This window comes from Bacillus sp. FJAT-50079 (assembly GCF_018343515.1).
In the GTDB taxonomy this organism is placed as follows: Bacteria; Bacillota; Bacilli; order Bacillales; family Bacillaceae_C; genus Lederbergia.
Genome location: NZ_JAGYPD010000006.1, coordinates 173,014 through 230,684, shown reverse-complemented (window position 1 = coordinate 230,684; position 57,671 = coordinate 173,014). Strand labels below are relative to the sequence as shown.

The following is a 57,671-nucleotide window of genomic DNA, read 5'->3' as shown; positions in this document are numbered from 1 at the left end:
ATTTGAACATGGGCTGTTTTCGGGCCTTTATATACGAATTTTACTTTCATCTTCATCTTGATTAGCACCTCCCAATACCCATTTTCGTTTTCTCTCGTTATAATAGTGGTGGCTTCTGCCATCTTATAGTGCGTGTTCAAAAAGGAGGATAAAAAGGACCAAGAAGTTCGAGGCGGCGTAGCTTTGAGCAGCACAGCGTATGCTTTTAATACGTGAGCAGCGGAAAAGCAAGCCAACGAAGAAATTCGACGTGTCATTTTTACCGGACTTTTTGAACATCCTCTTATTATATGATATTTCCCTTTGTCTATAAAAATTAACCGTTGAAAGAGGTTTTCCTATGGTTGAAGTGTATATTGATGGTGCAAGCGCCGGCGATCCTGGTCCAAGCGGGGCAGGTATTTTTATCAAACACGCCGGCAATGTTTCATCCTATTCGATTCCGCTTGGCATCATGAATAATCATGAAGCTGAATTTTCCGCATTAATTAAAAGCTTGGAAATTTGTAGAGAACAAGGACATTCGATCGTCTCTGTTCGCTCTGATTCCACAGCAGTCGTACATGCAGTAGAAAAAGAATTCGCAAAAAATCCAAAATATCGTATCCTATTAGATCAAGTGCTGACACTTGCAAATGAATTTGAATTATTTTTCATTAAATGGATTCCTTCCAAACAAAATAAACGAGCAGATGAACTGGCAAGGCAGGCGATTCATACAAAGTAAAGGATGCAGGATAATTAATAAGGTTGGACAAGAATATAACTAAAAGGTGCGAATAAATGAAAAAAGTAATCATTGTTATTTTACTTTTGTTAACTTTTTTTGGAACAGTCGAAGTTGTATCGGCTCGTTCAATAAAATCAGTTATGAGTACATTAGAAGTATCTGAGCACCAAGAATTGTCATTAAAACAAGCGATTCAATTGGCTTATCCATCCGCTTTGAAATGGGATAAAAAAGCGCAATTAATATAGACTTGGATAAGCCTGGAATGTCAATAGGAAGCAATGGTAAAAGAAAAAATTGGAATGTGATCTATGGAGTACCTGATACTCATAAGTCATTTTTAATCACGATCCATCATGGAAAAATCGATCAAACAACAGATTTAACCGTGGAAGGTACATCTCCCTATCCCCAAAAAGAGTTTATACAATTGGAGGATATTAACTACGATTCACCTGTTACTTAAAATGGGCAGTATTTATCCAGGCAAGGCTTGGGCAAAGCAAAGACATAGAAACAAATATCACCCTAATGTTGCTAATTGGGTGGAATAGCGACCAAACAAAAATGAAAGCAGTTGGCTTTAATATATTCCGCCCAAGATTTGAATTTTTTGCTATATGACTTTGTTGAGCCGACAGGTGAGCTAGCACAATAACATTGTATGTTTGTGGTAATGAGACATTGGGTTGTACAAAAAAGGATAGATAGAGCATCATTTCTACTGCTCACCTATCCTTTTTAGTCACTCCCTTAAAATATGTGACACTAATATGAATTCAATGTGATAAAGGTTTTTATAAAAGATCCACTGCGTGTCCTTTGTTAGGCTAGCATCCCCAACTTATCGGCTAAATCATACGCTTGTTTTTTTGTTTTAATGTTTTTTCGTATAAAGGTTTCTAATAATGATAAGTAGAAGCTCCCATCAAATCGTTTTTGTGTTTTTAATGTTAATTCGATCGCAATGGAAACAAGGTAATCATCCGAACCTGTCAATTGCTTTCCGAAATAAATAAAAGAAATGGCATCTTCCTTTAACTTAAAGCCCTTATCATCGAGATGCAAAAGAAATGTTCCAAGATTTTTTTGCGCGTTGTACAATGACCTCTGCCCCTTTTAAATACCACTTTCAACTAATCGATTCGTTTCCTCAAACCAATTTGCTTTTACAAGATGATTGCGAACAACTTTCAATCCGTGCTCATCGACAAATGCTTGTGCGCTGTTGGGAAGTCCATTTAACAAAGCTTGTGAAATGTCGAGCGCTAATGAAACATCACATTTAATCTCTGCCAATTGTCGCGAAAGATGAAGCATGTCAAGATCCTCTTCAATTTTCTGTTGTTGTGACTTCGTTAATTTCGTTACGTTAGCGAGTAATATGTCAATATTTTCATATGTTTTAATCAATCGTAAAGCCGTTTTTTCGCCGATTCCTCTTACACCTGGATAGCCGTCGCTCGTATCCCCCATCAATGCTTTTACATCAATGAGCTGTGCGGGCTGAATGTCATATTGTTCAATAAAGCTCTCTTTCGTATAGTTAAGATAATTACCAATTCCCTTTTGAAGCAGCAGCACGTTTACACGCTCATCTACGATTTGCAATAAGTCGCGATCCCCTGTTAACACCGTAATGTTCATTGCATCTTTATATTGGGAACAGAGTGTTCCAATGCAATCATCCGCTTCATACCCTGCAATCCCGATACTCGGGATGCCGAATGCGTCAGTGATCTCTTTTGCCATATCAAATTGAGGGATCATTTCTGTCGGCGGAGCATCTCGATTCGCTTTATAGCCGCTGTAAAGGTCGGTGCGGAACGTTTCACTTCCCATATCCCAGCAAACAGCCACATGAGATGGATTCACATTTTCAAGTGCAGTAAGCAAATGGCGCATATAGCCTTGAACCGCATTCGTTGGAACCCCGTTATGATTAAGCATAAACTGCCTATGAACCGATGTTGCAAAAAAAGCACGAAACAGAAGTGCCATGCCATCGACCAATAATAAATGTTGTTTTTTCATTTTCTATGAACACCTCTTATTTTAGTTCAACTTTATCTATTATAGCATAAGAGAATCAGCTCACCTATAAGGGATCATATTCACATTTCATCCCATACCAAAGTCCAAGTAGTACAATGAATATCTCTACCCAAGTTATAATATCAAATTTCAATCTTTGTTTTAAACCTATCCCGCAATCAGAGAGGCGAGCGAATCTAAAAATAGTATGAAAATGACAACATATTTGTGACATTCTTCCTCTAACTCCTTATTTCCCAAAGAAAAGCAGAGCCATTTGACTCTGCAAAAAACGTTCCTATTCGCCTAACTCGACTTCATTTTCCGAATAAGAAACCCAATCCGAATAGCTGCCGGCATATAGTTTTACATGTTCAAATCCAGCTTCAAGCAAGGCAATAATGTTCGGTGTGGCTGTGACTCCTGATCCGCAATAGACGATGATTTCGTCCGATTTCTTAAAATCTTTGAAGCGTTTTTCTTGTTCCTGCTTATCTTTCCATCTTCCATTCGCAAAGCCATCCGTCCATTCTCTATTCACCGCATTAGGAATATGTCCAGGTTTAGCATCAATCGGCTCCTCAAGCCCAAGATAGCGAGAGCGTGCGCGTGAATCTAGCAATATCGCTTGCTGATCCGCGCTGCTCTCTTTTACTTCTTCATACGTTGCAAGCATTTGTGTTTGTCTATCCATATGAAATGTCGTCCGTTCATATGTTGGTATCTCTTTCGCCGTCGAATAACCCGCCTGTTTCCATTCAGTAAATCCTCCATCTAATACGTAGACAGATCGATGGCCGCTATATCGCAGCATCCACCAGAAACGGGAAGCAAATGCCCCTTCGCCATCATCGTACGCGATCACAGTTACTTCCTCATTTATGGCTGCAAGTTCAAGTTGCTCTCGAAAAACGTCCATATTTGGTAAGGGGTGCCTTCCCCCATGTGCTTCGACCGGTCCAGAAAGATCCTCGCCAAGATCAAAATAAACAGATCCTGGAATATGCTCTGCTTCATAAGCATGTTTCCCATACAAAGGATTATCCAATGCATATCGACAATCAACAACTCTGATCTCTTTGCTTGTTATGTTGTTTACTAGCCATTCGCTCGATTTAATAAATTGCATCTTTACTCCCCCTTATTACCCAATTCAATTAACCCGTCGCGAATTCTTACCCAATCATCCAGTTTATCGGAGTGATCAAATGCCGCCAGCATTACGTTATATTGATCTTCTACATCGGTTTGAATCGATGCGAGCATTTCCGCAAAACGTTGTTCAAGCAAATCACCAAAATGGGTTTTGAAATGTTCCAGTTCGTTTTCAATATACATATCCGCTAATGGGCTCAATGATAGTTGCAGTGCTTCTTCCATCCGCTTCTTTTCATTTTTTTCAAAGAAAGCTTTCGGATTTTTAAAATATTTGAATGTACTTTCTAATTGCTTTTGATCGTTTTCTGAAAATGGAGCGTGAAATGGCAATGTTGCATTGCTTTCCCATTCAAATGCGGAAAGTGAAAGTTCTGCTTGTAATGATTGCAATTCCCGTTCCATCAATTGAAAGCGTTCAGCTAAACGTTTGCTTATGAAGCGCTCGACTCGAAGTGAAGTTGCTCTCATTTCCTGGACAAAATCATAGCTAGTCGATGCAAGCAATTCCTCTAATGCCTTTTTTAATAAATGGCGTTGGTTACTCGTAAGCAATGCCGGGTTAAATGCCTCTTTAAAGAAATCTGGGAATCGGTAAAATACTCTTTGCTTCACATAATATAAAAGCTCCTCTATTTCCTGAGTCATCCGCTCGGTTAATGTTCCTAGCTGAGCTTCTAGTAACCATGCTTTTACCCGCTCGCGCGTATCTATTAATTCTGCTTTTCTTCTTTCTTTCTCATGTTCATTTTCGCTCGCTGTTGCGATTAATTGCTCAAGCATTGAAACAGCCCTGTGAAACGAAGCTTCGGCAGCTTGAACAGCCATTTTCTGCAAATCTGCCTCCAAGAAATGATGAAAGGCTTGCTCGAATTGACCAATATTTGATGCTTCTCTTCCTTCGGATTGCTGGGCAAGCTTGCTAGAAACACCAAATATGCGCGGAAAACGAATACCGTATTCATTAAGCTGGTCTTCTACATAATGCAACACTTCGTCAACCTCTGCATTCGAATGGGCCAAATCAATGGCATTGACAATAAAGAACATTTTATCTAATTCAAACGCGTCTTTTACACGCCCTAATTGAATTAAAAATTCACGATCCGCTTTTGAAAAGGCATGGTTATAATACGTCACGAAAAGAATCGCATCAGAATTTTTAATATAGTCAAAGGCGACGCCTGTATGGCGGGCATTGATTGAATCGGCTCCTGGTGTGTCTACGAGCGTGATTCCTTGTTTTGTAAATGAGCAATCATAATATAGATCAATCGTTTCAACAAAACATGATTGTGATTCATTAGCGACAAACTGGCGAAAGTCTGCCAAGTTCGTCTTGATCGCATTTCCTAATTGCGGATGAAATTGCTCATAACCCTGATGAAACGCAGCTAAAAATGATAAATGAATATGGGCCGCACCTTCTGTATTTGCCGTCGCTAATACGTTCGGAATGATCGCATATGCGTCAGCTAGCGAATGACAGTCAAAGCCAAACATTTGCAATGATTGCCGAATGTCTTCTTCCATCTGTTCTGCCGTCTTTAAGCGGACATTCGCAGTTCCATGACGATATCCTGCATTTGGCGGGCAAATCCGGTTAATCGCTGCTGTTGTTGGATTCGGAGAAACAGGCAGAACATTTTCTCCTAACAAAGCATTGGCAAAGGATGATTTTCCAGCACTAAAAGCACCAAATAAAGCAATCGTATAATTTTTCTCTTTTAAACGCTTCGCTCTTTGCATTAATTGTGCTGTCATTCTTTCGAAGCTTTGTTCATTTCGCAAATAAGCTACGGCATGATCTAGTTTCCTAATGACATCATTGATAGGAATTGTCTCCGTTTGAATTTCCTGCTCTTGTTTTACGGCCAATTGCATCTCTCGTTCTACCGCGCTCTTTTTGTGAAGCGATTCCGAGTAAAGCCGCACATTTTTCTCAGCATGTTTCCATTCATCAAGGAGTTCATTAAGCGTCTCTTCTTCATTACCCGTTTGTTCCGTCATCATCGCTTGCTTATTTTCGTAAAATATTTCCATCTCAGCGATCTGCTTCACCGCATCTGTCGCCTTTGTTACACCATTTAATTCTTTCTGAAGCGCTGCCTTATCTCCTTTTATTTGCTCATTGATCACACTTATGATCCGTTCAATCAACCGATCGATTTCCTTTTCAGCCACTTTTTTAACATCATGGGCAACATCATTACAATAGTTTAGTACCGATTGACCGGTTACACCTGCTCCTTTTTTAATGAGATCGGTGAAACGTTGATCTGGAAATGGAACTGATAATTGCTGGGCGGCTACTTGTAAATCATCATCGGCAAGCTGTGCTTGCACAAGAAATTGCGCAGCCATTTGCCGCATATGCCATTCGAGCTGTGATTCAATCTGTTTGCGCACACTTGCAGCAAAGCTTTGTAAACGGCTGCTTCTTTCAGCTTCTGTCTTCTTTTTGCTAAATAAAAGTCCTACTTTGAAATCCGCTTGGGCCGCAAGCAAAAATTGCTCCGCTAACTCCCGTGTTTCAGCTGGCATTAAATAAGCATTTTTCAATAATTGCGCACGCTCTAATTCAAATTGATTTTCCAGATCATTCGCTTTATTTGAATAATTTTCAAATTCATTTCGCAATTCTGTTTCTTTTTCAAATATGCAAGCAAGCTCCTCTTCTGAATAGGAAGCTAAAATATGGTCATACGGAGCAATCGCTTCTGCTTTTTGCTCATCTAGCCAGTTTCGATGTTCCTCTTCCATTCGATCAAAAGCCGCATCAATCGTATTGTTCAGCCATTGATCGTGATAACGTAAGGCGTCATCAATTAACTGCTTCACCGCTTCAAACTCGTTTTCTGGATGATCAGGCGCTTTTAATGATGTAAAAAACATCCCCTCTGGTTGGACATTCCATGAGGCAAATGATTCATACACAGACTGTTTAAACTCAGAAAACGAAAGCTCTGCCTCATTATGCTTATCAATTTGATTAATAATTAAATAAAGCTTAACCCCATGTTTGAGTAAATTTTTCGTATACATGAAATTAAGTTCAGATTGAACATGATTATAATCCATCACATAAAAAACAAGATCTGCTAAATGAAGGGCAGATTCCGTTGAAATTCGATGGGCATCGTCAGTCGAATCAACCCCAGGCGTATCCATTACCGTAACCCCGTCTGGAAGCAATGTATCAATCTTACCAATCTCCACCTCAACGACATCACCGTTTTTACAAAAATCCTTCACCGTTTCAAAATCATAAGCACCTTTAAAAAGTAAAGGTTTTTCTGTTTGATAATAGATTTTCGCATAATCTTCATCTGAGCGGTGAACGTTAACGAGATTCGCACTCGTCGGAATTGGGCTAGACGGCAACACTTGACCCCCGATTAACGCATTGATCATTGTTGATTTACCCGCAGAGAAATGTCCGCAAAAGGCGGTGATGAATTCATGATCGTGTATTTTTTTAATCAGTTTTTTTGCTTTATCTGCTCGTTCCAGATCACCATGTAATAAAAATCGCTCTAACAATGTAACTGTTTTTTGAAGCTGTCTGTTCTTTAAATCAACTTCCACTTGTTTCAGCATGCTGTAAACGGCTCCTTATCATTCAACATTTCGGGTAGTTCTATCTTCCTTCTATTCTACCTAATTATTCAGTTTTTTGATATACGCTCATTTCCAAAAATAAAAAAAGAATATTGCATTTGCGCAATACTCTTTCTTCATCAAAACTGTTCCCCATAATTCGTATGTTCCCGCAATGCTTTTTCTTCCGCAGCAATTCTAACAGCAAGAATCCACTGATTTAAAAGAAAAAAAATAATCGCTGTTATGTATGCCTGACATAGGAGCGGGATAACGAGTAATTCGATCGTAACGATAATATAATTTGGGTGTTTTACATATTTAAATGGGCCTGTTTTTACAATATGAGCACCGGGAAGGACGATAATTTTTGTATTCCAATATTTACCGAGTGTCGTGATCACCCATATTCTTATACACTGAGTAATAATAAAAATTAGTAATAAGATCATCCAGTATGGACTCCACATTCGGTGAAAATAGAAAACTTCCGCGATTAAAGAAAGAAAAAAACAGAGATGGAGCAATACCATATATGGATAATGCTTAATTCCATATTCTATCCCACCTTGCTTCTTCATCCATCGTTCATTGCTTTTAGCTATCCTTAGCTCAATGAAGCGTTGAGCCATAATGAATAAAACAAAGAAAGTAAACATCATTATGACCACCGCAATAGAAGAAGCTCTGAGCTAAATCCTGGTCCAAGCGCGGTGATCAAGCCATAATCACCTACATTGATTTGTTCTTCCAAAAATTTTTGTAATACAAATAGGACGGTGACGGATGACATATTTCCATATTCATTTAATATGGTCCGGGAGTGCTTGGATTTTTCCGGATCTAACCGCAAAGCCTTTTCATAGGCAGCGATCACTTTCTTTCCGCCCGGATGTGCGACAAAATGAGCAATATCTTCTTTATCAATCCCGTTGCTTGTTAAAAATTGCTGGACATTCGGTTCTAGCCATTTTTCAACAATCGAGGGTATGCTTTTAGAAAACACGACGTACAAACCGTGATCTTTTATATCCCAGCCCATTACATTAAGTGAGTCAGGCATTAATGTCGATTGAGTGGCGATGATTTTCGGCAATGGCTGTGAGCAATTCATTCGATGAACCTCATCACCAGTAATAAGAACAGCAGCTGCCCCATCTGCAAACAATGATGCACCAATTAAATTACTTTTGCTTATATCATCCTTTTGAAAGGTTAAGCTGCATAATTCCACGGCAACTAGCAATACTTTCGCACCCGGATATGCTAAGCAATATTCATACGCTCTTGATAAACCAGCAGCTCCTCCTGCACAACCAAGCCCCCAAATCGGCACTCTTTTCATATGCGGAGAAAAAGGCAATTGGTTCATTATTCGGGCATCAAGACTCGGTGTCGCAATGCCTGTCGTCGTAACCATAAAAATCGCATCAATTTCATTGTAGGCAAACTTAAGATCGGCCGCATTCATACATTGTTGAATGGCTTCAATCGCAAGTGTTTCAGCCTCACGAATAAACGCTGTATTTTTTTCAGAAAAGGAATGATCCTCTTTATACCAGTCAATGCTTTTGACAAAATGACGCTTCACTATGTCACCATTATGAAAAACATGTAATAAGCGATCAAGGTCCTTGATCGAATCGGAAAATAATTGCTTCGTTAATTCCATCGTTTCTTGCTGTGAAATCGCAAATGATGGAATTCCAGTACCTACCGAAATAATTCGCGGCATATGGTTCGCCCCTTTCAATGTCATCGGCTTAGTTTATAGCAATATTAACCTTATCAGGATACCCTAATCGCTTCATTTTTAACTATTTTTCTTTAATTGTTCCAATTGCTGAAAAAAGTTTGGATACGAAATCGAGATTGCTTCGCTATTGGCAATTTCTGTCTCACCTTGTGCTAGACAAGCAGCGATCGCGAGCATCATGCCGATTCGATGATCGCCACGACTGTCAACATCGCTCGCGGCATGCAGTGAAGACTTTCCATAAATCTTCATCCCATCTTCTGTCGCTTCAATGTTCGCTCCCATTTTTTTCAGTTCTTCAACAACGGCATCAATTCGATTCGTTTCCTTTACTTTTAGTTCGGCAGCATCTTTTATAATCGTTACCCCTTCTGCTTGCGTAGCGGCAAGCGCTAGGATCGGAATTTCATCAATGAGTCGCGGAATGATTTCCCCACTAATTTCGACTGCTTGCAAATTTGACGTACGGACAGTAATATCCGCAGATGGCTCAACAGCTTCTTCATTTACGTTTTCAATTGTCAAATCCGCTCCCATTTGTTGAAGCACATCAATAATTCCCGTTCGCGTTGGGTTCATCCCAACATTTTGCAGCGTGATTTGACTATTTGGCAAAATCGCTCCGGCAACTAAAAAGAAGGCAGCGGATGAAATATCACCTGGTACATTTATTTCAGTTGCGACAAGCTTTTGTTTTCCTTTAAGTGATTTCTTCAAGCCATCCTCATTCACCTCAACTCCAAAAGCTCTTAACATCCGTTCCGTATGATCTCTTGATGCCTCTGGTTCTGTCACAGATGTTTCACCTTCTGCTTGTAATCCCGCAAGCAGGACGGCTGATTTCACTTGCGCACTTGCGACTGGTGATTGATAATCAATCCCCTGTATGCCGCCGCCGCGTATACTTAATGGTGTAAATGATCCGTTTGATCTTCCATCAATTTTGGCGCCCATTTGTTTTAACGGCACAGTTACGCGATCCATCGGGCGTTTCGCAATTGATTCGTCACCAATAACATTTGTATGAAACGGAAGATTAGCTAGAATGCCTAATAATAAGCGGATCGTCGTTCCTGAATTTCCAACATCTAAAATATGTTCAGGCTCCTTCAATCCTTCTAGACCTTGACCATCAATTTCTACATAATCACCATCTTGAAGAATGTTCACGCCTAATTTACGAAAACAGGCAATCGTATTTAAACAATCGTCCCCTGTCAGCAATCCTTTTACGATCGTTTTTCCTTGGGCAATCGACCCGAACATAACCGCACGATGCGAGATCGATTTATCTCCCGGTACACGTATAACCCCTTGTAATTGTGTACGTTCTTCTGTCACTACTTTCGCCATCTTTTTCACTCCCTACATACTAATATATGTCTCATATCCCCTTGCTTCTAGACTGATCCTTGCTTTCTCCATGTCCTCTAATGTTTGAAAGCTAAGCCGCAAGACACCATACACATCTTCACGCGCCTCAATAATTCGGATATTTGTAATACTAATGTTTTCCTCTGCAAGTAACGATGTCACACTTGAAATGACACCTGGTTTATCGAGCACATCTACATATAAATCATAAAATGCTGTAATCGCCCCTCGCGCTCTTACTGGTAAGGAATCGCGGAATTTTTTTGCTCCAGAGAAATAATCATATAAATGCTCGCTATTCCCTTCATGAATGAGCCCGCGAACTTGATCCATCTCCTTCATCCATTCATCAATTAATGATAATAGCATTGGTTGATTGTGGCGAACGATATCACGCCACATTTCTGGGCTGCTCGAAGCGATTCGCGTAATATCCCGGAAGCCACCAGCAGCAAGGAAGTTCACATGCTCATTTTTCTCTGAATAGGACTGGACGTGTCGTACCAAGCTTGCTGCAATGACATGCGGGAAGTGACTGACAACTCCAGTGACTAAATCATGCTCTTGTGCATCCATTATAATGAAGTTTGCCTTCGTCCCTCTCAACCATTCTTTTAATTCAGCAACTGCTTCAGGTCTTGCTTGTTTCGATGGAGTTAATACATAGAAGGCATTTTCAAATAAATGAGCTTTCGCACTGCCAGGCCCAACTTTGTGGGACCCAGCCATTGGATGTCCGCCAATAAACGCCGCGTTTCCATTAAAAAGTGCTTCTGCTTTTTCCATTAAACGGCTTTTTGTACTACATACATCCGTAATAATTACATTTTTTTTCAACGTAAGATTTTCTAGCGTTGATAATATCCGCTCTGCCTTTTCAACAGGACAAGCTAGTATGATCAAATCTGCATTGCCTGCTTCTTGTTCAATAGACTCTGTATAACGATCGATAATATTCATTTTTTCCGCCAACTTACAGTTCTCCTCATTAACATCAAAGCCTGTAATGTTGACATCATGTTCTTTTTTAATTGCCAGTGCAACGGAGCCGCCGATCAGACCGACTCCAATTAAAAGTATGTGCTTTCTTTCTTCCATCTTGTCACTGCCTATCCTTGTTAAACTTTTACAACAAGCATCTCTTTCAATAATTGCTTTAATTCATCATTATCTTTCTCCGCACCGACTGTAATTCGGATACCGGTAGGAAATGGGCGAACGATGAAGCCTCTTTCAAGCAAATATTGAAATACTTCTCCACTTGTTTTTCCTGGAATGTTTATAAAAATAAAATTTCCTAATGACTGATAATAAGAAATACCATGCTTATCAAAAAACTGATAAAATTTTTCTCTCTCGGTCGCATTGCGCTCAACGCTTGTTTGCACAAATTCAAGATCATCCAGTCCGGCAATTGCCGCTTCTTGTGCGAGGACAGATGTATTAAATGGCAGCCTCGCTACTTCTAATTGCTGAATCAAGCTTGCTGCGCCGACACCATAACCAATTCTAAATGCGGCCAGTCCGTATGCTTTAGAAAATGTTCGCAAAACCATTAAGTTATCATATTGAGCAACGAGCGGAATCGTTTGCGGGTAATCTTCCGCTGTCGCATATTCGTAATATGCTTCATCTAAAACGACAAGCACATCAGCTGGAACACGCGCTAAAAATTGATCAAGTTCATCTTTATTTACATATGTGCCCGTTGGATTATTCGGATTACAAATCCAGACGATTTTCGTCCGCTTATCAACTGCTGCTAACATACCTTCTAAATCATGGCAGCCATCTTTTAAAGGCACTTCACGAATTTCGGCATTTTCAATTACAGCATGATGCTTGTATTGCGGAAATGTACCTTGTGCCATTACCGTATTCGTTTCAGGCGATAAAATCGCTCTGCTTAAAATTTGAATCAGTTCATCTAATCCACTTGAAAAGATAAGCTGATTTTCAGCCACTTGAACATGTTTTGCGACCTTTGCTCGTAATTTTGAAGCTGCACCGTCAGGATAGATAGCAAAGTCTTCAATATTTGTAATCGCCTTAAGAACATGTGGTGAGCTTCCGTATGGATTTTCGTTCGAAGCTAATTTGACGATTTTTTCTAAACCATATTGTTGCTTCACTTCATCGGTCGTTTTTCCTGGAGCATATGCCGTTAATGTTTGAAGCTGCTTTTTGATCATAATCGGTTCCCACTTTCATTCATATTTTCTTTAAAGGCTAAGTTGCATGATATCCAACGGAGGTTTAACTTGAATCAGCAAATCTTTTTGTACCGACAGCAAGGTACAAAAAGATTTAAATTGTGATACAGCATTCAACCTGCCACTTATCAAAGTGAGTGACTTCCGCTAATTCGAGTTAAAATTGCAATGAATATTCTTTATGCCTCTGTATGTTTTCTTTGATCGCATCCATACGATCACGGCCAAATTGATCTAGTAATGCTACGGCAAGCTCCCATGCGATCACTGATTCGGCAACGACACTTGCTGCTGGCACTGCACAGCTATCAGAGCGTTCTATGCTTGCTTTGAAAGGTTCTTTTGTATCGATGTCAACACTTTCAAGTGGTTTATATAAAGTTGGAATTGGTTTCATGACCCCTCTAATGACGATTGGCATTCCCGTCGTCATTCCACCTTCAAAGCCACCTGCATTATTCGACCTGCGCGAATAACCATTTTGCTCATCCCAAGTAATTTCATCGTGAACTTGGCTTCCTGGCTTCTCAGCCGCTTCAAACCCGATTCCGATTTCCGCACCTTTAAATGCATTAATGCTCATCATTGCGCCACCAAGCTTTGCTTCCAGCTTTCGATCATAATGAACATAGCTGCCGACACCAATCGGCATTCCTTCTGCGATCACTTCCACAATCCCGCCGATTGAATCGCCGTTCTCCTTTGCTTCATCAATTGCCCTCATCATTTTTTCTCCCGCTTCCTCATCAAGGCAACGAACCGGAGAGGCTTCCGTGATTTCTTGCAATGACTTAATCGAATCATATGGCAATCTTTTCGCTTTCACTCCACCAATCTCCAATACATGACCACCGATGTGAACACCAAGCTCACGTAAAATGACTTTCGCAACCGCCCCTGCTGCTACTCTCACTGTCGTTTCTCGAGCTGAAGATCTTTCCAAAACGTTTCTCATATCACGGTGTCCGTATTTTAATGCGCCATTTAAATCTGCATGGCCTGGACGCGGTCTCGTTAATTGTCTTTTTACTTCTTCACGCTCTTCTTCACTAATTGGGGCTGCTCCCATAATTTTTGTCCAATGTTTAAAATCATTATTTTGAACAACAAGTGTAATTGGTCCCCCAAGTGTATAGCCATGTCTTACACCGCTTAAAATTTCAACCTCATCTTTTTCAATTTGCATTCTTCGGCCACGGCCATACCCTTTTTGTCTTCTTGCCAGCTCATCATTAATCATTTCTGCTGTTAAATATAAACCCGCTGGCACCCCTTCAATAATCGTTGTTAATTGCGGTCCATGTGACTCGCCTGCTGTTAAATATCTCATCATTATTCCTCCAGTCATCTTTTCCTTAAAATACAAAAATCGCCCCTGCATTTAGCAGGGACGATTAAATATCGCGGTACCACCCTAATTGTGGACATACGTCCACCTCTCATCAAATGGATAACGGCTCTACCGTCTTTTTTTACTGATTTAGCAAGTGGCTAAACGTTCTAAAAAGAAGCTCGAGGGAGTAATTCACATTCAAATCTGTGCTGATTTTCACCATCCACCAGCTCTCTGACTTTACAATGATAGGAATGCTACTGTGCCCTGTCTTTGCTTTTTTATTGGCTATTTAGATTTAATTTTTATCATAAGCGAACGAAATTGTAAAGTGATATTTCGTTATTTTCTAAAAGATTTTATAATAAAAGCGCAAGGGGCTTGTCTAGTGACGTACAAACTGCCCAACAGGATGTTGGTGCGTCGACGTTCCTTAAAGTATACACGGCGAAAGAGCCGATGTTGACTTATCGTAGGAAGAAGAGTGAAGTTCGTTAGTCGCTTAGAGCTAGACACGGAAGTCTGATTTTTGAAATGAAAACAATAAAAATTATATATTCTTTACTTTCAAAAAAGACAATTTCAATCATTTTATCATGTTGTCATTAGCTTTTACTTTATATATTCATTCTTCACCATTTTGTCACACTTTACATGATTTCATGTAAAATAATGAAAAAGAAAAATACTTTCTTTTAACCTCTTGACAGCTTTGCATTTAAGGTCTAATGTATTGAACTATCAACAAAAATAATCACACACACACTTTACAGCGTTGAAGTCTTAAAGTGAGAAAACTCTGAATTATTACAGAGTTTCGCTGTGAACCATTCGAAAATTATAAGGAGGGCTTATCGTTGTCAGAACTAGAGGTATTGCGTTCAAAAATTGAGAAAACGACGTTACAAATGTTAGAATTATTAAACGAACGAGGCCGGATTGCACAAGAAATCGGTAAATTAAAAGAAATGCAGGGCACTAAGCGTTTTGACCCTGTTCAAGAAAGAAAATTATTAAATTTATTAGCTGAACATAACGAAGGCCCATTCGATACGTCGACGGTCCAACACGTATTCAAACAAATTTTCCAAGCAAGCTTAGAGCTTCAAGAAGACGATAACAGAAAGGCTTTACTCGTATCAAGAAAGAAAAAGCCTGAAGATACAATCGTTTCTATACTTGGTGAGAATATTGGTGATGGAAACGCTCATTTCATCATGGGGCCTTGTGCGGTTGAAAGTTATGAGCAAGTAAAATCAGTTGCTCAAGCAATGAAAAAACAAGGATTGAAATTACTGCGCGGCGGAGCGTTTAAACCACGTTCATCACCATACGATTTCCAAGGTCTTGGCGAAGATGGCTTAAAAATCTTGCGTCAAGTTGCGGATGAAGAAGGTTTGGCAGTGATTAGTGAAATCCTTCATCCAAATCATATGGAAATGGCATTGAAATACGTTGATGTCATTCAAATCGGAGCAAGAAACATGCATAACTTCGAATTGCTAAAAGAAGCGGGAGCTGTGCGCAAGCCTGTTCTCTTAAAACGTGGACTTTCGGCAACAATTGAAGAATTCATCTATGCTGCTGAATACATTATCGCGCAAGGAAACGATCAAATCATTCTTTGTGAAAGAGGTATTCGTACGTACGAAAGAGCAACAAGAAATACATTAGATATTTCAGCTGTTCCTATTTTGAAGAAAGAAACACATTTGCCTGTTGTTGTTGATGTTACGCATTCAACAGGACGCAAAGATTTACTTCTTCCATCTTCAAAAGCAGCGCTTGCGATTGGAGCAGACGTTGTTATGGCTGAGGTTCATCCTGATCCAGCCGTTGCATTATCTGATTCAGCTCAACAAATGAACATTGATGAGTTCAATGCATACATTGAAGAATTAAAAGATTTCGCAAAAACACTCAAAAAAGCACCAGTAAATATTTAATAATGCAAGAAGCGGACTCAAATTGAGTCCGCTTCTTTTAATTTTAAACTGCCTTTTTATCGGCTACTAAAACCGTTTTTGTTTTTTTCGACGGTAACATATTAAAAACAATATTTAAAATTATTGCCGTCATACTTCCAGCTACAATTCCGTTGCTTGTTAATATTTGCATACTATTCGGCAACTGTGCAAAAAGATCTGGAACAACCGTTACACCTAACCCGATTCCGATTGAACATGCAATAATCATCGCGTTTTCTTGTGAATCTGAAATGACCTTACTTAGCATTTTTATTCCTTGTGAGATGACCATGCCAAACATGGCAACCATCGCGCCTCCTAAAACGGAATTCGGGATAATCGTTGTAATTGCCCCGATCTTTGGAATAAAACCAAGCGTAATCAGCATTCCACCTGTAATAAAGATAACATTCCTAGATTTTACACCGGACATTTGAATAAGACCGACATTCTGTGAAAATGTTGTATAAGGGAAAGCATTGAAAAAACCGCCAAATAAAATCGCAAGCCCCTCTGCCCGATAACCTTTCGAAAGATCTTCTTCTGATAAATCACGTTTACAAATATCACCGAGTGCAAAATAAACACCAGTGGATTCAACAAGGCTGACCATCGCAACAAGAATCATCGTTAAAATGGCAGACCAATGAAATGTTGGTGTTCCGAAGTAAAATGGTTTAACGAGATGAAACCATGATGCATCTAGAACTGGGCTGAAATTCACCATTCCAGCAAAAGCGGCAACAATCGTCCCTACTAATAAACCTAATAATATTGAAATTGCTTTTATAAAACCAGTAGAAAAACGATATAGTAATATAATAAATATTAATGTCCCAAATGCGAGACTGATATTTTTCATTGATCCAAAATCAGCTGCTCCACTTCCTCCACCCATATTGTTGATCGCGACAGGTATAAGTGTAATCCCAATTATCGTTACTACTGAACCTGTTACAACTGGTGGAAAAAAGCGAACTAATTTGCCAAAAAACTGACTAATTAACACAACGAATAGTCCAGAAACGAGAATTGAACCATAAATGGCTGAGATTCCATATTCTCCTCCAATGGCAATCATCGGTCCAACTGCTGTAAATGTACAACCAAGAACAACAGGGAGCCCAATTCCAAAGAAACGATTACTCATTACTTGAAGAATGGTAGCAACTCCACACATTAATATATCAATTGAAACTAGATAGGTGAGCTGTTCAACAGTAAGACCAAGCGCACCTCCAACAATGAGGGGAACGATCACTGCCCCCGCATACATCGCTAATACATGCTGCATGCCGAGGGCCGATAAACGGAGCTGCTTCTTCATTACTTAACATCCTCCTCAATAAAAGTAACGATTCCACCTTCAAGGGATTTAATAATGGCAAGGGATTCTACATTCAGTCCTTTATTTCTCAGCAAGCTTCCACCATCTTGGAAGCCTTTTTCAATGACAATACCTGCACCAACACAGCTAGCATTTGCTTGTTCGATCATATCGAGTAAGCCAAGCACAGCTTGTCCATTCGCTAAAAAGTCGTCAATGATCAGAATTCGATCCTCTTCGCTTATAAAATCTTTTGACACACAGATTTCATTCGTTTCATTCTTTGTAAAAGAATGAACCTGTGCGACATACATATTATTTTTTAAAGTTAATGATTTTCGTTTACGAGCAAAAACAACGGGAACGCCAAGCGTTAATCCAGTCATTAGAGCTGGAGCAATACCAGATGACTCGATTGACAAGATTTTTGTTATGCCAGCATTGGCAAATCTTGCTGCAAATTCTTCTCCCGCCGCTTTCATAAGCTCTGGGTCCAACTGATGATTTAAAAAGGAATCCACCTTTAAAACCGTATCTGAAAGTACAGAGCCTTCCTTAATGATTTTGTCCTTTAATAATTTCACTATTTTTTTCCCCTTTCAAATATTTGCCAAAGAGCAATAAAAAAAGCCCAAAGGCGATGGCATCCAAACATAAAAATGAGTGGAGCAATGTCCTTCGAGCTTATATTCGAAAGAAAAAGGTTGTAAACGAATGTACACATGACCTTCACTGCTCACCCATAGTCGATTTGTTTACGGCAAATCGGTAGAAACTTGCGAGCCATATTCTCGCGATTATATGAGTGAATGCATAATAAGAATGTTCTTAGTATAACATGATTTGATCGAGTTGCAATATTATTTCAACATAACAAAAGACGATTTTGCAGGAACAGGAAGAACCTTCTCTACTTCAGGTAAAATTGTATCCCTTTCGTCCTTACTCATCCAAACATGAACTGTACCTTTATCTGTTGAAGTTCTTACTAATCTTCCAATTCCTTGTTTTAGCCTTAAAAGCATGTAAGGAAGATCCACCTCTTCAAATGGAGATTGCGCAGCATTCCTCTTTGCATCAAAAACAGGATCAAATGGTGGAAACGGAAGAGAATCAATCATAACATTTTCCAGTGCAGACCCAGGAATATCCAACCCTTCCCATAGCGTATATGCGCAAAGAACAATCTGATCATCATTTTGAAATTGCTCAATTAATGTACTAATTTCAGCGTCCCCTTCAAAGACAACAGGATATTCTTTATATTCGATTTGTGCCACGTATCGTTTAAATTGAGCAAGATCCGATTGATGATTAAAGAGAAGTAAGGACCTTCCTTTCGCTTCATTAATCGATCGCAACATGTTTTTCCATTTATTCTCTTTATCGTCCTCAAGATGTAAAGATATTTCCATTTGCTCTTCATACTGAAACGGAGATTCAACGGTTAATGATAAATAGTCTTTAATCCCTAAACTATTACTCAAGTAGGAGAAATCCCCATCATTTGAGAGGGTTGCGGAAGAAAACACATAAGGTATTTTTTGTGAAAACACTTGATTACTTAAAATATCACTGACAAGTCTTGGCATGATCACAAGCGTTTGACTAGCTGAATATTGCTCAAACCAAATAATCCCTTTTTTATCTTCAATAAGCAATGTCAAAGAAAAGATGATTTGATCTAGATATTCTTCAACGATTTTTAATTCATATTCGTCAATTGTATATAATTCTGATTCAAATACGAGCTCTTCTGATAATTGATTGATTTGTTGCAAAAGTGCTTTTGCCTGGGCGATTAATTCAGTCGTTTTACTTAGCTCCATTCGATCTGAACCGACAACAGGCTTTGCAGATGCAGATAGTGCAGCAAACAACTCCATATTCAACTCTAGGACATGTTCAATCGAAAAAAGTGTACTCTCTCTTACATCATTTTCTTGAAGGCGAATAAGCAGTTGTTCCAACGTTTCAGCCGTAATTCGATATGTTAATGCTTTTTGACTAGCAAATTCTAATAGATGCCCTTCGTCAAACACGACACTGCTTGCTTCCGGCAATAGAGGAAGTTGCCCCTCTCGTTTGCGCGCATCCTTCGTCCAAATATGCTCCATATAAAAATCATGGGAACAAACGATGATATCAGCAGCTTTTCGATAATAATCACGGTGAAGTGTCTGGCCACAGCGATGTCTTTTCGAACATGATACACAATCTTGGAGTGAGTCCCATGCTACATTTGCCCACTCTTCTTCAGTAACATAAGGATAGTCTTTACGATCGCCATATTTATCAAAGTTCATCATCGATGAATTCTCGTGGACAAACGCAGGTAACTCGTCATGAATATCTAAATACGTGTCAGAATCTGATTGATTGATCACTTGATCTAATTTTTGCAGACATAAATATTGCTCCCTTGACTTTGCCAGCCTAACATCAATCGGAAATCCTAGTGCCTTCTCGATCTTTTTAATGTCACCTTCTTTTTTTACAAGCTGCTCAATCAATGATTCATCCGCACACGCAATGATCGCTGGCTTCCCTGTATATCTTGCATAAGCGATCGAGTATAAAAGGTATACGAGCGTTTTTCCTGTGCCAACACCCGCTTCAGCGAACATGACTTTTTTCTCTGAAAAAGCCTTTTCCAATTGAAAAGCCATAAAGATTTGCTCATCTCTTAATTCAAAACCTTTGTCTGGTAAAATATCATAAAACACATCTCCAATCCAATCTTGGAGATGTTCATAAAAAGAACGATCTTTCGATAATTCAAATGGTAATGCTGGACGCATAACATATCCCCCAGTAACAACAATGTATTAACCAATATGAAACGCAAGTGCAATAGCACTTGCGTGTAATTGAAGCTTCCATAGATGTTCAGTTTTCTATTTCTGCTTAAGTAAATGTCAGAACGGGATTATTAATTGCCTGTTCATGCAGGAAAATGATTGATTCTATCTTCTTTTCTGCATTAATAAATGGTGTAAGGCACTATGTAATCCCTCTTTTGCTTCATCCAAACGTTCTAACCCTTGTTCTGTTGCACTTTCATCATTCGCTACTGCATCGTAAGACGATTGAAGTGCGTTTGATATTTTTTGCAAATCATCTACATAAGAATGCATACCCCTCACCTCGCACGGTAAAATATACATCCAGTATATTCAGTAAAGGGGATTCTTATTCATGCTTATTTTCTTGGTGGTCTTGGCCCCCAAAATTGGTATAAATCTGTTCGAATAAAACCGTTGAACAGCTTTCTTTTTTTTGTTGCCTTCTTCCCGTATAATTGTTCAAATTCTGGATGGGACGTTAAGAAATAATACGACCAAGTATCAAACTTTTGAAAGGCGTGACCAATTTCCTTGTACATCTTTTCAACGATCTTTTTATCTCCTAGCCGCTCACCATATGGAGGGTTTCCGAGCATAACACCATATTCACTTTTCGTTGTAAAATCCTGCGCACGCATTTGCTTAAATTCGATCAAATCCCCAAGCCCGGCTTCAAATGCATTAGCTTGTGAAATTTCAATCATTCTATGGTCAATATCTGTACCAGATATATTCAGCTTTTGATCATAATCAGCTACATCCTCTGCTTCCATCCTCGCATCTGCCCAAATCTTTTCATCCATCCACGGCCATTCTTCACCTAGAAATTCTCGATTAAATCCTGGAGCGATGTTTTGCCCAATTAGTGCTGCTTCAATCGGGATTGTGCCTGATCCGCAAAATGGATCATGAAACGGGCGTTCTGGATGCCAATTAGTTAGCTTAATTAATGCAGCAGCAAGTGTTTCTTTTATCGGTGCCTCTCCTTGTCCTGCTCGATAACCACGCTTATGCAATCCCGCTCCTGATGTATCAATTGTAAGCAATGCCTTATCTTTTAATAACGACACTTCGATTTTAAATAATGGTCCTGTTTCAGCAAGCCATGTATCTTTTTTATAAGCGGTTTTTAGCCTATCAACAATCGCTTTTTTAACAATAGCTTGACAGTCAGACACACTGAATAAGGTTGATTTTACCGACTTCCCTTGAACGGGAAATTCAGCATCGACAGGGAGATAATCTTCCCAGCGCAATGCCTTCGTTTTTTCAAAAAGCTCTTCGAATGTTCTAGCAGGAAATTCGCCAACGACGATTTTTACTCGGTCCGCTGTGCGCAGCCATAAATTCGTGCGGGCAATTGTTAATTCATCGCCAGTAAAAATAACTTTTCCATTTTCCACTTCACATTGGTAACCAAGCTTTCTTACTTCGTCTGCAGCAATAGCCTCGATTCCCATAGCGGTCGTTGCGATTAGTTTAAATTTTCCCATCTTCTTCTCACCTTTATTTTAATTGATTTGAAACCGATTCACGTGATCGTCTTTTCAATGGATCAGTGAGACGGAGAGAAAATCGTATCATTTCCATTATTATGTAAGTTTAGCACATTTTAAACACGGAATAATGCCCTTCTTCATAAAAAGAAGGGCATGTCTTTGTGCATTAGCCTATTATAACATTCATGTAAGCCATGTTCTGTACCTTTGTACTGCAAGCGGTCAAAGGTGGACCTCGTACTCCGGCGGTAATCATCTATCTGCAAGATCATCATATCTTGCCTCTTTCCTCGTTCGTTTCCTCAGAAAGAGTGCCTCTACCAAATTTTGAGTTGCTCGCTCATGGGGTTTACCTCGTTCCACCTTTGCTGTTTCCAACAAAGCTCCGTCACTGTGGCACTTTCAAGGTAGTCACACCATATCAAGAAGACGTAGGTGTTTTCCCTGCCGTCAGCCCCGTTTATACCGAGCTGCCCTGACTTATTGTTTCGTCAGGCATGAACACTACAGGCATCACAGCACTGTGCGAGCATGGACTTTCCTCTACCGCATGATGCGGCAGCGATTACCCGAATGTTATCGTAGCACCGACTTTTAATTGTAATCGTATTTGCTTATAATTGCAATGGTAAATTCGTGAAACTTATTCATCTAATTTACTGCCGAAAACATGTTTTTCTAAATTTGATAGCCGCTTTAAAATATCAAAATTCGTTGTTCCTGCCGGTTGTACAGGCTGTCTACGAGATTGATCTTCAAGCTGTTTTTTTAAGCGCAAGTTTTCTTGCTGCAAATCATCAACCGTTTGATGCATCACTTCATAATCTTTAATAATTAAATCTAAAAATTTATCTACTTCTTCTTGTTTATAACCACGGAAGCCAGTTTTAAATTCTTTTTCTAAAATTTCTTTTGCCGTCATTTTTAATTTATCAGCCAACATTCAAAACATCACCTCGACATTCACCCTACATTATGTATATTCTTTCAAAATTTAGCCATTTTGTCAAAAGTTATCCTCATCAACAATCGCTTGCAGATCATAAAAATCAATTGTTCTTATCTCATAAGGTTGTTTTTCCCGATAATTCTGAGCAAGTTGATAATAATATTTAGGTGACCCTTCTTTTTCCTCATCATAAAGTATAATCGCCCCATTCGTTTTTTCAAGAAAAAATTGATTTTTATTTCGAAATTGCCAAGGTGCCGTATAAGGCTGTTTTGATAACGATGCAACATAGTCGGCATGGGCAATCACCTTTTCATATAATTGCTGATTGTCTTCATTCCATTTTTCTTCCTGATGCAAAAATGGCGTAATAACAGCAAGTTTTAAATCTGGGTATTGATCTTGCAAAGCGATTAAAGCCTCTGCCCCCCAAAGCTCGACTCCTTGTTGACCGGAAATAATCACCCATTCAAGCCCTTCTTCGGCTAATTGTGCAATCTGTCTTGATAATAACTTTTTTATGTATTGTACAGCAGGATCACTGTTTTTGTATATACCTAATTCAAATGATTTATATCCAGTGATAGCCACGACTTTTAGCAAAATGAGTCCTCCACTTTCTTAAACATTTATTTAAATGAAAAGCAAGGATGAAAATAACTTCATCCTCGCTTTTATTTATAGCATATTAATAAGGGAATCCTGGGCGAGGACCACAGGATCCTGGACGCGGGCCGAATCCTGGTCCTGGACCCATTCCCATCGGCCCTACTCCCATTGGACCCGGTCCTGGACCCATTCCTGGACCCATTCCCATTGGTCCTGGACCCATTCCTGGACCCATCCCCATTGGTCCTGGTCCAAATCCTGGTCCTGCTACTCCACCAACTCCCGGTCCTGGACCGGGCATCACAACTTGCTCATTTGTCACTTCATTTACAAAAGACTCAGTGTGTGGGAAATAATGTTGATGGATAATATTTTCATGATTGACATGTGTTGTATGTGAAGGATGGATTTCCGGCACAATAATATTATTACAAGAATGTTTTACACAGCACTTTGTTGGGTGAACAACGGCAGGCATAACACACGTAGGACAACCACATTTGTTAAACATGTACATAGCTCCTTTCTTCTCGTTTATCTGTTTACACTTACACTCTATGTGAATAGTCCAATACATGTACTAATGGAAATACCTATTTTTCCGTCTTTTACCCATTCAAATTTTGACGATTTATATAGCAAAATAGATAAAAAAACGTCGACTACTGCGCTTGCCCGGGAAATGATTGAAATTTCTCTAATTTCCCATGAAGGCGCTTCATTCTTTTATTTCCTGCTAAAACGAATGGATCAGCATGATCAATTTGACCATTATTCGTCTGTTCATGAACCATTATTGCGCTTTCTGTATAAGCGAGGGCTTTTTTGTAATCTTTATATTGATGCTCCATTAATTTGGCAAGCTCGATGAATGCCTCTTTTCGGATTCGTTGATCATTTCCTTGCGTTGCTGTGAGCCATAATTGTTTTGCCTTGTCATAGTTTTTCTTCCGTTTATAATAATATGCCAGCTCATATTCAGCCGTGATATCCTCATTCATCGCAAGTTCAAACGTTGAAGCTGCTACTTCACGTTCACCAATCGCATTAAACCATTTCCCAATAAACACTTTTTCTTCCGCTGTTTGCTGCGGATCAAGGCAATGTATTTGAAAGGTTAAGTGAGTATATAACGTAATTAATGACAAAATATCCAGTTCATTATGCTTCATTACTTTTAAGATTGCTTCTGGATTCTTTCTTTCAACATAATCAAAATAAATCATTGGCGCCAAATAGCCTGGCACATCATCTTTTCTTGTCACACCGAGAATATGTTTTTCAACATTAACGAGCTTCACTGATTCAAGCTTATTTTTCCACAATCTTCTCGCCGCATGATATAAGTCAAAATGACCGAAGTCTGGCAATTTTGGTACATGCTCTTTCACAAATGTATGACGAGTTTTTACTTGTGGCCAGTCAAATGCTTTTCCATTGTATGTAACGAGCGTTGTATAATCAACCGACTCTAAAAAACTTTTATATAATGGAACTTCAAACCCTGGCTCAGGTAAAAAATGTTGTCTTACGATTACTTCATGATCAATAACGCGAGCATGTCCTAATAAAAAAATTGTATTTCCCGCTCCGCCATAAAGACCTGTCGTTTCCGTATCAAAGAAAAACAAATCCGATGGTCCCATCCCTTTCGTTGAAAGTGGGTGACTCCCCTCAAATTGATTCCACTGATAAACAGCCGTTATAAAATCTGAAAACGAATAGTTCCCATGCACATGATGCAATGGATAACGTTTCTCCCGAATAAAACAAACAGCATCCTCATCTTTATACGTAACGACCCCAGCTTCCTTCCATACGTTTTCATAATCGTGTGGATAATCGAAGCCAACTTTTTTGCTTTCTTGAATGCTTACATCTGAGTCTCTAATAATATGTTGCTTAAATCGCTTTAAATGGTTTGTAAGAGACACTCAAATCCTCTCCTATTTAGACTGCTAACTTTCCAGTGCATTTTGCCATATTGCTAATAAAGTAGTCGTAGCCTCTTTTGCACCTTTCTCTATCTGATCCGTACCAATACATGATGGACAGCCATGATCACAACGACAGTGAGCAATCATCTGATTCGTCGCCTGAATGATTTCCGGCATCTGTTCATATACTTTCTCACTTAAACCGATGCCTCCTGGGTATTGATCATAAATAAAGATTGTCGGCTTTTCATTATGAGTCGCCTTTATTTGTGGAACTACATGAATATCAGCTGGATCACACATAACAAATAAAGGAATCATCGCTTTTAACGCATGTGCCGCCCCAATCATTCCAACCTCAAGATCCGCGATTCGGTTATCGATTAATGGCTCATTCATCGATAGCCAAGCCGCGCTTGTATGCAATTCAAGTTCTGGTAGATGGATTGGCCCCGAGCCGATATTTTCATGCGTGTCAAATTTGATCTTTTTGAAAATAGTGGCCATCGCATTAACGGTCACATCTCCATAAGCCATTTCAGCTAGTGGAGTATGTTTATGCTTATCCATTTCAAGAACTTTTAATTGGACAGCTAAATTGGCATCTGTAAAATAATCGACATCCACTTCCGTTACGAAAGCTTTCTTTTCATCCCAATCAAGATACTCTACTTGGTATTGCGTCCCTTGATGCAAGTAAATCGCTTCATCGTGCAAAAGCGTCAAAGCGCTAAACGTGTCCATTTCCCCAATCACCTTTACATGCGCTTGATCTGTCCGATCAACGATGACAACATTTTCTTGCGAAGCCGATCGCAAACTAATATTATGGGCGGGGAATGAATCATTCATCCAATACCATTTATCTCCATTTTGATGCAATACGCGTTCTTCTGTTAAAAATTGTAATATTTCCTTTATATCCAACTTACCAAATTGTTCTCCATCACTAAAAGGAAGCTCATATGCAGCACATTTAATATGATCAAGCAAAATAATCAAATTATCTGGATTAATCCTCGCTGTTTCCGGAGACTGTTTCAAAAAATATTCCGGATGCTCGATCACATATTGATCGAGCGGTGCAGAGCTGGCTACCATAATGACGAGTGACTCCCCCATCCTGCGACCGGCTCGTCCCGCCTGCTGCCATGCGCTGGCAATCGTCCCTGGATAGCCCGCCATAATACAAACTTGCAATTGTCCAATGTCTACTCCTAGTTCTAACGCATTCGTGCTTACTACTCCATAAATGGACCCATCGCGTAATCCTCGTTCAATTTCCCGGCGTTGCGTCGGTAAATACCCGCCGCGGTATCCACGAATCGATTTTGGCCCTAATTCTCTTAAAACGAGTTCTTGTAAATACGTTAAAATTATTTCAACCCTTACCCTACTTCTCGCAAAAATAATCGTTTGGATTTTTTGCTTTAAGAATTCTGAAGCAAGTTTTCTCACTTCCAATGTTGCACTTCTGCGAATGTTTAACTGACGATTAACAATCGGCGGATTATAAAAAACAAAATGTTTTTTCCCACTTGGCGCCCCATTACGATCAATTAAGCGCAGCTTTTCGCCCGTAAGCCCTTCCCCTAACTCTTGCGGATTGGCAATGGTCGCTGATGTGCATATAAAAATAGGATTTGCTCCATAAAAGCGGCAAATTCTTTTCAATCTCCTTATGACATTTGCCACATGGCTTCCAAAAACTCCGCGATAAATATGTAATTCATCAATAATAATAAATTTTAAGTTTTCAAATAAGGCTACCCATTTTGTATGATGCGGTAAAATGGCGGAATGAAGCATATCTGGATTCGTAATAACGATATTGCCCGCTTTTCTTATTTTTTGCCGAATATTCGCTGCCGTATCTCCGTCATATGTATAACTATTAATCGGAAGATCACCGAAATCAATCAATTCATTCAAATCCGCCTTTTGATCTTGGGCAAGCGCCTTTGTCGGAAATAAATACAACGCACGTGCCGATTGCTCTTTAATCATTGTTTGTAAAACGGGTAAGTTATAGCATAAACTTTTCCCGGACGCCGTCGGGGTAATCGCAGTAAAATGTTGTCCCTCCATCGCTGCCTGAAAAGCTTCCTCTTGATGAATGTATAATTCAGAAATCCCCTTCTTTTGCAATGCTTCTGCAAGAGATGGATGAAGTTCTCTAGGAAACGGTGCCGTTTTTGCTTGTCTTTCGGGGATTGTATGCCAAGAAATGACCCGATCGCGAAAATCGGCATGATTTTTTAGATTATCTATTAATTGTTGAAATGAATATCGCTTGATCATCAACATCACCTCTTCACTCTAGTATAACGAATGAGCGTTCGCTTTGGAATGATTACTTTTTTAAGTTTACCGATTTTCATCAATAATTAAGGATCTTTTCTATGATGTGGTCTTTTTTAGGATCGAAACATTATATATTGACAATTTTAGGTATTAAAAAAAGTACGGTTGGTAGTGAGATGGAGGTGTTGATTTCCGTTCTGCCTGGAGCGGAAATTAACAGTATTATGTATCCTTTTAAAAGATTAAAATAGGCATCCAAAAATTCATTTTTTGGATGACGTTTTCATATAAAGGTCAAGTTTTATTTTTGGGTAAACTTAAATTTGTTTATGAAAATAAAACAGGAACCGGTCTCCCGATTCCTGAGCTACACTTTAAAAAAACTGCCTAATCCCTTTGCCATATTGGAAACTTGCGTGAGCGCATTGACAAGCTGCCCAGTCGTATTCACCATTTTATTTACATCAAACGAACCATCCTGTGATTTAAAGGAATTCATAAACGATCCCTTTTTATTAAGCTGAGACTGATTGGGCCCTGGCATTGGTTTATGATATGGCTGACCATAAGATTGATTGTATTTTTGTTGGTTGCCATACAAATAATCTTCCTCCGGCTGTAACGGATTTTGAAATAGTCCATACCCTTGCTCACTCAAGCCGTATTGCATCGTTGGATTCATTTGAAATGCTGCATATGGAGGATACATCCCTTGATTGACTGGCATTCCTCCATAGCCTTGCATCCCCATGTATTGGTTGCCAGGATGAAAATATGGTTGTTGCGTCGGATATGGTGCCGGGGAATAAGGGTAATAATGATTACGTCGCATCCTGATCATTCCTCCTTGTTCATCGCTAATAACTGTTCAAAAGACCGATAATGAAATAGCATATTGTAACGTACTACCCAAACGTCCTCTTATACTTATAGACTATGTGCGATGATCACAGCAGGTGAGCGTCAGAAAATGGTTCTTCTCTCATTTATCTTCCAGTTCATCAAGCATCCTTTTTAGCACAAATTCAATCGATTGAATATGATCCTTCATTTTTTTTAAGCTTGTTGAAGGAAAAAAGGCTCTAACTGAAACCATTTGAATATTTTCCGCCGTGTTTTTTATTTGAAGCGGATAAATATGCTTTGGTTTATTTTTAAGGAGCCATTTAACTGCTTCCGGCTCCCATCTTACCACACACTCTTTAACAGCATCCGCAAATGGTTTTACTTCTTTATAAAAATCACCTTCAACTCCCGTTTCCCTACCTTGTTGAAAATGTTGTGATGCCTGTTGGTTATATTCATAAAGCTGACTCGTCAGCAAATATAATTCACGTTGATCCACTGCTTGCACCCCTTCCTAAGGAATTAAAAAAACAGCATAAAAACTATGCTGCATATGATCTATCTTAAAAGGATGTTTCGCCTTTTTCAAGATTATGAAACTTTATATGTTTGTTCATTTGCTTTCGTTGTCACATCTAAGCGATGAATGGCTCGTCTTGCCCGTTCGTTCGTTCTTTCCATCTCTGTTTTCATTGCCTGTTTTTCATTCCTCATTTTCTCCTCAAGCATGATTTCCATTTGCTCAAGTTGAACACGTATGAACTCTAGTTTCGCGAGAAGATCTTGTCGGGTCATTCTTTCCGCCTCCATCCAAATCTATAATATATGTCTAATTCTCGCTAACTTTCGATCTTCCTTCACGCCTGACAAAACTAGAAGCAATTCGGCAAACAAAGTTTTTATTTGCAGCTTCTCCTATTTGTATTCGACATTTCCATATATTAATATAAGAAAAGCACAAACGTTCTTTCAGAACTGTATTATTACAAACTGTGCCACCGGGATGTTGGTTTTCAAATCAGAATAAGCTAGATTCAAATAATCAAATATCAAAATGATTTCTTAAAAAATGGATACTTTCTGCTTTTCCTTTTGAAAAAGTGAAACTTTAAACAATGTTTATACGTCTTATGGTGATAGGCAACATCTGCCTCTCGTTCTAGCTATGGTATAATAAGGCAAGTGAGGTGGGATCATGATGGAGTTTCATTATCCGAATGGAAAAAAATACTCGCTGCAAACAAACAAAAATAAACAAGTGAAGGAATTAAAAAATGCTTCGTACGCAAAGCGAGGAATGACATTAGAGGAAGATATTAACGATACGAATCTATATTACTTATCGAGAGGCATGGCCGTCATCCATAAGAAACCGACCCCGATTCAAATTGTAAATGTCGATTATAAGCGCCGAAGCGCCGCCGTTATAAAGGAGGCCTATTTCCGCCAAGCATCAACAACCGATTTTAATGGAGTGTACAAAGGGAGATATATTGATTTTGAAGCAAAGGAAACAAAAAGCGATACGTCGTTTCCGCTCAAAAATTTCCATGTTCACCAAATCACTCATATGGACGATGTAGTCAAATGTGGTGGAATTGCCTTTGTCATCGTTAGATTTTCCAAGACTGAGGAAGTGTTTTTATTAGAATACGATTATTTGTCACAGTTTTGGGAACGGATGGGAAAAGGCGGAAGAAAGTCGATTACAAAAGAAGAGTTCATCAAATATGGATATGAGATCAAACTTGGCTACCAACCGCGAATTGATTATTTGAAAGTCATCAAAGATATCTATGCAATATGAAGGTTGTTCGATCTGGCGAATGGAACAGCTATTGTAATTTGCTTGAATGAAAGTGAGGAATGCTGCATATGGCAGAAAATCAACAAACACGTGAAGCACGGCGCAAACAAGCCGCGCAAAAAAGAAAAACATCGAAAAAACCGATGAAACTATTTAAGAAAATCATTTTATGGTTATTTATACTTGGAGTAGCAGGACTGTTATTTGGGGTTGGACTTTTCGCTTATTACGTAAAAGACGCACCAAAGCTCGATAAAACTGCATTAATCGATCCTGTCGCTTCGCAATTATTAGATAAGGATGGCAACCCATTTACAACACTTGGGACCGAAACAAGGGACTATGTTGACTACGAAGATATTCCTGAATCGGTTCGTGATGCCGTTTTAGCAACGGAAGATGTTCGCTTTTTTAAACATAGCGGAATTGATTTAAGAAGACTGACTGGGGCTGTACTCGCAAACGTAACACGCGGCTTCGGTTCTGAAGGAGCTTCAACCATCACCCAGCAAGTCATTAAAGGATCGTTTTTAACAAACGAAAAAACATTAAAAAGAAAAGCACAGGAAGCATGGCTTTCATTGCAATTAGAGAAAAATTATACGAAAAAGCAAATTTTCGAAATGTATGTGAACAAAATCAGTTATGCGAACGGAATTCATGGAATCGAAACAGCATCCAAGTATTATTTTGGTAAAGAATTGAGCGAGTTAGAATTGCAAGAGATTGCTGTCTTAGCAGGTCTGCCGCAAAGTCCTTACAATTATAATCCATATGAATTCCCTGAAAAAGCTGATAAACGAAAGAATATTGTATTATCATTAATGCATCAACATGGAAAAATTAGTAAAGAGCAAATGGAAACTGCGCAAAATGTTTCCATTACGGCAAGCTTAGTTGATGAGGAAGAAAATAAAAAGAATGCCTATAAGTATGACTCCTTTGTCGATCAAGTCATTAGAGAGGTTGAAGCTTTAGGCGACTATAATATTTTTGCGGATGGATTAACGGTGTATACGACACTTGATCCAAACGCGCAAGAATATGTAGAAAAAATGCTAGCTCCTACAGAAACAAATGAAATTATTGATTTCCCTGACGATGATATGCAAGCGGGAATCGTTTTACAAGATACAAAAACAGGGGAAATTCGCGCAATTGGCGGCAATCGATATCAAGATATTAAACGTGGAACAAATTTTGCCACAACACTTAGAGATCGCTCACCTGGATCAACGATCAAACCGATTTTGGATTATGCGCCAGCGATTGAGTATTTAAATTGGTCAACATATGAACAAATCGTTGATGAGCCGTACACATATTCAAACGGGACAGCAATTCGAAATTTTGATAAAGGTCATCTCGGACAGATGACAATGAGAGAAGCACTTTATCGTTCGCGGAATATTCCTGCCTTAAAGGCATTTCAAGCGGCTGGACTTGAAAAATCGAGAGAATTTGCGGCAAATCTTGGCCTTGAGTTTGATGAAAAGGAATTTTTCGAATCTGCTTCCATTGGAGGCATCACGAATGTATCCCCGATGAAATTAGCAGGAGCATATGCCACTTTCGGGAACAATGGCGTATATAACACACCACATACGGTGACAAAAATTGTTTTACGTGATGGTGAAACAGAAGTTAAAAACAAAATCGAGTCTAGAATCGCGATGAAGGATTCTACTGCATATATGATTACCGATATGCTTAAAGATGTTATTTCCAATAAATCTGGAGCAACAGGAAAATTAGCGATTATTCCTGGCCTACATGCTGCTGGTAAAACAGGAACATCGAACTATACGAACGAAGAGTTCACAAAATACAACTTAAGTGAAGGCGATGTTCCTGATTCTTGGTTCGCTGGCTATACGACAAATTATTCTACGGCTGTCTGGACCGGATATGCGCAAAGGAGTACACCGTTAAAAACTCCTAGAAACGGAAATGACCAATTAATCGCCCGCGAGCTTTACAAGCACTTAATGCAGTACGTTTCAGATGGTATTGAAACGCCAGACTTTACAATGCCGAATAGTGTTGTCAAAGCAGCGGTTGAAAAAGGATCTAATCCAGCTAAAAAGCCAAGTGAGTATACACCTGATAGCAATATCGTCTACGAGCTATTTGTTGCCGGAACAGAGCCGAAGGAAGTATCAAAAGCATTTGATAAGCTTGACCCGCCTTCTGTTCATGGAGAATATCATCAGGCGGAAAGCGAAGTGCTCTTTACATGGGATCATCCAGATAAAGACAAAAAGGAATTGCAGTTTAACGTCACGATAAAAACAGATGATGGCAATACACAAGATGTTGGCGTGATAGATGGATACAGTCATATCGTTCAAAATGTCCAACCAGGGGTCACCTATTCCATCGAAGTGGTTGCAATTGCAAATGACCAAGAAAGCACAGCGGGAACAGCGAGTGTGACGATCCCTAAGTTTGAAGAAAATGATGAGGATGAACAAGAGCAAGGAAATATAGAAGAACCGAATGGAAATGACAATGGTGGGTCCCCTCCCCCAGATGAAAATCAAAGCGAGGACAATGGCGAAGCTGGGGAAGATGACAATGGTTCAACAGAAAATCCCGACACTCCCGTAGGGCAAGAGCCGCCTCCGGCTAACCGAGAAAACGAGAATGGCAATAACAATTAATAAATAAAGCAACAGCAAAAAGGGGTATTCAAAAGTCAAACTTTTATTGACTTTTGAATACCCCCTTCTTTTTTATGCTCAGGTTGATTTCCATTTCCCCTTGATAGCCTATTCACTTCATTAATGTCAATCGTACTCTATCCGATTGCCCTTCTCCCTCAGAAAGTCTTCAATAAGGTCAATCGAAACACATTCGATCGACCCTCACCAGTTATAAACTCCCATTAAGGTCATTCGAAACATACTCGATTAACCCTCAACGGCAATAAATCCTCATTAAGATTAATCGAGCGTACGATGTTTAGCAATAGCCTACTTCCCTTTTAGACAGTCCCGTCCAAAAGTCTGAGGACTCCTTCTATTGTTGGTCTATGTTAATTTACGCTCCAATTCCTTTCATTTGATGGAGTTTTAGATCGCCCTCTCACTTTGATCGCTGCGTAATGTTTTTGTTGTTCTAACATTAATTCCTGCAATTGTTTAAATGCTTGATATGAAAAAGGACGATTGAGGATAAAGTCCAAGCGGTCAGGTAAATTATACGGTGTAATTTGCAGGAGCTTTATTTTCTTATGCAATTGATTTAATTGAACAGGTTGATGATTTGTCCAAAAAAGCAAACTAAGATAATGTGCGATTATCTTTTTCATCTCCGCTTCAGACACTTGTCGGCGTGCCTGAAATTGAGCTTGTAATGTTCGCTCGGCGGATGTCCATTCAATCATAATATCTTTTACAGACTTATCCGGGTCATTCCAAGGAAGGAACTTATCCTCATCTAATCCGCTATAATATTTCATTTCATAAGGGAAATATTGCTCAGTCTTATGAGCAAATAACGGATGATCTAATTCAGTTGGAATTGCGGAATGTTTACACATGTTCAATTGCTTGTTCCTTCTTTTTCATCCGCTTTTTTCCTTCACGACATACATCAAGCAACGGGCAACTTGGACATTGAGGATTTTGCGCTTTGCAATGATAACGTCCGAAGAAAATCATCCGATGATGGGTAACCGACCATTCCTCTTCTGGAACTTTCCGCATTAATGTCTTCTCTACTTCTAGTACACTATCTTTCCAACGACAAAATGCTAATCGCTTGCTCACCCTTTCAACATGCGTATCAACAGCAATTGCCGGCACATTATATGCAACGGACATAACGACATTCGCTGTTTTCCGGCCAACTCCAGGTAGCTTTTCTAATTCTTCCCTTTCCGATGGGACGACTCTTCCATAATCATCAATTAACATTTGGCATAATTTTTGGATGTTCTTTGCTTTATTTCTAAATAAACCAATCGAACGGATATCACTTTCAAGTTCACTTAATGATACCGCTAAATAATCTTCGGGTGTTTTATATTTTTCAAAAAGCTTCTCCGTCACACGATTGACGAGGGCATCTGTACATTGCGCAGAGAGCAAAACAGCTATTACTAATTCAAATGGGTTTGAATGGACTAATTCGCAATGTGCGTGAGGAAACATTTTCGCCATTTCATCTAAACAAAAACGAATTTGCTTTCGATTTAGCACGTATTTTCACCTTCCATTTTTTTATCATCCATCTACTGCTCTAACCAATTATAAAAAGGCACCGCATTGGAGCTTTGAACAGGCTTTTGATCTGGTTTGTTTGTTTTTTGGCGAAATTTCAGCGCTTGAACACGCGCTTGTTCCAATGTAACAATTCCATTTTTCTTCCATTCAAATAAAATTCGATCGATATAACGGAAGTTCAGTTTTCCTGACATGACCGATTCTCGTAAAGCCGCTTTTATTAATACAGGGTCATGTTTATCTTGATCAATCCACATCGCCATTGATTCACATTCCAGCGGCGATAGCGGCCTGCCAAATTCCTGTTCGAACAGCGTATATAAGTTCTGTTCTTCCATCAATGCCGTTTCTACATTTGCTTGTTTTTGTTCGCGTTCTATGTCATCGATAAGCTTTAGCCATAATGGAGCGAGTGAATACTTTTCAAACCCTACTCCATCCTTTGATTGATCCTCGATTTGTATAAAACCAGCTTGAACAAGCTTTCTTAACATCATCGCGCATTCCTCGCTTGTCATTGTCATTCTATGCGCCAATTGTTCAGGCGTTGGAAATTCATTGCCTTTTTCAGCGAAGGAAATGATGTGCAAAAGCAAGACGAGCTCTTTTTCATCTAAACCGATTTGTCGGTATTTATTCATGAGTAAATGAGGGATTTGAATGGTTCCGGCTTCGATCCACGCTAGCATTAATTGTTTGTCCATCTTTTCACCCCTTTTAAGTATACTTCTTCGATAGCAAAGCCACGCACGATAGGCGTACGTGGCTCTCTATTATGGATATAAACGATTTAATAGTCTTGGGAATGGGATTGTCTCCCTTACATGCTCAACACCTGAAATCCAGGCTACTGTCCGTTCTAGCCCTAAGCCAAATCCTGAGTGCGGGACAGATCCATATCGGGATAAGTCAAGATACCATTGATACGCTTCTAGTGGAAGCTTATGTTCTTCAATTTGCTGTTTCATCAGCTCGTAGTCGTGAATCCGCTCCGAGCCCCCGATGATCTCTCCATACCCTTCCGGAGCGATCATATCTGCGCAAAGTACGACATCATCACGGTCAGGTGCAGGTTGCATATAAAATGGCTTAATTTTCTTCGGATAATTCGTAATGAATACAGGCTTATCATAATGGTTGGCAATCGCTGTTTCATGTGGTGCACCGAAGTCATCGCCCCATTCAATATCATCAAATCCGTTTTCATGCAAGAACGTAATCGCATCGTCATACGTAATTCTTGGAAATGGAGCTATAATCTTTTCAAGCTTCGTCGTATCTCTTCCAAGTCGTTCTAATTCAAGTGAACAGTTTTTTAACACTGATTGAACAAGGTGTGCAACATATTGCTCTTGTACTTGCAAACTATCTTCATGGTTGTAAAAAGCCATTTCCGGCTCGATCATCCAAAACTCGATTAAATGGCGGCGAGTTTTCGATTTTTCCGCTCTAAAAGTTGGACCGAATGAAAATACTTTGCCAAGCGCCATTGCTGCTGCTTCCATATAAAGCTGCCCGCTCTGAGATAAAAAGGCATCTTCATCAAAATACTTCGTATGAAATAATTCGGTCGTTCCTTCTGGTGCGCTTCCCGTTAAAATCGGTGGGTCAATTTTAACGAATCCATTGTCATTAAAAAATTCATACGTAGCTCGAATGATTTCGTTTCTAATTTTCATGACCGCATGCTGTTTACGGGAACGAAGCCATAGATGGCGATGATCCATTAGGAATTCCGTTCCGTGTTCCTTTGGTGTAATCGGATAATCGACAGCTTCTTGAATAACCTCAATATTTGTTACTTGCATCTCATAACCAAAAGGTGAGCGATTATCTTCCTGAATCGTTCCTGTTACATAAACAGATGATTCTTGTGTAAGTGACTTCGCTTTTTGAAAAACAGCTTCATCCACTTCACTTTTGACAACAACCCCTTGAATAAACCCAGTCCCATCTCTTAATTGCAAAAAGGCAATTTTCCCACTTGATCGTTTATTCGCAAGCCAAGCACCGATTGTTACTTGCTTGCCTACAAATTTACTTACTTCAGAAATGGTCGTTTTCACTTTTACAACATCCCTTCAAATCAATCCATCTTACCATTATTATTGATCGTTTCTTTTCTTTTCGATATATGCGTGAATACGCTCGACAGCTTCCTCTAATAATTCTAGTGATGTCGCATAGGAGATTCGAATATTATCCGGCGCTCCAAAACCAGAACCTGGAACGACGGCAACAAGTGCTTCTTCAAGCAATCCAGTAACAAAATCATCAACATTGCGAAAACCGGCTAGCTGTGCTGCTTCCTTCACATTTGGGAAGAAATAAAATGCCCCTTGTGGCTTTAAGCAGCTCACACCAGGTATCGCAATTAATTTTTCATGAATCGTATGAAGTCTTTCTTCAAATGCTTTACGCATTTCTTCGACCGCATCTTGTGGGCCTTTGTATGCTTCTATCGCCCCATATTGGGAGGTCGTTGTCGGGTTTGATGTCGAGTGGCTAGCCAGGTCTGTCATCGCTGAGATGATTGTTTCATTGCCTACTGCATAACCAATTCTCCAACCTGTCATCGAATGCGATTTCGATACCCCATTAATGATCATTGTTACTTCTTTTAATTTTGTTGAGATTTCGGCAATCGAGACATGGGAATGTCCATCATACACTAGTTTTTCATATATTTCATCGGAAACGATTAGTAAATCATGCTTGAGGCATACTTCACCAATTGCTGCAAGCTCCTCTTTCGTATAAATCATTCCAGTTGGATTGCTTGGTGAATTGAGGATAATCGCTCTCGTTTTCTCAGTAATCGCAGCTTCAAGCTGTTCTGGTGTAATTTTAAATTGCAGCTCTTCTTTCCCTTCAACATAGACTGGTTTTCCACCAGCAAGCTTCACTTGTTCAGGATAGCTCACCCAATATGGCGTCGGAATGATCACTTCATCGCCTTCATTTAAAATTACTTGAAACAATGTATATAATACGTGCTTAGCTCCGATTCCTACCATCACTTCACTGTTTTTATATACAAGATTTTGATCTTTTTCTAACTTATTAATAATCGCTTTTTTTAATTCTGGCAATCCGCCAGATGGAGTATATTTTGTTTTCCCATCTTTCATTGATTGATAGGCGGCTTCAATAATATGTTCGGGGGTATTAAAATCTGGTTCACCTGCACCTAAACCAATAACATTTAAACCTTGCGCTTTTAATTCTTTCGCTTTCGCAGTAATCGCTAAAGTTGATGATGGTGTTAGTGCTGCTACTCGATTTGCTAATGTTACTTTCATGATAATCCCAGCCTTTTTATAAGTTTTCAATCGTTTTCCACCATTTACCCGTTTCAAAATCAATCAAATAATAATTTAAGTTTGATTTTTCATCTAAATAAGCTAACTCCCAAATGGGGGTTTCTCCCTCTAGTCCAAGCCTTGCAGCTAATAATTCATCTGGTTTTTGTTCCTGATAAAGCTTATGAATCGCTTCCTCCTCAGTAACACCCTCAGACATCTTTCTTGTTATGATCTTTTGCTTTTTATCCGCAGGAACCCATACGACGATTTCATTTCCATCGCTTTGTTTGCCAATGATCGTATATACCGTCGTGTTTCCATTATACAAATAAAATTTTTCTATCTCCGTTATTCCCGCCTCGTTCATTGCACGATTTTCAGCTGTTGTTTGAGCAGTTTTCATTGGTTCTCTTGCCTTTATATATACGACAACCGCAGTTGTAGAGAAAGCAATGACGAATAAAGAGATTACTACAATCCATTTTTTCATTTATATTCATCCTTTAAAGCCATTTATCTATTATTGATATAATCTCCTTTAACCCTCCGCGTTCAATGGGTATCTTCGGCAAGGATTGTAAAAAGGCTTTCCCGTAAGTTGTTGTATCGATTCGTCGATCGAGCACAATGACAACCCCTCGATCTGTTTCCGTTCGAATTAATCGGCCAAAGCCTTGTTTAAAACGGATAACAGCCTCAGGTAAGGAGGAAACAGAAAACGGGTTTTTACCTATTTTTTTTATTTCCTCAAACTTAGCCGCTGTAAGTGGATCTTGTGGTGAAGAAAATGGCAGCCTTACGATGACTAAACAAGCTAAATCTTTTCCGGGAATGTCTACTCCTTCCCAGAAACTGTTCGTTCCGAAAAGAATTGCCTTATCAAATTGCTGAAAGTTTTTCGTTAATCTCGTTCGGCTTCCCGCCGTAATACCTTGGGCAAGGAGTACAAATTCTTCAAGCAAGCCACTTTCTTTCACTAATTGATATGTTTTTCTTAACATGTCGTGTGATGTAAATAATACGAGCATTCGCCCTTCTGTCGCTTCAGCAATCGCCGCTAAATGACCGGCGACTGCTTCAATGAATTCATCATTATCCCCCGCTCGGATTTGCGGTAAATCCGTTGGAATTAATAATTTTGCCAGCTTTTCATAGGCGAAAGGAGAGCGGATTTGCATTTGTATAACCGCAGCCGATTCAAGATGCAATTGTTGTAAAAAATATTGAAAAGATTGATCAATCGTCATTGTTGCGGATGTCATCACAACACTCGCCTTTTTTGCAAAGAAATGATCTGATAATAAATCCCCAACATTGACGGGTTGTGAATATAAGCTAAGGCTGTTAGGCATCGTTCTCGCATCGCCTTCCACCCATACAACATCGTTAGTCGAAGCTTTAATCATTAATTCTTTCCAATTTTCACCAAGGCTATCCCATTCGAGCAAGAAGCTATTCATCTCTTCAATTAATGCCTTCTCCCTCGACTCTATCTTGCTTTGCTCTTTCATTTTTTGTAAACGTTCATGCAAACCATTGTAAATCTGCCGTTGGAGATCTAAAAGACGTTCGGCACACATTGTTAAAGCTGACCATAATCGATCCTCTTTGATTCTCTCGGTAATCCGAATTTGAAGCTTCACTGCTTGCTTCATGTGGTTCGTCTCTTTTACAATTAATCGGCTTAACAGCATAAAAAAGTCATCAATTTCAGCATCGAATTGCGATATATACTGATCAAGCTGCCCCGGGTAAATCGTCGTTTCCAGCCCTTTTTGTTGAATCATTTGTTCAAACCGGGAAAACATCTGGCGATTCTCAAGGGTTCCAAGTTTTCCTAATATATATTTTACAGAATGAAACTCGATTTTTTTCCCATAACTTTTCCTAGCTGCTTGAATGAAATTATGTGCCTCATCGACGATGATAAAATTCGCTTCTGGCAATAAGCCTTTTTCCTTCTCCATATCAACGAGCAGCATTGCATGATTCGTGATGACGATCTCGGCATGTAGGGCTAGCTTTCTTGCATGCATGTAAAAATCTCTAGAGATCCACGGGTCTTTTTCTTTTTGTAGAAACCATCCGTCATGTCTAATACGCTCTTTATATCTTTTCCCGCCACTGGAGAAATTCAATTCATCAATATCGCCGGTGTCTGTTTTTGTTAACCAAACAAGCAGCTGCATCTTTGTCATTACATGGTCATATACAGGATCGACCTCATTTAATGATTGTTCAAATTTTAATAAATTTAAATAATTATGTCTTCCTTTTAAGACCGTCGCTCGGAACGAAAATGGTACAATTTTCGACATTTTTTGGATTTCAGTGTTTAATTGATCTTGCATTTGCAATGTATATGTACTTATAATGATTGGTTCTTTTCGTTCCATTGCAAAATAGAGGGCGGGAAATAAATAACCTAATGATTTTCCAATTCCAGTCTCTGCTTCAATCAATGCATGCTTTTTCGTCGTAAAGGCTTCATACACGGCATTCATCATATCCATTTGACCGACACGCTTTTCATAGCCATTGACAACCGTTTGGATTAATTTTTCCTTGTCTTCATGATGTAGCGGAAAATTCGGATCACTCGTAACCTCTGCTTCTTCCGGAGTTTCTTTTTTCTTTAAAGCGATCCCACGGAACACCTCTAAATGCGGTGGCAGGTCCTCAATTTTTCTTCGTTTTTCTTTTATGATTTCATGAAGTAATATCGATATATCACTTTTTAGGTAAAAAGATAAATCCGCAAGTTTTTCTAATGTAACCAACGGTAATTGTTTTGCGTTCTCAATTAATAATCGTAATAATTCCGCTGTTGCTAATGCATCGCTATCTGCTCGATGAGGATGATCGTGAACAAACTCAAATTGCTCTGATAAATCAGCAAGCTTATAGCTTGGTAAATCAGGCATAATTATTTTCGTCAACTCAACGGTATCAATTGCTTCATCGACGGAAGTTAAAAATCCCGCAGATCGAAGCTCCCCTTGTAAAAAGCTTAAATCAAAAAGTACATTATGTGCAACAAATATCGAATCAGCTAAAAATGCCTTCACCTGATGAGCGATTTCAGAAAATGTCGGCGCATTTTCTACCATATGATCATTAATTCCTGTCAACTCTTCTATAAATGGCGGGATAGAAATCCCTGGATTTATAAAAGATGTATATTGATCGACTATTTTATTATTTTCTACGGCTACTGCTGAAATTTGGATGATTCGATCCCCTTTTTCAAACGAATTACCCGTAGTTTCCAAATCGACGACGACAAAGTTTCGCGACATCTCATCCACACCTTTAAAATACTCCTCGCAATTGTATCATAATATGATTACAACGGAAAAGAAGAAGCTATGTTAAGTTTACCGATTTTCACGCTTGCTAAAGGAATTATTCAAGAGATAGACCTTTTTTCGGATGTAAAATCGTTGCTTGTTTAATAATTTTATTCAGATAATAGCAAATAAACATAGTTACGTATATGTTTTGAAAAGGTTGGTGTGGCTGGGGGTGTTGATTTCCGTTCTGGCTCGCGGAAAGCGAAGTGCCTGGAGCGCAAATCAACATCCAAGTTAAACGCAGATGAGTAAAGTTGAAAAGAACTTCCAAGAAATTCAGTTTTTCCGACCTTTTTGGACAGCCCATAAAAAGAATTATTGTTGAGTAAACTTAAAAACAAGCTATGTTAAGATGAAAAATCCAGTCTGATTGACTGGATTTTTCCATTTATGCAAATACCGTTGCCTCCGGCTCATGTGAAATGATTTCCTCAATTTGATTATCTCTTCCCATTAAAGCGATTTTCGGCGTATGTGAAGCGAGTTGGTCCTCAGCAATGAGTGCGTAAGAAATAATAATAATAATATCTCCAGGTTGAACGAGACGGGCAGCCGCTCCATTTACACAAATGACCCCAGAGCCTCTTTCTCCTTCGATAATATACGTTTCAAAACGGGCACCATTGTTATTGTTAACGATTTGTACTTTTTCATTGGCCAGCATGCCAACTGCATCTAAGATATTTTTATCAATGGTAATGCTGCCAACATAATTTAAATTCGCTTCTGTAACAGTTGCTCTATGAATTTTTCCATTCATCATTGTCCGAAACATGTTATTTTTTGCCTCCTATGATCCAATCTCAACGATTACATTGTCAATCAGTCGTGCTTTAGAAAATGCGACGGCAATCGCAATGATTACTTTCCCATCTAATGTCGTCTTGTTTTGTAATTGCGGATATGATAATAATTCAACATAATCAATCATGCCATCCGTCCCATTGTGTATCTGTTCGCGAATGAGTCGTTTAATTACTTCCGGATTACGTTCACCGTCTTTTATCGCCTTTTCTGCCTTTTTCAAGCTTTTGTATAATTCTGGAGCTTGCCTACGCTCACTTTCACTTAAGTACACATTTCTAGAGCTGCGCGCTAATCCATCTGATTCTCTTACCGTTTCAACGCCGACCAATTTGACCGGTAAGTCGAATTCTTCAATCAATGCTTGGACAACCGCTACTTGTTGCGCATCCTTTAAGCCGAAATAAGCACGATCCGGCAAAGTGAGATTGAACAGTTTCATTAATACAGTCGCAACGCCATCAAAATGACCAGGTCTACTTTTTCCGCATAGGACGTCAACACGATCGTTGACACTTAAGCGAAACGATAATTCCTCACTATACATTTCCTCGCTTTGAGGCATAAATAGAAGATCTACCCCTGCTTCTTTTGCAAGCTGTTCATCTCGCTTTTGATCGCGCGGATATGATTCAAAATCTTCATTTGGCCCAAATTGGAGTGGGTTCACGAAAATACTCATAACCGTTATATCATTTTCTTGCACAGATTGTTTGACGAGCTCTAAATGTCCGTCATGTAAAAAGCCCATAGTCGGAACAAAACCAATCGTTTTGCCTGCGGTTTTTAATTGCTTTACATTTGCTTGAATCTCTGCTTTTGTTGTAATAATTTCCACGTTATTTTCCCCCGTATAATATCGCCAGCTCTTCTTCTTTCATCGTAAACGAATGCTTCTGTTCTGGAAATTGTCCACGTTTGACATCCTGAACATACGAATGAATCGCATTTACAGCAACGTCATTCATATCCGCATATTTTTTGACAAATTTCGCGACGCGCTCAACACCGTATGTGAGCAGATCATGATAGACGAGCACTTGACCATCAACCTCGGATCCGGCACCAATCCCAATCGTCGGAATCGAAATACGTGCGGAAACCTCCTGTGCTAGTTGCTTCGGAATACATTCAAGCACAAGCGCAAATGCTCCAGCCTCTTGACATTTAACCGCTTCTTCCACTAATAATTCGGCTGCTTCAGCTGTTTTTGCTTGAACTTTATAGCCGCCAAGCACTCCAGCTGTTTGGGGTGTAAGACCGAGATGAGCCATAACAGGAACACCAGCGGCAGTTAATTTTTCAATGAGAGGAATAACATCTCCTCCCCCTTCCACTTTCACTGCATGTGCTCCCCCCTCTTGCATAAGGGCAGCCGCCGCTTTCATCGCCTCTTCCACGCTTATATGATAAGTCATAAATGGAAGATCGGCGACGATAAATGTGTTAGTAGCTCCTCGTTTTACCGCCTTCGTATGATGAATCATGTCCGCTAATGTGACGGGAACGGTTGATTCATAGCCAAGGACAACCATCCCTAGGGAATCTCCAACTAAAATCATGTCTACATTTGCCTGCTCCGCCAGCTTCGCTCCAGGAAAATCATAAGCCGTAACCATGGCGATTTTTTCCCCATTGTATTTCATCATTTCAAAATCTGTCGTTTGTTTCAAATCACACATCCCCTTTTTCATATTCAGAGGACGAAGATGATTGAGCGATCATAAAAAAAGTCCATGCCAAATAGGCAAAGGACTTTTCGTTTCTTTTCACTCATTTCGGCCCTCTGTCCTAGTCCGTAATGGATCAAGGCAGATAAAATACGTTAAATTGTCATGAATCAAGGTGCAGCTCATTTCGATACCGCCCACTTCGTATTATAACAAAATTCCTGCCTATTGACTACGACTTGATCTCAATATCAGCGGAATAAATATGATGGATTTGTCCATCTTCCCCTTCGATTTTTAACACTCCTTCTTCTGTGATCCCCACTGCTTTTCCGGTGATTTCAGAAGTAAGGGTTTTAGCTACGATCGTTTTACCAATGCTTACCGCATAACTTTCCCAGAGAAGCTTTAACGGAGCGAATCCCTTTTCTACATACAACTGATAATATTTTTCGAAATTTTTCAATACATTTTGTACGAGCACAGCCCTTGCAACTTGCTCTCCTTTCTCGATTGCAAGTGAAGTCGCAATCTCCTTTACTTCCTCGGGAAAATCCGCTTTCGCATGATTCACATTCATTCCAATCCCAATGATTAAATAATGAATATGATCCGCCTCACCTTGAAGTTCGGTTAAAATCCCGGTTATTTTCTTCCCATTCAGTAAAATATCATTTGGCCATTTAATTTCCGGTTCCAATCCAGTTGTTTCTTCAATTGCTTTCACAACCGCAATCGCAGTTATGAGTGTAAACTGGGGAGCTTGTTGAAGATGAAGTTTGGGTCGGACGATAAAACTCATCCAAACGCCCTTTTTCTTTAATGAATGCCATGGACGGGACATCCTTCCTCTTCCACTTGTCTGCTCTTCAGCAATGACGACGGTTCCTTCTGGTGCACCTTTTTCTGCTAACTGATGTGCTTTCACTTGCGTTGAATCAATCTTGTCAAAATGATAAATATGCCGACCAAAACATTCGGTTGTTAAGCCGAAAAGAATTTCATTTTCCGTCATTTGGTCGGGCAATTCAATGATTCGATAGCCTTTTTTTCTGACTGCCTCTAATTCAAAACCGGATTTCCGCAATTCTTCAATATGCTTCCAGATCGCTGTTCGCGAACAACCGATCATTTCAGCCAGTGCTTGTCCAGATAAAAATTGACCGTTTGCATTCGAGAGAGCGGCGATCAATTGTTGTTTAATCGAAGGCGCCATTTTCTCTCCACCTCCTAATTGCTTGCTTTTCGTTTTTCACTTCATTGGAAACGACGGCCCGCTCAATGCTTTCAAGCTCTGCGCTTACCCACGGCCCCGCAGGCTTATTCGTCCATTCAAGCAAATCCTTACCTGTAATAGCTAGCTCTGATTTTGATGTAATTAGGAGTTCATCAAACGCTTTTGTTAGTTGTGCTTCAATTTGATGCTCGTCTTGATGCTCGTCTTTTTTGATCAAAGCTGTGTAAACTTTTTCGACTGTCAGGGCAGCCGTTAATCCAGCACGGTATAATGTATATGGCGCCCATTCTGCCTCTAATCGTTTCTGTAAATTGGCTAAGCAGTGAAGAAGATAGTTGATTTTTTTCGTCGGCAGTCTCCATCTTTTTAATGCATCTTTTGGATCCGCAGGATTTTCTTTATGTAAAATAAGCAGCCACATTTCTACTTCTGATAAATGCTGTAATGGCAAGGTAAGGATCGAGTGAATTGTTTTGCGTTGAAATAAAGACGGTAAATAGGCTGATAAATGGCGATCAATTAACTTTAACGCCTCAATCTTATAATCTCCGTCTAATAATTTAATCATTTCCGCAGTAATCCGCTCAATTGCAATTTTGTTTAATAATGGTGCATATGTTGCAATCGCCTTTTCCGTTTCAAGATTAAGCAAAAAACCGAGCTGGCTAACAAAACGAACGGCCCGCATTAACCTCAATGCATCTTCATTAAATCGTTCTGCAGGCTCACCAACCGTTACAATCCTCTTTTCCATTAATGCTTTCTTTCCGTGAAACGGATCGATAATGTTCATACTTTTATCCATTGCCATTGCATTCATTGTAAAATCTCTCCGTTTTAAATCTTCATGCAATGAACGAATAAATTCGACCGAACTCGGTCTTCTGAAGTCAATATAATCGGATTCTGCTCGATACGTTGTAACTTCAAATCCTGTCCCATTTTCGATGACAAGAATCGTTCCATGTTCAATGCCAATATCGACGGTCGCCCTAAATATTGCTTTTATTTCTTCTGGGGTTGCTGACGTGGCAATATCAACATCATGAATCGGACGATCAAGCAACCAATCTCTTACACATCCACCGACAAAAAACGCTTCAAAGCCATGATTCTCTATTCTCTCAATGAGTGGAATCGCTTTTTCAAATAGTTGCTTCATAACATCACCCTTGTCTATCAGTTAGCTTTATATAAAATCTTGTTAATTTCCGCTCTAGGTGGACGTTTTTTCCAAGTGAAGTTCGGCGAACAGATTGTTGAAAAGCCATCGCCACACGATGTGGCGACTTCCTTTAAAAACCTCCTGCGAGCTTTGGCGTAGACTGCTAACCCCGCAGGACATCGGATTAACTTCTCCAAACCCGCCACCGCGCCAAGGAATTACAACGCATTTCTCGGAAAATCGCCATCTTCTGCAACAATCAACGTTATCAGCTTAAAATCAAGTTTATTTGAGCGTATCCGTTAAAAGAGAATAATATAACTGTTCATATTGAGAAACGATGGCCTCTGAGCGAAATTGTTTTTCTGGCGTTGCTAATGCATTTAGTGAAAACTCGCTAAATAGTTGTTGATTTTGCAATAATTGGATCGCCTTTGCAGCAATCCCTTCAATATCACCTAATTCACAAACATAGCCATTCACACCGTCTTCAATTACTTCTGGAATGCCACCAATATTCGTACCGATACAAGGAACACCACATGCCATCGCTTCAAGCGCAACCAAACCGAAGCTTTCTTTTTCAGACAACAAAAGCATAAGATCACTTATCGAATACACTTCTTCAAGATGATCTTGCCTCCCAAGAAAAATCACTTTATGTTCAATATCTAATTGTTGGACGAGTTTATACAAACTCGTTTTTTCTGGACCATCTCCAACAAGTAATAGCTTTGCTTCTATTTGCTTCGCAATTTGTGCAAACGCTAGTACAACATCACGCACACGTTTGACAGGTCTAAAATTTGATACGTGAATGAGCACTTTCTCATGAGGAGAAATGCCATATGCCGTTTTTAAATGATCCGCATCGACTTTTTTATAAATTCGTTCATCAATAAAATTATGAATCACTTCGAGCTCTTTCTTCGGATCAATCAATTCCATCGTTTCCTTTACAAGAGCTTCAGATACGGCCGTGACACAATCTGATTTTTCAATTCCATATTTGATCGCTTCAACAAGGGTTGAATCATAGCCTAATACCGTAATATCGGTTCCGTGCAAGGTTGTAACAATTTTCACATCTGTTCCAGCCATCTGTTTGGCAAGAATCGCACAAATCGCATGTGGAACGGCATAGTGAACGTGTAAAATATCAAGTTGTTCGCGTTTGATCACTTCAGCCATTTTACTCGCCAATGCAATATCATATGGAGCATATTGAAATACTGAATATTGATTCACATTTACTTGATGGAAAAAAATATTAGGATGCATAATATTTAAACGAAACGGTAGGTTGGATGTAATAAAATGAATTTCATGCCCTCGCTCCGCTAACATTTTCCCTAATTCAGTCGCAATTACACCGGACCCTCCAACGGTCGGGTAACAGGTTATGCCAATTTTCAATTTCATACGTCATCACCAAAAATATCATCATTTATAAGCATAGGGCCATTTACTTTAAACCCTTCTGCATAGAGGACCCCTGCCTCCTTGCCAAACACTCGCTCCCTTGCGATGACCGTCTCAATATATCCGTCAGTTAATGGCGTTTGTACACCTTGATCTTGAAATATAAATTGAGATTCATATGCTGCTAAGGCGGATTTTTTCTGTTCAATAAATGTGGATATATTAATTAGAAAATCAGGCTTTGAAAAGCCATTAATCATATAATAATATAAGCCTCGAGCTTTATGAGGCGGTAAGCCACCGTCGTATTTCCTAATTCCTGCTGAAAAAAAAGCTTCTCTAATTAAATTCGCACAATTGCTATGATCTGGATGGCGATCTTCAAAATAAGGAGCAAATACTAGTGTAGGCTTATACGTTCGAATCACCGTTGTAATTTGCCGGATATATTCGTCGGTCATAAATAAACCGCGATCAGGCATTTGCAAATTAATCCGCTCTTGTATGCCAAGCACAGATGCCGCCAATGCGGCTTCTTCTTTTCTTTTTTTCACATTGCCATTTGATGACAATTCCGCTTCTGTTAGTTCACAAATAACGATTTTTTTGCCGGCAGACGACCATTTCGCCAATGCCCCCGCCATTCCAATCTCAACATCATCTGCATGTGCACCAAACGCGAGAATGTCAATCTGTTCTTGCTCCATCATTTCCCCGTCCTTTAATCAATAATATGCTCTAAGCCGTATACAAGCGTTGTTAATGACATAACGGTTTCTACGGATACTTTTACACCAGACATAAACGAAGCACGGTTAAATGAATCATGACGAATCGTTAATAATTGTCCATCTGCTCCGAACATTACTTGCTGATGAGCAACTAAACCTGGAAGACGCACACTATGAACACGCATTCCATCATAATCTGCCCCTCTTGCTCCTTGCATCATTTCTTTTTCATCCGTATGACCTTGCTTTTTTTCTTGACGATTGACAGCAATCATTTCCGCCGTTTTTACGGCCGTTCCGGATGGTGCATCCAATTTTTGGTCGTGATGCATTTCAATGATTTCCACATCATGAAAATATTTTGCCGCCATTTCAGAAAACTTCATCATTAAAATCGCACCAATCGCAAAGTTAGGAGCAATAATACAGCCGATCCCTTTTTCCTCTGCAAGCTGTTTCAATTCTTCAAGCTGCTCCTTCGTAAATCCAGTCGTGCCAACAACAGGGCGTACCCCGTATTGCAAAGCTGTTTTAGTATGTACATACCCCGTTTCTGGTACGGTTAAATCAACGAGCACGTCCGCTTCTACTTGCTGGAAGCACTGTTCAACATTTGTAAAAATCGGAACATTTATATTGGTAAAGCCTTCTATATCTCCTAAACTCATTCCATCATTTTTTCGATCCAATACAGCGACCAATTCAAATTGTGACGCGCTTTCGATCATTTTCACTGCTTCATAGCCCATTCTCCCGCGTGGTCCAGCAACGACTATTTTAATTTTCTTTTCCATTTTGATCTTCCCCTTCTTTTCTTGTCCATCTATTTTTATCGCGAGTAGCAAATTTGTGCATGACACGATCATGTGCTGATTGTAAATCGATTCCTAGAGAATTCGCAAGACAAATCGTCACAAATAAAACATCGCCGATTTCCTCTTCGATTGTTTTCTCCGTTTCGGTTGTTTTTTTCGGTTTTTCCCCATAATAATGGTTAATTTCTCGAGCAAGCTCGCCCATTTCTTCTGTCAATCTCGCCATCATCGCGAGTGGGCTAAAATAACCTTCTTTAAATTGGCTAATATACTCATCCACTTCATTTTGTAATTGTTGAACCGTTTTTTGTTCAGACATATGCACTCACCTTCCTCTTTCATGTTAGCGAATTCCTTTTTTTTATACAAATGATTTTACTTATAGCGCACCATTTGCCTCGGTTCGAGTGAAATGCTTATAATAAGAAAAACATAAGCCTCTATTTAGGACGCATGTCCAATTGCGGAATATGAGCTCGCGAAAGCCTTGATTACGGTATTCTTAAGTGCAAGCGAAAAAGCGAAGACGCAATTATTCTTGTAAAATAATTATGCACAATTATTCTTTTAATGGAGATGAGAAAATGATGTTTGGTTTAAAGGTGAAAAATATCTTTTTCATTTTACTCGGCGCCGCCATTTTTTCCTTTGGAATCGTACATTTTAATATGCAAAACAACTTGGCTGAAGGTGGATTCACTGGGATTACATTGTTGCTTTATTTTTTGTTTAATGTGGATCCTTCCATCTCAAACTTACTATTAAATATTCCCCTTTTCCTCATCGGCTGGAAATTACTCGGGAAAAAAGCCTTTACTTATACGATTATAGGGACGATCAGCGTATCTATTTTTTTATTCATTTTTCAACGCTTTCAAATTTCTATTCCCCTTGAAGGAGATTTATTTTTAGCTGCCCTCTTTGCTGGTGTTTTTATCGGTATTGGCCTCGGCATTACGTTTCGTTACGGAGGCACAACCGGAGGAGTAGATATTATCGCCCGGCTTTTACATAAATATAAAGGAATTAGTATGGGAAGAACGATGTTTATCTTTGATGCCGTTGTTATTACTGTATCACTGCTCACTTATTTAAACCATAGGCAAGCGATGTATACGCTCGTAGCCGTCTTTGTCGGAGCACGAGTCATTGATTTTATGCAAGAGGGGGCATATGCTGCACGTGGCGCCCTGATTATTTCCGAAGTACACCATCAAGAAATCGCTGATGCGATTATGGATAAAATGAACCGTGGCGTAACCATTTTAAACGGAAAAGGTTCGTATTCAAAAAAAGAAAAAGAAATACTTTACTGTGTTGTTGGCAGAACTGAAATCGTTTATTTGAAAAAAATCATCCATGCGATCGATCCTCATGCATTTGTTTCCGTCGTTGTCGTTCACGATGTAATCGGTGAAGGATTTACCCTCGATGAAAATAAAAATCCGTATGATGCATGAGATGGACTCGTTCTTAAAACAATGGTGATTTTATCAGCTTGCCAGAAACTAAAAGACAGATTTTTGACTTTTTAAATCTTTTGTTCGAAGCACAATTCTGTTGGAATTTCCTAGTCATTTGTTTCTTTAAGAGTTTTTTCAAAGTTTTGCAGAGGGAATTCTTTGCCAACGTCATCACAGACCTTTCAGAGAAGCTTTATCAAGCAAGGTCGGCCATAAAAAAAAGGAGAAGCACTTAAAAAGTGCCTCTACCTTCGCTTAATCACGGTTATTAAAAATCATAATGAGACGAACAAGTTCCAGAACAGCAACTGCGGCAGCGGCTACATAGGTCATCGCAGCAGCATTCAAGACTTTTCGCGCATCACGTTCCTCAGTATTGCTTATTAGTCCAAGTGAGACGATTTCATCCATCGCTCTAGATGAAGCATTGAATTCAACTGGCAATGTAATAATCTGAAAAAGGACTCCTGCCGCCATTAAGATGATCCCAATTAACAGGAAATTCGGTAATGCTGTAACAAAAATACCAATCATAATAAATATCCAAGCGAGTTTGGAACTAATATTTGCGACTGGCACGAGTGCATGGCGTAAGCGTAACGCAGAGTATCCAACTTTATCCTGGATAGCATGTCCCACCTCATGGGCTGCAACAGCCGCACCAGCAACAGAATGATTATGGTAATTATCTGGAGATAAATGCACTGATTTCGTCAATGGATTATAATGATCACTTAGAAAACCAGGCGTTTCTCTTACAGCAATATGTTGTAAACCATTAGCATCTAAAATTCTTCTCGCTACTTCTGCACCGCTCATTCCTGCTGTCGTAGGAATTTTCGAATACTTTGAATACGTGCTTTTAACCTTATACTGGGCGTATATTGGAATGATAATAATAATCGCCAAGTATATTAAATAACCCCCCATTTGAAACCTCCATCTCTACTATTATTATTTATATTTTAGTCAATATATCACTGGAGGTCAATCATTTGACTTTCTACCTTTTTTCTTCGCTTTTTCGGCCCGATATTTTTTCCAGCCTACATAAGACAATGTAGTAATAATAATGCTACCGGTCATAATCATTACCCACCAAACGGACGGATCAATTTCGTCTTTACTTACATTTGAAAACAGATTTACTAAATCTTTCTCAATCGTATCTAATTGTTCTTCCCAATCATGGTCTGAAAATTTCGAGCGATATTTATCAAGAAATGCCATTTTCGAATCTAATTTTTGGACCTTCTCTACCGGAACGCTAATTTTAATGCTCGGTTGAATAACGGAATAAGTCGCAAGAAATTCATTTAACTCTCGATTATATAAATCGGCATCCCCTTCTAAAGCAGCTCCTTTCACTTCTTGAAAGGATTGTAATATTTGCGGCTCCATTTCGATCCACATCGGCTGATATTTCGATGTCACCGCATCGGCAGCAAGACGAAATGCAGTCACTCGTTTTACTCGATCATCTATGCCCATCCCAACGCTTGTCACCGCGCCTAACGCTTCGTTTTGAGCAGTCGTTAACACTCTAATTTGATCGATTGTAAAATTTTTTTCAGCAACACCTTCACTTGCAAATAACTCCCCGTAGCGAGTCAATAATTGTTTCGCTTCCTCGAATCGGCCAAATCTCGTTAGCTGTAACGCTTCATCAGCAAGTCGGTCAAGCTCAGAACTCGTTGATGCTTCTTGCGCCAACACGGGTGAAATGCCTATAACGATCCAGATCGACAGAAGGATGAGCATAATATGTTTCATCTTAATCCCTCCCCATACTACTATTAAACTGTATGAGAGAGTGGACAAGAATAGACCGAGCAATCATTTCACTCAGTCTTAAAACATATATTTTCCTTCTGTTTGGTTACGCTTAGAAAAATAGTAGGCAATTGCGATCGCGACAATACTTAGCCAAAAAGTGAAATAACCGATTTCTGCAATATAAAGCTCCAAGCCCGGATAAATCGGATATTGCATAAATACATAATCAATCACGTCATTATGAAGCGTCCAAATCGCAGCAGCGGCAATATGCCATGTTTTCATTCGATAATAAGGCGCGTAAAGAATCGCCTGAATGGCCATTGCCCCGTGTGAAGCGATTAACATATAGCCTTGCCAAGGGAGATAACCTGTGACATTTAAGGTTAAAATATTCATAACTACTGCCCAAATTCCGTATTTAAATAACGTAATAAGCGCCAACGCTTCAGCTAATCCCCAATTTTTCTTTAATAGAAAGGCTAGCAAAACGAAACAAAAAAATAAGCTTGCTGTTGGACTATCAGGTACAAAAGGCAGAAAATACGTTGGTGTCAGTTCAAGCTGACCTTCATACCAAATGTATCCATAAATCGTCCCAGCCGTATTTACTATTAAAAGCAACCATAAAAAAAGACGGTTCGTTAATATCGTATATATATGATTCATATTCGAATAATGAGCCTCCATTCTAAGAAAAGCGCAAGCGCCCGTTTAGCGACGTACAAACTGGAGCGATTCTGACGAGATAAAGGAAACACGGCGAAAGAATGAGCCGATGTTGACTTATCGTAGGAAGAAGAGTGAAGTTTGCTAGTCGCTGGGCGACTGGAGCTAGACAAGAATATGCTACTTCAAAATGAAAGCAACGAAAAATCTATACTTTCTATTCTCTTGAAAAAAGAGTCGGCAAAAGCCGACTCTTCTTTTCATTATTCACTTTTCAAATTCACTAAGAACTCAGCTAGTTTATCTAAATCTTCTTCAGAACCATCGTACTGACCAGCAGGCATACTTCCAATCCCGTTATGGGCAATGTCTTTAATTTCATCAACCGTATGCTCCATATCTACTAATGCTGGAGCAGCTGGCCCTCCTTCGAGGTTTTCACCATGACAGTTGATACAACTTTGGTTTGCGTACACTTGATAGCCTTCATCTTCCTTGTCGACTTCGAATGCTGCGGTGATTTTTCCTTGTTGTGCTGCTGCATCCCAGTCATGCATATCTACCGCTTCCCAAGTTAAATAGAAAATACCGGCAAATGCAAGAAGCATGAATCCTGTTGCAAATGGACGTTTAGATGCGCGACGCTCAGGTCCGCGATCAATAAATGGTGCAAGCAATAATCCACCAAATGCAAGCCCAGGAATGACTACTGTTCCAAGAATATTATAAGGACCAGATGTATATGAGTACTTTAATAATTGATATAGAAACAAGAAATACCAGTCCGGAATTGCGATATATCCGGTATCAGTTGGATCGGCAATGCGCTCGAGCGGAGGCTCATGCGCCACTGTCAAACATAAAAATCCGATTAGGAAAACAGCACCAACTAGCCATTCCTTCAAAAGGAAATCGGGCCAGAATGCTTCCGTTTTTCCAGGGTATTCGGAATAGTCCTTCGGCAGATTCGATTTCCGCTCAGCTGAAACACGTGAATCTCCGACAAACTTCATTCCTTTGCCTCGTTGCATGACGTCCCCTCCTTTAAGTTACATATAAGTATTCAGTAAATTTTACAGTGGACCAGCGATACCTTGTCTGCGAATCATAATAAAATGCGCAGCCATTAGTCCAATCAATGCTGCTGGCAAGAAGAATACGTGAATAGCGAAGAAACGTGTTAACGTTTGCGCTCCAACGATCGTCGGATCACCCGCAATTAATGTTTTCGCATACGGTCCGATTAACGGAACAGATTCAACAATGTCCAAAGTAACCTTCGTTGCAAACAATGCCTTCATATCCCATGGAAGTAAGTATCCAGTCAAACCAAGTGCAAGCATAACGAAGAAGATAAGTACCCCTACTACCCAGTTAAGCTCACGCGGTTTTTTATATGCGCCTTGGAAAAATACGCGCAGTGTATGTAAAAACATCATTACAATGACTAGACTTGCTCCCCAGTGGTGCATGCCGCGAACAATTTGTCCAAACGCTACTTCATTTTGAAGATAATAAACGGATTCCCAAGCGTTTTTAATATCAGGCACATAATACATTGTTAAAAACATACCTGATAAGATTTGGATTACTGTAATAAAGAACGTTAAACCGCCGAAGCAGTAAACGAACGCAGAAAAATGATGTGCTGGGTTTACGTGCTCAGGCACTTCATGGTCTGCAATGTCTCTCCATATTGGCGTAATATCCAAGCGCTCGTCAATCCAATCATACACTTTGTTTAGCAATGATTACGCCTCCTTTACTTTCTTACAAATGGATTTTCTTCAGGTGTACCAAGCATTAAAAAGCCGTCTTTTTCTTGCACTGGATAAGCGTCCAGTGGTCCTCGCGGCGGTGTGCCTGGGACGTTATTTCCATCTTTCGTGTAAACACCGTTATGACACGGGCAGAAAAAGCGGTCTGGGTATTTTTCACTTCCATTCCAGCTAACTGTACAGCCAAGATGTTTACAGATTGGTGAAAGCGCTACAATTTCACCTGCGTCATTTGTGTAGACCCATGCGGTCTGGGTTGTTTCTCCTGTGTGCCATGCATCTTTTTGTTCATATTTAAAGTCAACACGCACCGGTTCTGCTGTGATATCAGCAATTTTTTTATCGGTCATTTTAAAATCACCTGTTGCTTCTGCTTTTAACACTGGATCAATTGCAAAGCGAAGCATTGGCATGATCATTCCAGCCGCCATAAATCCACCTACACCTGTTAGTGTATAGCTTAAAAATTGACGTCTAGTTACAGGATTCTTGCTCATCCTTTTCCCCCCTCTGTCAGTAAGGTAAGTCCAGCCGGACAAAATTATGCACATTATAACAAACTAGGACATAATAATGATATATCAATAAAGCAAGAAGGTCAATCAAATACGAACGTAAACATTGTCAACTATGTGGCATTCACTGGGAACGCTGCCAACCTCCAACAATATCCGGCATCATCTTTTTGAGTTGGTCCTCCATAATCGAGTGTTTATACTTGTCTTCCATATGTTGCAACGGCACGGAAGGGACATAAAATAATGAGCCTTTTAGATGCTCTTGCAGTGATGTCCAACGCCCATCGGATGTCAGAAAAAACACATGCAAGAAGCCGCTCTCCATTATCTTTTCTTCCCACTTTTGTAGCATTTCAATCATCGTTTCAGGCTCATCCACATATGTAAAGGGAGGAAAAAACAACATTCTACCTTTAAATTGTCGCTCTAAATGCATTGAAAATAATGTAGTATATTCCCCTTGCTCAGCCGCTGCCCTTATCCCAGATTGAAAGGAAATCGGCAGCAACGGAATGACAGCCGTATCAATATAATCCCTTTCTTGTAAATATAATTCCACATCTTGCGCATTCCAATTCATCGATTCCACCTCTTATTATCTTCATCCATTCTACTTTACCACGTTGGATTTAATTTAACATGTTTAACACATTGGTCCCTTACCTATATTCTGCGGAAAAACGCAAGAGTAAAAGCGGAATGATCAAAATAGTATATAGAAATTAAATTACTTTCGGAAAACATTGGCATGGGATATTAACGCTTGTTTTCAAACAATTTTCGCTTAAGCAAAGACCGAGAACATTTGTCGCTTTCTTTTTGACAGAATTTTATTAAGTTGCGAAGGAAAGATCATTAAACACTTCCTATTGGACAGAGTTCAATAAAATTCAGAGAGAATGTCCTTTAGCCGCTTCTTAATGGACAGTGTTTCACTAAATTACAGGGAGGATGTCTTTTAGGCGCTTCCTATTGGACAGAGTTCAATAAAATTCAGAGAGTGTGTCCTTTAGACGCTTCCTATTAGACAGTGTTTCACTAAATTACAGGAAGTGCGTCCTTTAGACTCTTCCTATTAGACAAAGTTTCACTAAATTACAGCAAGAATGTCCTTTAGACTATTCCTATTGGACAAAGTTTCACTAAATTACAGCAAGAATGTCCTTTAGACTATTCCTATTAGACAGTGTTTCACTAAATTACAGGGAGGATGTCTTTTAGACGCTTCCTATTAGACAGTGTTTCACTAAATTACAGGGAGGATGTCTTTTAGGCACTTCCTATTAGACAGTGTTTCACTAAATTACAGGGAGAATGTCCTTTAGGCACTTCCTATTAGACAGTGTTTCACTAAATTACAGGGAGAGTGTCCTTTAGGCACTTCCTATTGGACAAAGTTTCACTAAATTACAGCAAGAATGTCCTTTAGGCACTTCCTATTGGACAAAGTTTCACTAAATTACAGGGAGGATGTCTTTTAGGCGCTTCCTATTGGACACAGTTTCACTAAATTACAGGAAGAGTGTCTTTTAGGCACTTCCTATTGGACAGTGTTTCACTAAATTACAGGGAGAGGGTCCTTTAGACGCTTCCTATTAGACAGAGTTTCACTAAATTACAGCAAGATTGTCCTTTAGACTATTCCTATTAGACAGTGTTCACTAAATCACAGGAAGAGTGTCCTTTAGACGCTTCCTATTGGACAAAGTTTCACTAAATTACAGCAAGAATGTCCTTTAGGCACTTCCTATTGGACAAAGTTTCACTAAATTACAGGGAGGATGTCTTTTAGGCGCTTCCTATTAGACAGTGTTTCATTAAATTACAGGAAGAGTGTCCTTTAGGCACTTCCTATTGGACAGTGTTTCACCAAATTACAGGGAGGATGTCTTTTAGACAAAAAATCACAGATTTAAAGGCTATAAGCCGTCTGCTTTCTTAATTGTTCATTAATTAAAACCGATTCATTCCGATTATATCGGACTTAATGTTCCTCTTCTCTTAATGACTTCGGCACCGTTAACTACTTTCTAGAACCACTAAAATGCGTTAATCGAACCCGGCACTATATCACAACAAATTTTGTTAACAAAAAACATCCTCCAAAGACGTTGGAGGATGCTATGTCATTCTTAATTCATTTAATTTTACTGATAGTTGTTCAAATGTTTCTTTATCACCTGAATCCAGTGCTTGATCGATCGCTTTTAATAGTTTTTCCTCTTGAAAGGATTTCAAACTATGAGAAAGCAATTTTTCCACAATGACTTTATCCTTTTCATTAATATACGAGTTTTTTTGCAAATATGGATTATCCTCTAGCACTGCTGCATATTGATGCGATAAATTCGATGAGCGAAAATTAATTTGAATGTATATTTCTTCATCACGATTTAAGCGGATATCATGAAATGATTTTTCCGCATCAGTCGTCATAATGTTTTCTTTGT

Annotated in this window: 55 protein-coding genes, 1 other RNA gene, 1 riboswitch and 1 other annotated feature (2 of these 58 only partly in view); of the genes, 7 read left to right on the top strand and 49 right to left on the bottom strand. The window is 39.4% G+C overall.

Features of this window, described 5'->3' with window-relative positions:
• Positions 1 to 56: the 5' end (the start) of a reverse transcriptase-like protein gene (locus KHA95_RS17310; RefSeq protein WP_213138810.1), read on the bottom strand. It extends 604 nt beyond the left edge of the window; 56 of the gene's 660 nt are visible here — the first part of the coding sequence; it begins with the start codon at positions 54 to 56; its stop codon lies off the left edge, out of view.
• A 284-nt stretch (positions 57 to 340) separates the two neighbouring features.
• Here KHA95_RS17310 and KHA95_RS17305 point away from each other — a divergent pair, with 284 nt between their 5' ends.
• Genes KHA95_RS17305 through KHA95_RS22980 form a run of 3 tightly spaced genes read left to right on the top strand, consistent with a single transcriptional unit; the run spans position 341 to position 1,196 of the window.
• A complete protein-coding gene (locus KHA95_RS17305) occupies positions 341 to 727 on the top strand; it encodes a reverse transcriptase-like protein (protein ID WP_213138809.1) in 387 nt (128 codons plus the stop codon).
• Between the two features lie 56 nt (positions 728 to 783).
• Positions 784 to 978: a hypothetical protein gene (locus KHA95_RS22985; protein WP_249317032.1), complete on the top strand. Its 195-nt coding sequence runs from the start codon at positions 784 to 786 to the stop codon at positions 976 to 978.
• A gap of 17 nt (positions 979 to 995) precedes the next feature.
• Positions 996 to 1,196 (top strand): hypothetical protein, encoded by a 201-nt coding sequence (locus KHA95_RS22980; RefSeq protein WP_249317030.1) that lies wholly within the window; start codon positions 996 to 998, stop codon positions 1,194 to 1,196.
• Between the two features lie 359 nt (positions 1,197 to 1,555).
• Here KHA95_RS22980 and KHA95_RS17295 read toward each other — a convergent pair whose 3' ends face one another.
• The 10 genes from KHA95_RS17295 to aroC form a co-directional block, all read right to left on the bottom strand.
• Positions 1,556 to 1,834: a DUF6123 family protein gene (locus tag KHA95_RS17295; RefSeq protein ID WP_213138808.1), complete on the bottom strand. Its 279-nt coding sequence runs from the start codon at positions 1,832 to 1,834 to the stop codon at positions 1,556 to 1,558.
• A 15-nt stretch (positions 1,835 to 1,849) separates the two neighbouring features.
• Positions 1,850 to 2,764 (bottom strand): 5'-3' exonuclease, encoded by a 915-nt coding sequence (locus tag KHA95_RS17290; RefSeq protein ID WP_213138807.1) that lies wholly within the window; start codon positions 2,762 to 2,764, stop codon positions 1,850 to 1,852.
• Positions 2,765 to 3,062: 298 nt separating this feature from the next.
• Positions 3,063 to 3,893, bottom strand: a complete 831-nt coding sequence (locus tag KHA95_RS17285) for a sulfurtransferase (protein WP_213138806.1) — start codon at positions 3,891 to 3,893, stop codon at positions 3,063 to 3,065.
• Between the two features lie 2 nt (positions 3,894 to 3,895).
• Positions 3,896 to 7,519, bottom strand: a complete 3,624-nt coding sequence (locus KHA95_RS17280; protein ID WP_213138805.1) for a dynamin family protein — start codon at positions 7,517 to 7,519, stop codon at positions 3,896 to 3,898.
• 140 nt (positions 7,520 to 7,659) lie between these two features.
• A complete protein-coding gene (locus KHA95_RS17275; protein ID WP_349305498.1) occupies positions 7,660 to 8,178 on the bottom strand; it encodes an isoprenylcysteine carboxyl methyltransferase family protein in 519 nt (172 codons plus the stop codon).
• A gap of 2 nt (positions 8,179 to 8,180) precedes the next feature.
• Complete coding sequence (locus KHA95_RS17270; protein ID WP_213138803.1) at positions 8,181 to 9,254, bottom strand: type III polyketide synthase; 1,074 nt, start codon at positions 9,252 to 9,254, stop codon at positions 8,181 to 8,183.
• A gap of 78 nt (positions 9,255 to 9,332) precedes the next feature.
• Positions 9,333 to 10,628 (bottom strand): 3-phosphoshikimate 1-carboxyvinyltransferase, encoded by a 1,296-nt coding sequence (gene aroA, locus KHA95_RS17265; protein WP_213138802.1) that lies wholly within the window; start codon positions 10,626 to 10,628, stop codon positions 9,333 to 9,335.
• Between the two features lie 12 nt (positions 10,629 to 10,640).
• Positions 10,641 to 11,747: a prephenate dehydrogenase gene (locus KHA95_RS17260; RefSeq protein ID WP_213138801.1), complete on the bottom strand. Its 1,107-nt coding sequence runs from the start codon at positions 11,745 to 11,747 to the stop codon at positions 10,641 to 10,643.
• 20 nt (positions 11,748 to 11,767) lie between these two features.
• Positions 11,768 to 12,844: a histidinol-phosphate transaminase gene (gene hisC / locus KHA95_RS17255; protein ID WP_213138999.1), complete on the bottom strand. Its 1,077-nt coding sequence runs from the start codon at positions 12,842 to 12,844 to the stop codon at positions 11,768 to 11,770.
• A 175-nt stretch (positions 12,845 to 13,019) separates the two neighbouring features.
• Complete coding sequence (gene aroC, locus KHA95_RS17250) at positions 13,020 to 14,192, bottom strand: chorismate synthase (RefSeq protein ID WP_213138800.1); 1,173 nt, start codon at positions 14,190 to 14,192, stop codon at positions 13,020 to 13,022.
• A 53-nt stretch (positions 14,193 to 14,245) separates the two neighbouring features.
• Positions 14,246 to 14,478: a binding site (T-box leader), on the bottom strand.
• A 574-nt stretch (positions 14,479 to 15,052) separates the two neighbouring features.
• On the opposite strand from aroC, the gene KHA95_RS17245 reads away from it, so the two are divergent.
• Positions 15,053 to 16,141, top strand: coding sequence for a bifunctional 3-deoxy-7-phosphoheptulonate synthase/chorismate mutase (locus tag KHA95_RS17245; protein WP_213138799.1), 1,089 nt, complete (start codon positions 15,053 to 15,055; stop codon positions 16,139 to 16,141).
• Positions 16,142 to 16,184: 43 nt separating this feature from the next.
• On the opposite strand, the gene KHA95_RS17240 is transcribed toward KHA95_RS17245, so the two are convergent.
• From KHA95_RS17240 to KHA95_RS17175, 14 genes are all read right to left on the bottom strand, one after another.
• Positions 16,185 to 17,489, bottom strand: coding sequence for a nucleobase:cation symporter-2 family protein (locus KHA95_RS17240; RefSeq protein ID WP_213138798.1), 1,305 nt, complete (start codon positions 17,487 to 17,489; stop codon positions 16,185 to 16,187).
• Positions 17,489 to 18,073, bottom strand: a complete 585-nt coding sequence (locus KHA95_RS17235) for a xanthine phosphoribosyltransferase (protein WP_213138797.1) — start codon at positions 18,071 to 18,073, stop codon at positions 17,489 to 17,491. The genes KHA95_RS17240 and KHA95_RS17235 overlap by 1 nt, the downstream gene beginning before the upstream one ends.
• A 139-nt stretch (positions 18,074 to 18,212) precedes the next feature.
• Positions 18,213 to 18,314, bottom strand: a riboswitch (purine riboswitch).
• A 35-nt stretch (positions 18,315 to 18,349) separates the two neighbouring features.
• Entirely contained in the window at positions 18,350 to 20,290 is a 1,941-nt protein-coding gene (locus KHA95_RS17230; RefSeq protein ID WP_213138796.1) for an ATP-dependent DNA helicase, read from the bottom strand.
• A 165-nt stretch (positions 20,291 to 20,455) separates the two neighbouring features.
• On the bottom strand, positions 20,456 to 20,626 hold the full coding sequence (locus tag KHA95_RS17225) for a hypothetical protein (RefSeq protein WP_213138795.1): 171 nt from the start codon (positions 20,624 to 20,626) through the stop codon (positions 20,456 to 20,458).
• 65 nt (positions 20,627 to 20,691) lie between these two features.
• On the bottom strand, positions 20,692 to 21,828 hold the full coding sequence (locus KHA95_RS17220) for a THUMP domain-containing class I SAM-dependent RNA methyltransferase (protein WP_213138794.1): 1,137 nt from the start codon (positions 21,826 to 21,828) through the stop codon (positions 20,692 to 20,694).
• Positions 21,829 to 22,017: 189 nt separating this feature from the next.
• Positions 22,018 to 22,411, bottom strand: an RNA gene (gene rnpB / locus KHA95_RS17215) — RNase P RNA component class B.
• A 66-nt stretch (positions 22,412 to 22,477) separates the two neighbouring features.
• Positions 22,478 to 22,777: a cell division regulator GpsB gene (gene gpsB / locus KHA95_RS17210; protein WP_213138793.1), complete on the bottom strand. Its 300-nt coding sequence runs from the start codon at positions 22,775 to 22,777 to the stop codon at positions 22,478 to 22,480.
• A 63-nt stretch (positions 22,778 to 22,840) separates the two neighbouring features.
• Positions 22,841 to 23,386: an SLOG family protein gene (locus KHA95_RS17205; RefSeq protein ID WP_213138792.1), complete on the bottom strand. Its 546-nt coding sequence runs from the start codon at positions 23,384 to 23,386 to the stop codon at positions 22,841 to 22,843.
• An 85-nt stretch (positions 23,387 to 23,471) separates the two neighbouring features.
• A complete protein-coding gene (locus KHA95_RS17200) occupies positions 23,472 to 23,903 on the bottom strand; it encodes a spore coat protein (protein ID WP_213138791.1) in 432 nt (143 codons plus the stop codon).
• A 151-nt stretch (positions 23,904 to 24,054) separates the two neighbouring features.
• Positions 24,055 to 25,326 carry a ribonuclease H-like domain-containing protein gene (locus KHA95_RS17195; RefSeq protein ID WP_213138790.1) on the bottom strand — a complete coding sequence of 424 codons (1,272 nt, stop codon included), beginning with the start codon at positions 25,324 to 25,326 and terminating at the stop codon, positions 24,055 to 24,057.
• 24 nt (positions 25,327 to 25,350) lie between these two features.
• Positions 25,351 to 27,630 carry a DEAD/DEAH box helicase gene (locus KHA95_RS17190; RefSeq protein WP_249317026.1) on the bottom strand — a complete coding sequence of 760 codons (2,280 nt, stop codon included), beginning with the start codon at positions 27,628 to 27,630 and terminating at the stop codon, positions 25,351 to 25,353.
• Positions 27,631 to 28,000: 370 nt separating this feature from the next.
• Positions 28,001 to 28,465, bottom strand: coding sequence for a YppG family protein (locus KHA95_RS17185; protein WP_249317024.1), 465 nt, complete (start codon positions 28,463 to 28,465; stop codon positions 28,001 to 28,003).
• 150 nt (positions 28,466 to 28,615) lie between these two features.
• Positions 28,616 to 28,978 (bottom strand): YppE family protein, encoded by a 363-nt coding sequence (locus tag KHA95_RS17180; protein ID WP_213138788.1) that lies wholly within the window; start codon positions 28,976 to 28,978, stop codon positions 28,616 to 28,618.
• A 92-nt stretch (positions 28,979 to 29,070) separates the two neighbouring features.
• Positions 29,071 to 29,274: a hypothetical protein gene (locus KHA95_RS17175; RefSeq protein ID WP_213138787.1), complete on the bottom strand. Its 204-nt coding sequence runs from the start codon at positions 29,272 to 29,274 to the stop codon at positions 29,071 to 29,073.
• Between the two features lie 403 nt (positions 29,275 to 29,677).
• On the opposite strand from KHA95_RS17175, the gene recU reads away from it, so the two are divergent.
• The gene (recU, locus tag KHA95_RS17170) at positions 29,678 to 30,286 is read left to right on the top strand and encodes a Holliday junction resolvase RecU (RefSeq protein ID WP_213138786.1); all 609 of its coding nucleotides are present in this window, start codon (positions 29,678 to 29,680) and stop codon (positions 30,284 to 30,286) included.
• Between the two features lie 68 nt (positions 30,287 to 30,354).
• Positions 30,355 to 32,949 carry a penicillin-binding protein 1A gene (locus KHA95_RS17165; protein WP_213138785.1) on the top strand — a complete coding sequence of 865 codons (2,595 nt, stop codon included), beginning with the start codon at positions 30,355 to 30,357 and terminating at the stop codon, positions 32,947 to 32,949.
• Between the two features lie 374 nt (positions 32,950 to 33,323).
• On the opposite strand, the gene KHA95_RS17160 is transcribed toward KHA95_RS17165, so the two are convergent.
• The 16 genes from KHA95_RS17160 to KHA95_RS17085 form a co-directional block, all read right to left on the bottom strand.
• Positions 33,324 to 33,830, bottom strand: coding sequence for a YpoC family protein (locus KHA95_RS17160; protein ID WP_349305501.1), 507 nt, complete (start codon positions 33,828 to 33,830; stop codon positions 33,324 to 33,326).
• Positions 33,823 to 34,491, bottom strand: a complete 669-nt coding sequence (gene nth, locus KHA95_RS17155; protein ID WP_213138783.1) for an endonuclease III — start codon at positions 34,489 to 34,491, stop codon at positions 33,823 to 33,825. The genes KHA95_RS17160 and nth overlap by 8 nt, the downstream gene beginning before the upstream one ends.
• 32 nt (positions 34,492 to 34,523) lie before the next feature.
• Entirely contained in the window at positions 34,524 to 35,219 is a 696-nt protein-coding gene (locus tag KHA95_RS17150; protein ID WP_213138782.1) for a DnaD domain-containing protein, read from the bottom strand.
• Positions 35,220 to 35,288: 69 nt separating this feature from the next.
• On the bottom strand, positions 35,289 to 36,581 hold the full coding sequence (asnS, locus tag KHA95_RS17145) for an asparagine--tRNA ligase (RefSeq protein WP_213138781.1): 1,293 nt from the start codon (positions 36,579 to 36,581) through the stop codon (positions 35,289 to 35,291).
• 39 nt (positions 36,582 to 36,620) lie between these two features.
• Positions 36,621 to 37,817: a pyridoxal phosphate-dependent aminotransferase gene (locus KHA95_RS17140; RefSeq protein WP_213138997.1), complete on the bottom strand. Its 1,197-nt coding sequence runs from the start codon at positions 37,815 to 37,817 to the stop codon at positions 36,621 to 36,623.
• A gap of 16 nt (positions 37,818 to 37,833) precedes the next feature.
• Positions 37,834 to 38,310 carry a cell wall elongation regulator TseB-like domain-containing protein gene (locus KHA95_RS17135; protein WP_213138780.1) on the bottom strand — a complete coding sequence of 159 codons (477 nt, stop codon included), beginning with the start codon at positions 38,308 to 38,310 and terminating at the stop codon, positions 37,834 to 37,836.
• 13 nt (positions 38,311 to 38,323) lie between these two features.
• A complete protein-coding gene (gene dinG, locus KHA95_RS17130; protein ID WP_213138779.1) occupies positions 38,324 to 41,119 on the bottom strand; it encodes an ATP-dependent DNA helicase DinG in 2,796 nt (931 codons plus the stop codon).
• 442 nt (positions 41,120 to 41,561) lie between these two features.
• On the bottom strand, positions 41,562 to 41,948 hold the full coding sequence (gene panD, locus KHA95_RS17125) for an aspartate 1-decarboxylase (protein WP_213138778.1): 387 nt from the start codon (positions 41,946 to 41,948) through the stop codon (positions 41,562 to 41,564).
• 15 nt (positions 41,949 to 41,963) lie between these two features.
• Positions 41,964 to 42,815 (bottom strand): pantoate--beta-alanine ligase, encoded by an 852-nt coding sequence (gene panC / locus KHA95_RS17120; protein ID WP_213138777.1) that lies wholly within the window; start codon positions 42,813 to 42,815, stop codon positions 41,964 to 41,966.
• A gap of 1 nt (position 42,816) precedes the next feature.
• Complete coding sequence (gene panB, locus KHA95_RS17115; protein ID WP_213138776.1) at positions 42,817 to 43,650, bottom strand: 3-methyl-2-oxobutanoate hydroxymethyltransferase; 834 nt, start codon at positions 43,648 to 43,650, stop codon at positions 42,817 to 42,819.
• Between the two features lie 229 nt (positions 43,651 to 43,879).
• Positions 43,880 to 44,863, bottom strand: coding sequence for a biotin--[acetyl-CoA-carboxylase] ligase (locus KHA95_RS17110; protein ID WP_213138775.1), 984 nt, complete (start codon positions 44,861 to 44,863; stop codon positions 43,880 to 43,882).
• A complete protein-coding gene (locus KHA95_RS17105; protein ID WP_213138774.1) occupies positions 44,847 to 46,046 on the bottom strand; it encodes a CCA tRNA nucleotidyltransferase in 1,200 nt (399 codons plus the stop codon). The genes KHA95_RS17110 and KHA95_RS17105 overlap by 17 nt, the downstream gene beginning before the upstream one ends.
• A 288-nt stretch (positions 46,047 to 46,334) precedes the next feature.
• Positions 46,335 to 47,471, bottom strand: coding sequence for an N-acetyl-alpha-D-glucosaminyl L-malate synthase BshA (gene bshA / locus KHA95_RS17100; RefSeq protein WP_213138773.1), 1,137 nt, complete (start codon positions 47,469 to 47,471; stop codon positions 46,335 to 46,337).
• Entirely contained in the window at positions 47,468 to 48,178 is a 711-nt protein-coding gene (gene bshB1, locus KHA95_RS17095; protein ID WP_213138772.1) for a bacillithiol biosynthesis deacetylase BshB1, read from the bottom strand. Before bshB1 ends, bshA begins: the two co-directional genes overlap by 4 nt.
• 14 nt (positions 48,179 to 48,192) lie before the next feature.
• Entirely contained in the window at positions 48,193 to 48,996 is an 804-nt protein-coding gene (gene dapB, locus KHA95_RS17090; protein WP_213138771.1) for a 4-hydroxy-tetrahydrodipicolinate reductase, read from the bottom strand.
• Positions 48,980 to 49,336, bottom strand: a complete 357-nt coding sequence (locus tag KHA95_RS17085; RefSeq protein ID WP_213138770.1) for a nucleotide pyrophosphohydrolase — start codon at positions 49,334 to 49,336, stop codon at positions 48,980 to 48,982. The genes dapB and KHA95_RS17085 overlap by 17 nt, the downstream gene beginning before the upstream one ends.
• A 265-nt stretch (positions 49,337 to 49,601) precedes the next feature.
• Between KHA95_RS17085 and KHA95_RS17080 the strand changes: the two genes are divergently transcribed.
• On the top strand, positions 49,602 to 50,477 hold the full coding sequence (locus tag KHA95_RS17080; protein WP_213138769.1) for a YitT family protein: 876 nt from the start codon (positions 49,602 to 49,604) through the stop codon (positions 50,475 to 50,477).
• 258 nt (positions 50,478 to 50,735) lie between these two features.
• On the opposite strand, the gene KHA95_RS17075 is transcribed toward KHA95_RS17080, so the two are convergent.
• The 8 genes from KHA95_RS17075 to KHA95_RS17040 all read right to left on the bottom strand — a co-directional run.
• On the bottom strand, positions 50,736 to 51,410 hold the full coding sequence (locus KHA95_RS17075) for a zinc metallopeptidase (RefSeq protein ID WP_213138768.1): 675 nt from the start codon (positions 51,408 to 51,410) through the stop codon (positions 50,736 to 50,738).
• 57 nt (positions 51,411 to 51,467) lie between these two features.
• A complete protein-coding gene (ypjB, locus tag KHA95_RS17070; protein ID WP_213138767.1) occupies positions 51,468 to 52,253 on the bottom strand; it encodes a sporulation protein YpjB in 786 nt (261 codons plus the stop codon).
• 78 nt (positions 52,254 to 52,331) lie between these two features.
• Entirely contained in the window at positions 52,332 to 52,925 is a 594-nt protein-coding gene (lhaT, locus tag KHA95_RS17065) for a lipoprotein heptaprenylglyceryl N-acetyltransferase LhaT (protein ID WP_213138766.1), read from the bottom strand.
• A gap of 263 nt (positions 52,926 to 53,188) precedes the next feature.
• A complete protein-coding gene (locus tag KHA95_RS17060; RefSeq protein ID WP_213138765.1) occupies positions 53,189 to 53,956 on the bottom strand; it encodes a menaquinol-cytochrome c reductase cytochrome b/c subunit in 768 nt (255 codons plus the stop codon).
• Positions 53,957 to 53,998: 42 nt separating this feature from the next.
• A complete protein-coding gene (qcrB, locus tag KHA95_RS17055; RefSeq protein WP_213138764.1) occupies positions 53,999 to 54,673 on the bottom strand; it encodes a menaquinol-cytochrome c reductase cytochrome b subunit in 675 nt (224 codons plus the stop codon).
• A 14-nt stretch (positions 54,674 to 54,687) separates the two neighbouring features.
• A complete protein-coding gene (locus KHA95_RS17050) occupies positions 54,688 to 55,200 on the bottom strand; it encodes a QcrA and Rieske domain-containing protein (RefSeq protein ID WP_213138763.1) in 513 nt (170 codons plus the stop codon).
• Positions 55,201 to 55,342: 142 nt separating this feature from the next.
• Entirely contained in the window at positions 55,343 to 55,801 is a 459-nt protein-coding gene (locus KHA95_RS17045; RefSeq protein WP_213138762.1) for a YpiF family protein, read from the bottom strand.
• Between the two features lie 1,541 nt (positions 55,802 to 57,342).
• Positions 57,343 to 57,671 carry the 3' portion of a ReoY family proteolytic degradation factor gene (locus KHA95_RS17040; RefSeq protein WP_213138761.1) on the bottom strand. It continues 217 nt past the right edge of the window, so 329 of the gene's 546 nt are visible here — the last part of the coding sequence; its start codon lies off the right edge, out of view; the stop codon is at positions 57,343 to 57,345.

Coding starts and splice junctions, on each gene's coding strand:
- KHA95_RS17240 (WP_213138798.1), bottom strand. CDS start 17,489: ATGAAGAAGCAGCTCCGTTTATCGGCCCTCGGCATGCAGCATGTATTA.
- KHA95_RS17290 (WP_213138807.1), bottom strand. CDS start 2,764: ATGAAAAAACAACATTTATTATTGGTCGATGGCATGGCACTTCTGTTT.
- KHA95_RS17110 (WP_213138775.1), bottom strand. CDS start 44,863: ATGGCGCCTTCGATTAAACAACAATTGATCGCCGCTCTCTCGAATGCA.
- aroC (WP_213138800.1), bottom strand. CDS start 14,192: ATGAGATATTTAACAGCAGGCGAGTCACATGGACCGCAATTAACAACG.
- KHA95_RS17270 (WP_213138803.1), bottom strand. CDS start 9,254: ATGCCGCGAATTATTTCGGTAGGTACTGGAATTCCATCATTTGCGATT.
- aroA (WP_213138802.1), bottom strand. CDS start 10,628: ATGGCGAAAGTAGTGACAGAAGAACGTACACAATTACAAGGGGTTATA.
- KHA95_RS17305 (WP_213138809.1), top strand. CDS start 341: ATGGTTGAAGTGTATATTGATGGTGCAAGCGCCGGCGATCCTGGTCCA.
- KHA95_RS17075 (WP_213138768.1), bottom strand. CDS start 51,410: ATGGGGGGTTATTTAATATACTTGGCGATTATTATTATCATTCCAATA.
- KHA95_RS17045 (WP_213138762.1), bottom strand. CDS start 55,801: ATGAATTGGAATGCGCAAGATGTGGAATTATATTTACAAGAAAGGGAT.
- KHA95_RS17230 (WP_213138796.1), bottom strand. CDS start 20,290: ATGCGTCCAGCATTACCATTTGAATTATCGAAAGATCGTTCTTTTTAT.
- KHA95_RS17190 (WP_249317026.1), bottom strand. CDS start 27,630: ATGATCAAGCGATATTCATTTCAACAATTAATAGATAATCTAAAAAAT.
- KHA95_RS17050 (WP_213138763.1), bottom strand. CDS start 55,200: ATGAGCAAGAATCCTGTAACTAGACGTCAATTTTTAAGCTATACACTA.
- KHA95_RS22985 (WP_249317032.1), top strand. CDS start 784: ATGAAAAAAGTAATCATTGTTATTTTACTTTTGTTAACTTTTTTTGGA.
- KHA95_RS17105 (WP_213138774.1), bottom strand. CDS start 46,046: ATGAAGCAACTATTTGAAAAAGCGATTCCACTCATTGAGAGAATAGAG.
- KHA95_RS17060 (WP_213138765.1), bottom strand. CDS start 53,956: ATGCAACGAGGCAAAGGAATGAAGTTTGTCGGAGATTCACGTGTTTCA.
- KHA95_RS22980 (WP_249317030.1), top strand. CDS start 996: ATGTCAATAGGAAGCAATGGTAAAAGAAAAAATTGGAATGTGATCTAT.
- KHA95_RS17275 (WP_349305498.1), bottom strand. CDS start 8,178: ATGTTTACTTTCTTTGTTTTATTCATTATGGCTCAACGCTTCATTGAG.
- KHA95_RS17085 (WP_213138770.1), bottom strand. CDS start 49,336: ATGTCTGAACAAAAAACGGTTCAACAATTACAAAATGAAGTGGATGAG.
- KHA95_RS17220 (WP_213138794.1), bottom strand. CDS start 21,828: ATGGGAAAATTTAAACTAATCGCAACGACCGCTATGGGAATCGAGGCT.
- dapB (WP_213138771.1), bottom strand. CDS start 48,996: ATGGAAAAGAAAATTAAAATAGTCGTTGCTGGACCACGCGGGAGAATG.
- KHA95_RS17150 (WP_213138782.1), bottom strand. CDS start 35,219: ATGGACAAACAATTAATGCTAGCGTGGATCGAAGCCGGAACCATTCAA.
- KHA95_RS17165 (WP_213138785.1), top strand. CDS start 30,355: ATGGCAGAAAATCAACAAACACGTGAAGCACGGCGCAAACAAGCCGCG.
- KHA95_RS17080 (WP_213138769.1), top strand. CDS start 49,602: ATGATGTTTGGTTTAAAGGTGAAAAATATCTTTTTCATTTTACTCGGC.
- KHA95_RS17260 (WP_213138801.1), bottom strand. CDS start 11,747: ATGGAAGAAAGAAAGCACATACTTTTAATTGGAGTCGGTCTGATCGGC.
- KHA95_RS17175 (WP_213138787.1), bottom strand. CDS start 29,274: ATGACCCGACAAGATCTTCTCGCGAAACTAGAGTTCATACGTGTTCAA.
- KHA95_RS17185 (WP_249317024.1), bottom strand. CDS start 28,465: ATGCGACGTAATCATTATTACCCTTATTCCCCGGCACCATATCCGACG.
- KHA95_RS17140 (WP_213138997.1), bottom strand. CDS start 37,817: ATGAAAGTAACATTAGCAAATCGAGTAGCAGCACTAACACCATCATCA.
- gpsB (WP_213138793.1), bottom strand. CDS start 22,777: ATGTTGGCTGATAAATTAAAAATGACGGCAAAAGAAATTTTAGAAAAA.
- lhaT (WP_213138766.1), bottom strand. CDS start 52,925: ATGAATCATATATATACGATATTAACGAACCGTCTTTTTTTATGGTTG.
- panD (WP_213138778.1), bottom strand. CDS start 41,948: ATGTTTCGGACAATGATGAATGGAAAAATTCATAGAGCAACTGTTACA.
- KHA95_RS17280 (WP_213138805.1), bottom strand. CDS start 7,519: ATGCTGAAACAAGTGGAAGTTGATTTAAAGAACAGACAGCTTCAAAAA.
- KHA95_RS17225 (WP_213138795.1), bottom strand. CDS start 20,626: ATGCATTCTTATGTAGATGATTTGCAAAAAATATCAAACGCACTTCAA.
- ypjB (WP_213138767.1), bottom strand. CDS start 52,253: ATGAAACATATTATGCTCATCCTTCTGTCGATCTGGATCGTTATAGGC.
- KHA95_RS17285 (WP_213138806.1), bottom strand. CDS start 3,893: ATGCAATTTATTAAATCGAGCGAATGGCTAGTAAACAACATAACAAGC.
- dinG (WP_213138779.1), bottom strand. CDS start 41,119: ATGTCGCGAAACTTTGTCGTCGTCGATTTGGAAACTACGGGTAATTCG.
- bshA (WP_213138773.1), bottom strand. CDS start 47,471: ATGAAATTGAAAATTGGCATAACCTGTTACCCGACCGTTGGAGGGTCC.
- KHA95_RS17200 (WP_213138791.1), bottom strand. CDS start 23,903: ATGTTTAACAAATGTGGTTGTCCTACGTGTGTTATGCCTGCCGTTGTT.
- KHA95_RS17160 (WP_349305501.1), bottom strand. CDS start 33,830: ATGTGTAAACATTCCGCAATTCCAACTGAATTAGATCATCCGTTATTT.
- bshB1 (WP_213138772.1), bottom strand. CDS start 48,178: ATGGAGCAAGAACAGATTGACATTCTCGCGTTTGGTGCACATGCAGAT.
- recU (WP_213138786.1), top strand. CDS start 29,678: ATGGAGTTTCATTATCCGAATGGAAAAAAATACTCGCTGCAAACAAAC.
- KHA95_RS17135 (WP_213138780.1), bottom strand. CDS start 38,310: ATGAAAAAATGGATTGTAGTAATCTCTTTATTCGTCATTGCTTTCTCT.